Source organism: Kribbella sp. CWNU-51 (assembly GCF_054073265.1).
In genome coordinates, this window is record NZ_JBSXMZ010000003.1 from 67,775 (window position 1) to 122,302 (window position 54,528).

Here is a 54,528-nt window from a genome sequence, read left to right on the forward strand (position 1 = left end):
GGTGGTCGTGGGCTGCGCCCGGGAGGGGCGCAGGGCGGATCATGCCGCCGGGGGCTTGTTGGTGTCGTCGTAGATACGGGAGGCGATGTCCGCCTCGGGCGAGTGGTTCTGCTGGTTCACCGACTGCTGGACGTTCTGCCAGACCGCCTTGCCGTCGGCCTCGGGAATCACGATCCAGGCCACCGCGTAGCCGAGCAGAGCGGTGCCACCGGTGATCAGGGTCAGACCGACGATGCCCAGGCGGACCAGGGTGACGTCGATGTTCAGGTACTCGGCGATACCGCCGGAGACACCGGACAGCATCCGCTGGTCGCGGGAACGACGCAGGGCCTTGCCGGACAGGTTCGAGAACGGTGCGTTGGAGTTCGTCATGGCTCAACTCTCCCGCCCAGGACCCCTCCACCACATCAGGATCGGTACCGACCGACCCCTGACCCGACCCCTGGAACCCGGCCCTGGCACCCCTGACGACTTTCGTGGAACCCGAGCCATCCCTCAGTGTGGGTATGGGAGGAGGGAAGTGATGAACGAATCGAAGCTGACCGAACTCCTCGAGCGCGCCGACGAACAGGCGGCTGTCGGGCCATCTCCGCTGGATGCTGTCGGCGCGGGCGCGACCCGGGGTCGTCGCCTCCGGACCGTGCTGGCGTCGGCGGCGGCCGTGACCACCGTGCTGGCTGTCATCGGCGTGACCAACGTCCTGACGGCCAGCGGCCAATCGGGGGGCGTGACGATCATCAGTCCGGAGCCCGAACCGGCTGCGATGCGACTGGTCGGCTTCGGGCATGCGGCGATCGCTGTGCCGAAGGTCTGGGGTACGAACTTCAGCCGCTGCGGAACTCCGCGCAAGGACACCGTCCTCGTCGACGACTCGAGTGCGATGTCCTCCTGCCACATGCGCCGCCCCAAGGATGTCGATACCGTCGAGCTCAGCAGCACTCCGACGATCGACTTCCATGCCGACGAGACTTTCACCATCGACGGAGTACGGGCTGAGCGCCAGCGGACCACCTGTCCGGAGGTACGGCTGTGCCGGGCCGCGGTGGGCATTCCGTCCCTCCAGGTGTGGTTCCGCGCCGAGTCGTCCACGAGTGCGGACGAGGTGGACCGGACCCTCGCTCGGATCGAGATCGTGACGGACCGGATCGGAGTGCCCAGCTATCAGTCGCTGGACGAGCGGCCGACCGGCGCGGCGTACGCCAAGGTGCTCGCGCGGATGGGCTTGCAGACCGCGTTCCTGACCAGGACGTCGCCCAGCTACCTGGTGGGCCAGGTCTTCGGGGTATCGCCGCGGCCGGGGACGCTGCTGGAGCCCGGCGACACGGTCACCGTGACCGTGGTCAAGTAGAAGTGTCGGTGGGCGCGCCTACGGTCGGAGGATGGACGTCCAGGTGCTGCAGAAGGTCGTGTTCGGCCTGCCGGGAGTGGAGGAACACGAGGGCTGGGCGGGTCAGCCGGTCTTCAAGGTGCGGAACAAGAGCTTCGCGTACATGTCGGAGGACGAGACCAGGCTGCAGCTCAAGGCGTTGCGCGAGGAGCAGGAGGCGCTGGTGGCCGAGGATCCGGACGTGTACTCCCCGTCCTGGGCGGCCGGCCGCTTCGCCTGGCTGGACATCGACATCGCCGCGGCCGACGACGAAGAGCTCCGGGAACTGATCACCGAGGCCTGGCGCCTGACCGCCCCGAAGTACCTGATCTCCCAGCTGACGTCCTAGAGCGTCCGACGGACCAGGACCCACTGCGGGCTGGTGCGGCTGACCTCGGTGAAGCCGGCGTCGAGGAAGACGGACAGTGGGCCGCGATAGAGGTCGGACGGGGGGACGCGGTTGGTAGTGGAGGTGTCGACGGCACAGCCCTCGATGACGGTGGCGCCGTACGAGCCGGCCAGATCGACAGCTCCGTGGGCCAGTTGCCGTGCGAGGCCCTGGCGGCGGTGGCCCACCGGTACGACGAAGCACGTGATGACCCACGCGTCCGGCCGATCGGTGCGCCAGTTGGGTGAGGCGACCACCCGTGGGTACGACGTCCGCGGGGCGACCGCACACCAGCCGACCGGCGTGGTCCCGTCGTACGCGAGGACGCCGGGTGGTTGCTCCGCGTCGCAGACCTGGGATCGCAACGCCTTCCGGTGGCTGTCCGGGGTGGCGTCGGACCATTGCCGGCCGCGAAGCCGGAAGTACTGACAGAAGCACCGGGCCGGATCGCCGCGCTCGCCCATCACCGCCGCCACGTCGTCCCACGAGTCCGGCCCGGCCGGGCGCACCTCCAGCATGCGGTCACCGTACTGTGCCTGGCGTGACCGGATGCGTCCGGTGGGGGACCGGGACGAGACTGTCGCCGGTCCAGGCGCAATGCGAGGTTTGGGCCATGTCGAACGAACCTCAAGCAGTCCTTCTCGATGACGCCGAAACCAGCCCGGTCGCACCGGGCATCGTCCGCCGGGCCCTGCCGTCCAGTGGGCAGGTGCTGGTCCGCGCCTTCGATCTCGAGGCCGGGATCGCCTGGCCGGAGGTCGACGTGCACGACCGGGACGAGCTGATCTACGTCGCGGCGGGCGAACTGCTCGACCACGGCCGGTCCTACCCGGCTGGGACCTACCTGTACTACCAGGCCGGCAGCCGGCACCAGCCGCGGACCGAGACCGGTGTCCGGATCATCGTCTTCGGGCCGGCGGAGGCGCCCGCCGCGAGCTGATCGCGGGCCGGCCCCTGGGCGGGGGGCTGGCTTGCACTCGCTTGGGTCGAGTGCTAATACTTGGTTAGCACTCCAAGGGTGAGAGTGATAAGACTCCTGTCCGGCGAGTGTGACAGAAGACGGCCTCGATGAGGTGCCGGAGCGTGGCGGGACATGAGCGCCGCGACCTCGGCGCCGTCCGTCGCGGGCATCCGGGCCGGCTGAACACAAAGACTCGACGCGGGAGGACTCGCGGAGAATGCCCAAGCTGATTTCTTTCAATGAAGAGGCGCGCCGCGGCCTCGAGCGAGGGATGAACACCCTCGCCGATGCGGTCAAGGTGACGCTCGGCCCCAAGGGCCGCAACGTCGTCCTGGAGAAGAAGTGGGGCGCCCCCACCATCACCAACGACGGTGTCTCCATCGCCAAGGAGATCGAGCTCGAGGACCCGTACGAGAAGATCGGGGCCGAGCTCGTCAAGGAAGTTGCGAAGAAGACCGACGACGTCGCGGGTGACGGCACCACCACCGCCACCGTGCTGGCCCAGGCCCTCGTCCGCGAGGGGCTGCGCAACGTTGCGGCCGGCGCCAACCCGATGAGCCTGAAGAAGGGCATCGAGAAGGCGACCGAGGCGGTCAGCGAGCAGCTGCTCGCGCTCGCCAAGCCGGTCGAGACCCGGGAGCAGATCGCTGCGACCGCGTCCATCTCGGCCGCCGACAACCAGGTCGGCCAGATCATCGCCGAGGCGATGGACAAGGTCGGCAAGGAAGGCGTCATCACCGTCGAGGAGAGCAACACCTTCGGCCTCGAGCTCGAGCTCACCGAGGGTATGCGCTTCGACAAGGGTTACATCTCGCCCTACTTCGTGACCGACACCGAGCGGATGGAAGCGGTCCTCGACGACCCGTACATCCTGATCGTCAACAGCAAGATCTCGAGCATCAAGGACCTGGTCCCGGTGCTGGAGAAGGTCATGCAGACCGGCAAGTCGCTGGCCATCATCGCCGAGGACATCGAGGGTGAGGCGCTGGCGACCCTGGTCGTCAACAAGATCAAGGGCACCTTCAAGGCCGTCGCCGTCAAGGCGCCGGGCTTCGGTGACCGCCGCAAGGCCATGCTGGTCGACATCGCCGTCCTCACCGGCGGCGAGGTGATCTCCGAGGAGGTCGGGCTCAAGCTCGACTCCGTCGACCTGGAGCTGCTCGGCCAGGCCCGCAAGATCGTCGTGACCAAGGACGAGACGACGATCGTGGAGGGCGAGGGTGACGCCGACCAGATCGGCGGCCGGGTGAACCAGATCCGCGCCGAGATCGAGAAGTCGGACTCCGACTACGACCGCGAGAAGCTGCAGGAGCGGCTGGCCAAGCTGGCCGGTGGCGTTGCGGTGATCAAGGTCGGCGCGGCCACCGAGGTCGAGCTGAAGGAGCGCAAGCACCGCATCGAGGACGCCGTTCGCAACGCGAAGGCGGCCGTCGAGGAGGGCATCGTCGCCGGTGGCGGCGTGGCTCTGCTGCAGGCGTCGGTGATCGCGTTCGAGAAGCTGGACCTCGACGGTGACGAGGCCACCGGTGCCGCCATCGTGCGGTCCGCGGTCGAGGCGCCGTTGAAGCAGATCGCGGTGAACGCCGGCCTCGAGGGTGGCGTCGTGGTGGAGAAGGTTCGCAACCTCGAGCCGGGCTGGGGCCTCAACGCCGCGACCGGTGAGTACGTCGACCTGATCGCCACCGGCATCATCGACCCGGCCAAGGTGACGCGCTCGGCGCTGCAGAACGCGGCGTCCATCGCGGCCCTGTTCCTCACCACCGAGGCCGTCATCGCCGACAAGCCGGAGAAGGCCTCGGCCGCTCCGGGTGGCGCGCCCGACATGGGCGGCATGGACTTCTGATCCACTGAAGTCCAACAGCACAAGCAGTAAGAGCGGTCCCGGGCCTTCGGCTCGGGACCGCTTGTTGTTGCGGCGCTAGCCGTCAGGTGCCGGTGACCTCGCAGAACGACGCGTAGTGGTCGCCGGTGTAGTAGACGTGGATCGGCGTGGCTTCCCGGCGCCGGCAAGGCCGGTACATCCCAGGTGTGAATAACAACTGGACTATGACCTCGGCCGTCCCCTAAAGTCTGGCCCGGCGAGACCGAACCGCAGCGGAAGGAGCGACCGATGAATACTCTGACCTGTTTCCCGGCGCGACCGATCCGCTCGTACAGCTCGCACTGAGCGGAGCAGCGCGCCTCCTGCTGGAGGATTCGTGACCATCCGCACCACCGTCGAGGCCGACCTCGACACCATTCTTTCCCTGATCGAGCAGAAGTCGGTCAACACCGTCACGCTCGACCGCTACCGCGAGTACGTTGCCGACGGCTACTACCGCGACGACTGGACCTGGGTCGTCGAGGAAGACGGCAAGATCCTGGCTCTCGCCATCTGGTGGGGCGCTCCCGGCGACGCCCACCCGTACAGCATCGACGGCCTGTACTACGCCGGCGACGGCGACCCGGTCCCGGTCTGGACGGCGCTGATCGAGCACGCCGTCAAATCCCGCCCGGCCGATGCCGAGCCGCCGGAGTACCACTTCTTCCTGAGTAGCGATTGGCGGGACAAGCCCGATGTGGTCGCCGCGCTCGAGGCACGCAGCCAGGCGGCCGCGGCGGCCGGGCTGACCGAGATCACCGACCGGCTGCGGTACGAGTGGAGGCCGGCGTACGGACTGCCGCCGCGGTCCACCCGGCTGCGGTTCGAGCCGGCCGACGACGAGGCCTTCGTGGACGTGTTCATGCGGGTCAGCGAGGGCAGCCTGGACGCGGCCACCGCGCGGGAGATCGCGCGGCTCGGGGTCGAGGGCGCGGCCCGCGAGGAACTCGACATGTACAAGTCGATGCCGGGCGAGCGGTCCTGGTGGCGGCTCGGGTACGACGCTGACCGGAAACTGATCGGGTTCGCGATGCCGTCCGCCAACGCCGGCGGGCCGGTGGTCGGGTACCTCGGGGTCCTGCCCGAGCAGCGCGGGCACGGGTACAGCGACGACCTGCTGGCCGAGATCACCCACCTGCTTGCGGAGACGGGTGCCGAGCACATCCGGGCCGACACCGACTTCGGCAATGTCCCGATGGCCAAGAGCTTCGAACGCCTCGGATATCGGAACTTCGCCGTCCGCCGAGTGCTGTCCTTCCCGGAGGTCTGAAGGCTATCCCTCGGCGTGCCCGACTGGGTGCGCCGAGGGGCAGACGGCGGGCGTTCCGACCCCTATGCTCCCTGACATGTCAGAGAGCTCCGGGGGGAGTCGGGAGCGGGGGAGGAACGGCGATGCGTGACATCGCGCTCATCCTGCACGTCGTGGCCGGCGTCGTCGCGATCGTGTTCGGCCCGTTGGCGATCGTCCTCACCCTGCGCCGGCACGGGTTGACCTGGGCCGGCGAGGTCTATCACTGGGCCATCGCGCTGGTCTGCGTGTCCGCACTCGTGATGGTGCCGTACGACTGGAGCCGGCTGTGGTTCTTCTGGCCGATCTCGATCGCGTCGTACCTGTTCGTGTACCTCGGCCAGCGGGCCGCCGAAGTGCCCGGCGGGTTGTGGTACCGCGGCGTCCTGCGTGGGTACGGCGGCGGCTGGATCGCTTTGTGGACAGCGATCGTCGTGGTGAGTCTGCCGCACCAGCCGTGGTCGTGGGTGATCCCGATCGTGGTCGGCTCGGTCGTGATCGAGTGGCTCTGCTTCAAGCCACAGCCGGGCTGGACCCATCAGGCCCAGCCCGGCCATTGAGCCGTCAGCGCAGCGGCCGGAAAAAGGTCCGCAGATCACCGGCGAGCAGGTCCGGCACCTCCATCGCGGCGAAGTGACCGCCGCGCTCGTACTCCTGCCAGTGCTCGATCTTGCCGGCCGGATCGGCCAGGCTCTTGATCGCCGTCTCCGCACCGAACACCGCGACTCCGGTCGGCGGTCCCTGGACATCGCCCCAGCCACCTGAGTCCTGATGGGCGAGCATCGCCTTCCAGGCCTGGACTCCGTCGTAGACCGCGTGCGCCGACGACGCACCGGAGCCGGTGAACCAGTACAGGCTGACGTTGGTCAGCAACTGGTCCCGGTCGACGGCCTCTTCCGGCAACTTGTGGATCGGGTCGGTCCACTCGGCGAACTTCTCCACGATCCAGGCCAGCTGCCCGATCGGCGAATCGTTCAGCGAGTAGGCCAGCGTCTGTGGCCGCGTCGACTGCAACACGAAGTACCCGAAGCCGTCGTCGAGCGACTTGTTGAACCGCTCCACCCGCGCCCGATCCGACTCCGACAGGCCCTCCACCGAGAGCGGTCCTCCGAACGGCGCGCCCGCGCTCACCCCAGCCAGATGTGCGCCGACCACGTGCGCCGGATCCACCATCGGCAACATCCCGGCAACCCCGGATCCCGCGTCCGTGCCGTGAGCGGCGTACCGCTCGTACCCGAGCCGGCTCATCAGCTCGGCCCACATCTGAGCCGTCCCGAACAGGTTGAACCCACCCGGCCCGAGCGGCGTGGAGAACCCGTACCCAGGCAGCGACGGTACGACGACGTGGAACGCGTCGGCCGGGTCACCGCCGTACGCCGCCGGATCGGTCAGCCGGCCGATCATCTGCTGGAACTCCACCGGCGACCCCGGCCACCCGTGCGTGAGGATCAGCGGCAAGGCATCCGGCGACGCCGACCGCTGGTGGAAGAAGTGGATCCGCTGACCGTTGATCTCGGTCGTGAACTGCGGGATCTCGTTCAGCGCGGCCTCCGCGGCCCGCCAGTCGTAGCCGTCGGCCCAGTATCCGGCGAGCTCCTTGAGGTAGGAGACCGGAACCCCGCGGCTCCAGTCGTCCACGGCCGGGGTGGCCGGCCACCGCGCCGCGGCCAGCCGCGCCTTGAGGTCGTCCACCTCCGCCTGCGGGATCTCGATCCGGAAGGGCCTGATGTCCGTGTTCGTTGTCATGCCTTCAGGCTAGAAATGATTGCGGCGAGCTTCCTTCCGCAATGAATAACGAATCTGGGCGCGACAATGGTCAGGTGACGAGCAACTTCGACCGCTTCCTGGCGCAGCTCCCCGCCGCCGATGCCGAGCGTGGCCGCGCGCTGTTCCGCCCGGCCCGGGTCGAGCGCGGCGAGTTGCTGGTCCGGGCGGGCGACCGGCCGGAGCGCGTCGGGTTCGTCGAGCGCGGACTCTTCCGGCTCTACCAGACCGACGTGGCGGGGACCGAGCGAACGCTCGCGTTCCGCGCCGAGGGCGAGCTCGTCTGCGCCTACAGCGCGGCCCTGCGGCAGGAGCCCTCCCGGCTGACCATCGAGGCCCTCGAGCCGGCCGACCTGATGGTCGCTCCACGGTCGACGTACGACGCGTTGGTCCGGGCGAGCCTGGGCTGGCAGGCTCTCGTCGCCCGACTGACCGAGGCGCTGTACCTGCGGGTCGAGCAACGGCAAACCGAGCTGCTCCTCGCCGACGCGACCGAGCGGTACCGGCTGTTCCTCGAAGGCCACGAGGACCTCGCCGGCCGGCTCACCCAGCGCCAGATCGCGTCGTACGTCGGGATCACCCCGGAGGCACTCAGCCGGATCCGGCGGCGATTGATCTCGATCAACGACGACCGGCCCGCGGCTGCCTACGGTCGGGATCATGACGACGATGCGCGCGATGGCAACCGATCGAGTCGGCCCCGGAGCAGTCCTGCGGCCGCACACCCTGCCGGTGAAGGCACCCGCTGACGGCGAGGTCCTGATCAGGGTGATGGCCGCGGCGGTCAACCCCGCCGACCTCGGCATGCTGGCCGGCAACTACCGCTGGTACGACGAGCTCCGGCTGCCGCTCGTGCCTGGGTACGACGTCGCCGGCGTGGTCGAGGGCGGCGACTGGGAGGCCGGGGCGGCGGTGATCGCCAGTACCGGTCACTCGCGGACCCAGGTCGGTGGCTTTGCCGAGTACGTGACGCTTCCCGCCGCACAGGTCGCCGCGGCGCCGGCGAACCTCGACTGGACCGAGGCCGCCACGCTGCCACTCGCCGGGCTCACCGCCTACCAGGCGCTCGATCTCCTCGGCCTCGCCCCGGGCAGCACGCTGCTGGTCAACGGACCCCGAGGAGCAGTCGGCCGATTCGCGACCGAACTCGCCGTCGCGCGCGGCATCACCGTCCTCACGCCGGATTCGGGCGAGGCGCGGGCCTCGGATTCGGCCGGAGGGCCGGCCTCGGGGCCGGCTGACGCTGCCCTTGACGTCGTCGGCGGGCCGCGGGCTCGCGCGGCCTTCGCGGCGGTGCGCGACGGCGGGAGCTATGTCACCACCGTGCCGGAGTTCTGGGTCCCGGGTGGTCAGTTCACCGCGGACCGGGGCATCGAGCCCAGGATCGTCCGCGCCGAGCCCGACGGCCGCACGCTGGACCGTCTTGCCCGCGCCGCGGAAGCCGGTCAGCTGACCGCGACCGTCGCCAAGACGCTCGCGCTGACAGAGGCGGCAGACGCCCTCGACCTGCTCCAGGCCGGCGGCGTCCGCGGCAAACTCGTCCTGCTCCCGTGACCTGCCAGCCTGGCCGCGCTGGTCAGGCCTGGCCGGCTTGCTCCTCCGGGGTGGATTTGCGGACGACGAGACGCGTCCAGGCGCCGACATAGATCCGGTCGTCCGGGTCCAGCTCCTGGCGCTGGCCCGGGACGATCGGGTCCTCGGGGAGCGGTCCGGCGGCGGGAGCGACGTACGTGCCGTTCGAGGACTGCAGGTCCTCGACCCACCAGCGCTGGCCGTCGGTGGTGAGCTGGGCCTGACGGCGGCTCACCCCGGTGTCGTCACCGCAGTCGACCTCGGGCGAGATGCCGCGGCTCCGGGACGGCCGGCCGATCAGCACGCTCTTCTCGTTCAGCGGGATCACCACCGGCAGGCCGGGCGACGGACACGGGTCGTCGCTCTGCTGGACGGCGTACCAGTCCGGGTCGACCCAGCGTTCGACCACCCACTCGGCCACCTCCTTGGGCGCGGGCGGCACCGGCGGCGGGGTGGACAGGTCGAGTGACGAGGCCTGCCGCGGCATGGTGCCGGTGGTGAAGTCGTAGCCGCAGTTCTCGCAGAACAGGGCGTCCGTGGCCGCCGGCTCCGAACAGTTCGGGCAGCTCTGGGCAGCCGGGGCCACACCGGCTGGGGCCGGAGCGGCCACGGCCGGCGCCGGCGCTTGGGCCGCGGCCGGTGTTGCCGCGGCGCCGATCGGCAGGCCGCAGACGTCGCAGTAGTCGGTCGAGACGGACGGGTGCCCGCTCGGACAGCTGACTGTCGTCATTTCTTCACCCGGGTGGTCTTGGTGGAGGCCGTGTCGAGCGCCATCTCGTCGGCTTTCTCGACCGTCCGCTTGAGCCGCACCGTACCCGCTTCCTGGTCGTCGATGTCGACGACCTTGCGCAGCCGGGTGGTCGCCTCCTCGTTGCCGGTCTGGGCGGCGAGCTGGACCGCGCGGCCGAGCTTCGTGGTCGCGGTCGCGGTGTCCCCCGCGGCCTTCGCGGCCAGGCCGTCCTGGATCGCCTCGGCCAGCTCGGTCTGGCCGGTGTAGTGCGCGACCTCCGGGCTGATCCGGGTGGTCAGCGCCTCGTCCGCGGACCACAGCGCCTTGACCAGGCCTTGCGCGACCACGTCGTCGCCGATCACGAGCTGCACCCGCGCGGCGAGCTGCTCCTGCCCGATTCCCTTCGCGGCCAGCCGGATCGCCACGTGGTAGTCGCGGGACTCGTCTCCCCACGAGCCGGTCGGATATGAGCCGGTCAGCGGGTTGATCGCCGTACGGCGTGAGGTCAGGTCCTCGACCGTGGGGGCGACCTGCCGGACGAACAGCACCTCGGCGCCCTGCGGCGCCCAGACCCGCAGATCGGCCTGGGCGATGCCGCGGCTCATCGCGTTCTGGATCAGCTTGGAGAACTCGGCCGCCAGCTGCTCCCGGGCCGGGATGATGTCGACCGTGCCCAGGAGCGCCTGCGCGATCCGCCGTACCTCGTCGACCTGCCAGGCGACCCCGACACCGCGGCAGTCGCACTGGAACTGGCCGGTGACGGCCTGGATGGTCTGGGTCAGCACCTCGGGCGTCTCGTGCTGGTTCTCGCCGTCGGTGAGCAGGATGGCGTGCTTCTGGGTCAGCGACGGCACGGTCGCGAACACCCGCGACGCCAGCCGCAGCCAGGTGCCCATCGCGGTCCCGCCGTCGGCGTAGAAGCGGGACACCGCGTCCTTGGCCGCCTGCCGGGTGAACTGGTCCATCCGCACCATCACCGGCTCCGGCGACGGCGGGAAGGCCAGTTGGGCGCGGTCGTTGCCGGAGATGACCGCGAACCAGACTCCGTCGAGGATCTGGTCGAGTGCGGTCTGGGCGGCGTACGCGGCGGCCTGGACGCCCTCGCGGCCCATCGAGCCGGAGGTGTCGACGATGATGATCTCGCCGGCGTCACCGCTGCCGGACTGCCCGGCCGAGCCGGCGCCGCTGCAGTTCACCGTGACAATGGCGTGCACATCGGTTCCGCCGTCGGGCAGGAACTCGTTCTGGTAGACGGTGGCGGAGAACTCGGCCATCTCGGGTCCCTTTCCTAGAGCCGCGCCAGCGCGACGGTGATGTTGTCCTGGCCACCCTGGGCATTGGCCCAGTCGACCAGGGCGGACGCGGTGGCCATCGGCTCGCCACCATTCGCCGCAGCGGTCTGACGTACGAGGTCGGCCAGCGGTGCCGCCTCGGAGCAGTAGTTCCACAGTCCGTCGGAGCAGACCAGAATCCAGCCCGGCCCGGTCACCCGGAGCGTCGTCGTCCGCGGAGTGTGGTCCGGAGCGTCCTTGCCGAGCCAGCGGGTGATCGCATGCGCGTGTGGACCGGACTCCGCCTCCTCACGCGAGATGCCGGTGGCGATGAGTTCGGCGGCCCACGAGTCGTCCACAGTGAGCGCGACCGCCTCGGCGTCGTCGGGGAACCAGTACGCGCGACTGTCCCCGATGTTGCCGGCCACCAGCAGACCGTCCTCCAGGATCGTCGCCACGAACGTGCACGACGCCGGGTTGGGACTGTCCGGACTCGTGTTTTCCAGCACGGCGTCATTGGCCGCATCGGCAGCCGCCTCGAGCCGGGCCACGATCGCACTGCTCCGGGACGACTCGGTGCCCAGGCCCTGCGCGTGCCCGGCCGTCAGTACGTCGCGAGCCGCGCGGGATGCGGCCAGTGACGCGACATCCGAGTCGAGTGACGAGCTGACACCGTCACAGACGACCAGCAGCGCTCGGCTGCCCGGTTCGGGGTCGGCAGCGATGGCCAGCGCGTCCTCGTTGCGGCTGTGCCGGATGCCGCGGTCGCACACGCCGGCCACCCACGGGCTGGGCTGCTCGGTGTAGTGGTCCCGGACCTTGGCGGCCTTGGTGCCGCACGTTTCGCAGTACCCCTCCGCACCGATGACGCCACCGCAGGACTGGCACGGTCCTACCGGACTGGTCCCTGTCATGATCTCGACTGTCGGCTCGGTGTCGGTGTCCAAGGCAGGCGTGGTCGGGGTGCTGGGGCTGAGCTCGGCGCCACAGGCCTCGCAGAAGCGATCGGCCTCGGACACCGGGCCGCCGCAGCTGGGGCAGACCGTCTGGGTCGTACTCGTCATCGCAACGTCCATCCTCGAACCTCGTTGGCCTGGTCGACCAGGGCGATCCGTTCCGGCCGGGTCTGCGCCTGGTCGGCCAGTTGCCGGTAGGTGGCCTCGAGCCCGTCCCGCAGGGCCGGCTCGGTGGCCTCCCGGCCGTCGATCCGCAGTCCTTCCTGCGGACCGGACTGCTGAACCTCGGCGAGCGCGGTCCGGAACACGTCCGCGGCCAGGTTGGCCCGGTCGACCGGGTCGATGGTCAGCGCGTCGATGCTGTCCATCGCCTGGGCGAGCGCGGGAAGGCCACGGCCCGATCCTGCCAGTAGTCCGGCCCGCTGGCGACGGGCCCGGACATACGAGCCGCTGGTGCGGGGCACCAGGTCGAGTGCGGCGAGGGCGCCGTCGAGGTCGTTCCGCCGCGTGCGGATGTCCGCCAGGCCGAACGCCGAGGGCGCGATGTAGTTGGCGTCGGTCCGCGCACACGTGAGGTAGAGGCCCTCGGCAACGTCGTACTCGCCGCTCTGCTCGCAGGCGATCGCCAGCGCGAGCTTCGGCCCGAGCTCACCGGGCACCTGGCCGTAGACGGCGTTGAACGCCGACTGGGCCGCCGCCGCGTCCCCGCGAGCCAGTGCGACCAGTCCGGCCATCCAGACTGCCCGCCACTCCCACGGATCCTCAGCCAGCAGGTCCGAGACCGCGGTGTCGACCATGTCGTAGCGGTCCTCGCCCACCTCGAGCGAGGCCTCGGCGATCTCCAGCAGGATCTGCGGGGACGACTCCGGCGCGTCCACGAGCAGCTCGAGCCGCTTGCCCGCGTCCGGCACGCTGACCGTCTTGAGCCAGCCCGCCATCTTGTCGCTGTCGTCCGGCGCCAGCGAGGGCAGCTGTTGCCACGGTGCGGCCGCCTCGCCCAGGCCCATCGCCTTGTCGCCGGGTGTGCCGAACAGCAGCGACGACGCCGAGTGCTGCGCCGCCTTGACGCCCTGCTTGTCCGCGACGATCTCCCGCAGTACGCCGAGCAGCTGCACGCGGAACTCGTCGGCCGACTGGAACCGGTCCGCCGGATCCTGGGCGCAGGCCTTGAGCAGCAGCCGGTACACCGAGTCGTACTGCTGGAACAGCGGCACCTCGCCCACGGGCGGCAGCGAGGTGACGTACCGGGACTGGTAGCCGCGGAACTCCATCGCCAGCACGCACAGCGTCCGGCCGAGCGTGTAGATGTCGGAGGCAACGGATGGGCCGACCTCGGCGACCTCCGGCGCCTGGAAGCCGACGGTGCCGTAGATCGCGGAGTCCATGTCGTCGATCCGCCGGACACCGCCGAGGTCGATCAGCTTGACCGCGTCGCCGACCTGGATGATGTTGTCCGGCTTGAAGTCGCAGTACACCAGGCCGAGGTCGTGCAGGTACGAGAACGCCGGCAGGATCTCCAGGAGGTAGGCGATCGCCTGGTCGATCGGCAGCGCGTCGTACTGGCCGTTGTTGGCGGCCATTCGTTGCTTGAGCAACGTCTTCAGCGACGTGCCGCCGACGTACTCCATCACGATGTAGCCGGCGCCGTCGTGGGTGACGAAGTTATAGATCTCCACGATCAGCGGGTGCTCGACCCGGGCCAGGAACTGCTGCTCGGCGATCGCGGCCGCGACGGCGTCCGGATCCTCGGAGTTGAGCAGGCCCTTCAGCACCACCCAGCGGTCGGACACGTTCTTGTCCCGGGCCAGGTAGATCCAGCCGAAACCACCGTGCGCCAGGCAGCCGGCCACCTGGTACTGACCGCCGACCAGGTCGCCCGCCTGCAGCTTCGGCGAGAACGAGAAGCGGTTGCGGCACTTCGGGCAGAAGCCCTCGGTCCGGCCGGGCTGGCCGGCGCGGGACCGGCCGACCGGGTTGCCACAGTTCGGGCAGTTCCGGCGGTCCTCCGGCACCTGCGGGTTGAGCAGGATCGCTTTGCTCGCGTCGATCGCGGGGATCGACGGTACGTGCGTCAGCCCGGCACCGAGCCGCGCTCCGCGCAGACGGGTGGACGACGTACCGAGCTTGCGGGTCAGCTTGGACCCGGCTTGGGCGGCCCGGGCCGAGCCGAGCGGTGTCGAGGCGAGCCGGTTGGACGCGCGCGACACGGTCGACGGCGTACTGATCGGGTCGGGGTCGCTGGTCACGGCCGGGGCGCCGGAGACGGCGGAAGGGCTCGTGGTGCCGTCGGGGGCGGGGGAGCCGCAGACGTCGCAGTAGCCGTCGACGAAGGCCCCGGTGCAACCGGGCTGCGTGCAGGCGCCGGTCGCCGCACCGGCCGAGGACGCGGTGGCCGGGGCGGCCGAGGAGGTGGTGGCCGGGGCAGTCGGCGAGGCGGTCGCGGGGGAGCCGCAGATGTCGCAGTAGCCATCCACGATGCTGCCGGTGCAGCCGGGCTGGGTGCATGCGATGGTCGTCGTCATTTCGTCCCTCCGGTGGCTTCCAGGTAGGCCTGGTAGGCCGTCACGAGTGCGCCCAGGCGGGTCAGCTCGACCGGCTCGTGCTCAATCACCGCGCGGGCGCGCCGGTACAGCTCCGCGAGATCTTCGTTGCCTGGGGCCACGCTGCTCGCCTTCACCTGGTAGGCGTCCAGCAACGCCGCCAGCTCGTCACGGTGCGCCAGTGCGGCGCCGTACGCCGCCTGCGCCTGACCCAGCGCCCGTCGTACGGCGTCCAGCCGGCTCAGGTACTTCTCCAGCTCGGCCGGGGTGTTCGGCACCGGGCCGAGTGCGGTCACATCCGGTACGGCGAGACGCGGGGCCGGTGTGACCGTGGCGACCGCCTTGTCGGCGAGGGCTCGGACTGCGGTGCCCTGCGCTTCCAGTTCACTGCGCAGCGAACGTGCCCGCGCGACGTCGGCGGCTCGCTCCTTGCGGGTCGCGGCGCCGACGATCAGGTCGCGCTCGGCCCGGGCCGCGTCGATCTCGAGCGGGCCGATCAGTCCGCCGATGTCCGCGCCCCGCTTGCTGTGCTCGGTCAGGTCGGTGACGCGGCGGTCGAGGTCGTGGTGCTCGGCGATCGCCGCGTTCCGAACGGTCGCCGGCTCCAGCTTGACGAGGTCGTTGATCCGTTCGACCTGCGCCCGCAGCTGCCGCAGGTGGGCAGCCAGGTCCGCGTCGCCCGGCTCCAGCGCCAGCTTGGCCCGCAGGCTGGACGCCAGCGCATCCGACAACTTGCATGCCTCAGGCAACGAAACCGCGAGCGACCCGCCGGCGCCGCCGGTGTCCAGACCGCCCCAGATCAGCGTCGAGATCCGCTCGGTCTCCTTGACTCCGACCCGCCCGGAATCCCACGTCACCAGGATCAGCTCGTACCGATCCGACACGGCCTTCCACACCGCCATGCTGAGCACGACATCCGCACTCAAGGCATCCGCGTCCGCCGAATGCAGAGCAGCCTGATCCAGCTCCTCCAACTCAGCCTTCCGCCGATCCCGCCAAGTCCCCAACGCATCCAGGAAGGACAGCAGCTCCGCAGCCGGAACACTGCTCCCCATCCTCCCCGGCGGCGCCGGCGCCGACACAGTCGGCGTACGAACGGTCATTGCTTCACCGGAACCCGACCGTAGATCGCCTTCGGCGGTACGGGCGCCTTCCCGAGGGCCGCGGCAAGCCACTTGTTGTACGAGGCGGTCCAGTCGCCGCTGTCCTTCATCTGCTGGAGGACGACGTTCACGAACCGCACGAACTCCGGGTGCTTCAGCGAGATCCCCAGGCCGTACGGCTCCTCGCTGAAGCGCTCGTTCTTGATCACCTTCGCGTACGGGTCCTGCGCGGCGTCGCCGGCCAGCACGGTGTCGTCACCGCTGATGCCGTACGCCTTGCCCTGCTGGAACAACACCAGACACCCGGTGTCGGTATCGGCCGTGACCGGCTTGACAGCCGGGTTCTCCTTCTTCAGGTTGTCCAGACTGGTCGAGCGCGCCGGGGCGCAGATCGTCTTGCCGGACAGGTCTTTGATGCTGGTCGCCGTCGAGTCGAGCGGCACTAGTGTCTTCTGCCCGGAGCGGTAGTACTCGGCGGAGAAGGCGATGTCGTTCCAGCGGTCGCAGTTGATGGTCATGTTGCGGGCCACGATGTCCACTGGGTTCTTGGGGTCGCGCAGCGACGGGATCCGCTGCGGACTGGAGATCACTCGCAGCTCGACCTGGTGCGGCTTGCCCGGCGCCGGCTTGCCGAAGATCGCGTCCGCGACCGCGTTGATCATGTCGATGTCGAAGCCCTCGATCTTCCCGGTCAGCGGATTGCGCGAGCCGAGGTTGAGGCTGTCCGCGGACACTCCCGCGATCAGCCGCTTGCGCGCCTTGATCTCGGCCATCCGCGAGCCGGCCGGCATCGGACCGCCGGGGGCGGGTGTCTCGGCATCCGGTGCATACGAGGCCAGCGGGCTCTGGCCGTCCGCGCACGGCCGGCCCGCCGCCGGGGCTGTCGACGTGGGAGCGGCCTGTGGCTTCGCCGGGATCTCGGTCGCGGCATAGTTGCCCGAACCACAGGCGGTCAGCAGCAGAGCGATCGCGGCGACGGGAATGATGAGCTTCTTCATCGGTACTCCTCCAGTCGCTGCGACATGCCCCAGGTGACGAGCAGGGCAGCCACGATGCCGAGTGGTAGGCCGAGCCAGCCGATCGGTGGCAGGCCGCCGCGGGTGTCCGACAGCTCGGACGAGACCGTGTCACTCGTCAACTGCAGCTGGTCCGCCGAGCTCTGGTCGAAGGCGTTGAACGTGTCCACGCCGCTGTCGGTCCCTGAGTTGCGGACCGCCATCGCGACGGCGTCGTCCCAGTTGCCGCCGGTGTCGGCCGCTCGGACCTTGGTGTGGATCGCCTTGTAGCTGTTCCAGCGGTCGGTCAGGCCGTCGACTGTGCCGGAGGACTTCTTCAGTTCGTCGTCGACGGTGGCGGAGGCGGTGTTGTAGGCCTTGTCGAAGGTGTCGCCGGAGCCGCGGGCGATCAGGGTGAGGCTCTCGTTGGAGCGGGCGTCGTACGCCGCGATCCGGGCGCGCGACAGGGCCAGGGTCTTGGCGTAGGCATCGTCGCGGGTACTCGATGCATTGCCGGACGCGCTGGACAGGGAGACGCCGCCGACGATGGTGGTCAGCAGGATGAGCAGGCCCCCGGCGGCGATCGGGATGTTGACGTAGCGGTGCGTACGGCGGGCCAGCCAGCGCAGCGTGATCACGAAGACCACCAGCGCGAGCAGGCCGCCGGCGACCACCCAGATCGTGCCGAGGCGGACGCCATCGAACTCGGTGTCGACCCGCTGCTCATTGGCCTCCACCAGCGCGTTCACCAGCGGCAGGGAGTCGTTCTGCAGTACGGCGTTCGCGTCGCGCAGGTACTGTGATCCGATCGGGAGGCCCTGGCGGTTGTTGGCCCGGGCTTGCTCGATCAGGCCGTCGTACGTGATCAGCGTGGTGTTCAGCTCACCCAGTGCCTCCTGGTCGGCCGGCTGGGCGGTCGCAGCTTCCGAGATCAGGCGGGCCGCCGACGCCATCGAGTCGACGAAGTGCTGGCGCTGATCGGGCGGCTCGAGACCACCGACCAGGAACGCGTTGGTTGCGTCCGCGTTGGCGCTGACCAGGTTGGTGTGGATCGCCTGGATGCGGACAACCTGGGCGGCATTGGCCTTGGCGCGGTCGAGGGCACCGTCGGACTGACGGAAACCCTGCGCCGCGGCCAGGCCGAAGACGATGCTGACCGCCGCGGCCAGGACGAGGAAGGCGCGCATCCGGCCCGGTGTGCCCTCGAACCACGCGGCGACCAGGCCCCGCGCACCGGGCTTCCGGGCACTGGGCGGTTGCGACGCGGTGTTGCTGGACTGCTGGGCCGACGGCGACGACCAGGTCGCGGGCGGCGCGCTCTGAGTCTGGGTCACGCCTCTTCTCCTTGCTCGGACTGGTCCGCTTCCACGGCGAGGTCTGCCGGCTCGGCGACGTCCTCTTCCTCGCTGAGGTCCTCGGCGAGGATCTGACGCAGTTGGTCCTTCGTCGGTGCCGTCACGTCGCGAAGCCTCCAGGCGTGCCGGCCGATGGCGGCCTCCAGCACGTTGCGCGCGAATCTCCCGTTGCCGAACGAGTGGTCCCGTGGCGTGACGCCCAGGATCTCCCGGAACTTGTCCAACGCCTCCGGCACCAGCTCGTAGTCGGCGGCTTCGGCGAGCCCGGTGAGGATGTCGGTCAGCTCGTCGTCGCTGTAGTCGTCGAACGCGATCGTGGTCCGGAACCGGCTGGCCAGCCCCGGGTTCGCCGCGATGAACGCCTCCATCGGCTCGGGGTACCCGGCAACGATCACGACCAGGTCGTCGCGCCGGTCCTCCATCTCCTTGACCAGCGTATCGACCGCTTCACGCCCGTACTGATCGGCGCCAGTGTCTCCCGAGGTGAGGCTGTAGGCCTCGTCGATGAACAGCACCCCGCCGGCCGCGGACGCGAGCACCTCGGCCGTCTTCGTCGCGGTCTGGCCGAGATACCCGGCGACCAGCTCGGACCGGTCGACCTCGACCAACTGCCCCTTCGACAGCAGGCCGAGTGCCTTGTAGATGCCGCTCACCAGCCGCGCCACCGTGGTCTTGCCGGTGCCCGGATTCCCCACGAACACGAGATGCCGCGTGATCGTCGGACTCTTCAGCCCCGCCTCGGCCCGCAGCTTCTCCACCCGCAGTACGGCGACCTGCCGATGCACTTCCCGCTTCACCCGAGCCAACCCGGTCAGCTCGTCGAGCTCCGCCAGCAACTCTTCAACCGATTTGGCAGGTTCTTCAGGCTTCGCTTCGACAGGAGTCTGAGGTGTGCTCTGGACTGTCGGCGTCGTAGCGACCTGCAGCGGGCGGGCGCCCGCGGCCTGCAGCTGCGCCGCTGCTGCCACCGACGCGTTACCGACGACCCGCATGGTGGGTTCGCCCAGCGTGCAGGCTGCCGAGGCCACCTCGGCCAGCGCCTCGGCGTAAGCAGCCTTCTCTGTCGAGCCTTCGGCGATCAGCTCGGTCAGCACCGCGGTCGGCGCGCCACGCCAGCGACGACCGCGTACGGCGGCATCGAAGAAGTCCTGTGTCGTCGCACCCGGGCTGGCCTTGGCCCAGTCCGCAGGCGCACCCGGAGCGGACTCCGCCAACGCGGCGGCCAGCGACAGCCCCTCCGCCTGGGCCGTCCGCTCGGCGACACCCGCACGAGCAGCCACGGCAAGCAGCTCCGACATCGCTTCCGAGAGTGATCGTCCCCCCTCGCCGCTCATGACCCTCCCCGTCCAGATGGTGGTGCCAGTGGTCCCGCCGAGCCGGTGTCCGGTGGTGGTGTCGACGCCGTCGGGCCGATGGCCAGGCCTCCGCCGGTCGAGCCGGTGCCGAACTTCTCCTGCAGGAACCGGCCGTGGGCGATCAGCGCCGCCGCGTCGGCCCGGTTCACCGCGTCGAACACCTTGTCCATCGTCGCGGCCAAGAGGTCCAACTGGTCGATCAGGATCATCAGCGACGTCTTGCCCCGATCCACCGGCCGCGTGTCCGCCCACTGCCGCGGCAGCCGCAGATACCCGCCGATCGCCTCCGGCAGATAGTCCGTCGCCGTCGCCATCACGGAGTACGCCTGCGCACTTCCACCGAGGTTGCCGAGCCGTGGGATCGTGTCCCGCACGGTCCGGACCACCCGGCCGACCCGTGATGCGACCACAGCCGGTACGGCGCCGTCAGCGACCAACTGCTCGACACGGACGAGCGCCGCCAGCAGGTCGTCGTTCGACGGAGCGCGGGGAGACGGGGCAGGCTCGGGCTCCTGCTTGCGGCCGGTCAGCCGCGCCAAGAAGTCACCGAGTGCCATGCAGTTCCCTGTCCCCCAGTTGACTCTGCGTCAGCGACCGAGGTCGAGGTCGAGACTGCCGTGGACGACCCGTTGGTCCTGCTGCGCGACCCGCTCCAGGTAGCTGCGGGACTTCGTCACCTCGGTCTCCAGCGTGCCGATGGTGGCGGCCATGTTGTCCAGCGCCTCCACCTTGAACGTGTCGATCGCGTCCATGGTCGCGTAGATGTTCGCGAACGCGGCCTGCAGCTGCGGCAGCCCGATCGTCGCCGACGCGGCCTGCTGCTGGATCGCCACCGAGTTGTCCCGCAGCATCTCCGAGGTCCGCTCGATCATCCCGCTGGTGGTCGTGTTCAGTGCGGTGATCTGGTCCAGCACCAGCTTCTGGTTGCTCAGCGCCTGCGCCACGATGACCGCCGTACGCAAAGCCGAGACGGTGGTCGTCGACGCGCGGTCGACGCCCTTGATCAGCTCGATGTTGTTCTTGATCACGATGTCGATGGCCAGGTAGTTCTGGATCGACACGGCCAGCTGGGTGAGCAGGTCCTGGTGCTTCTGCCGGACGTAGAACAGCACGTCCTCACGGAACGCCTTCGCCTTGTCCGGGTTCGTCGCCTCCAGTTCGGCGATCGCCGCGGACAACCGGGCGTCCAGGCGCTCGGCGACGTACACGTACTGGTTCAGCCGGCCCATCGCGTCCCAGAGCTGCTGCTTCTCCAGGTTCAGCGCGGCGTTGTCCTTGCCGAGCTCGTCCTGCCCATTGCGCAGCGCGTGCAGGATGCCCTCGAGATGACTCTGCGCGCTCTGGTACTTGCGGAAGTAGTCCTCGATCTTGTCCCCGAACGGGATCAGGCCGAGCAGCTTCTTCGGGCCGGTGGCTGCCTTCGGGTCCAGGTCCTCGACCGTACGGCGAAGGTCCAGCAGCGTCTGGCCGACGGTCGAACCCTCGGACAGTCCGCCGCTCTGCAACGCGCGGACCGGCGACTGGAGCAGGCGGTTCGAGCTGTCGGCGGCGGCGCGGATGTCGACGTCGCCCATGCTCCGGACGTCAGTGGCCTTGGCCGCGAACTCCGGCGACCGCGGCTCGGCCGCCATCAACGAGGTGAGGAACGTGTCGACCTTCGCGTCGAGCCCGGGCAGCGCGGCCGCATCCACGGCCGGCGCCAGACTCGGGGCGGCCGTCGCGGCGACCGGCTGTGACGGCGGCGGCGCGGTCAGTATCAGTCCGGGAGCCGTAGCCGTCGGCGGCTGCAACGGCGCCATCGCCGGCTGCGCAGCGGCCGGTGCGCCTGCTGTGTTGTCTGCTTCGGTCATCGTCGTTCCCCTCCGGTGGCCTCCGCGAGGCGTCCCCTCGCCCGCGCGCTGTCACCTCCGTGACGCGCAGCCAATCTAGTCGGTTCCGGGTCCCCATGGAGTCCCCGTTGCCTACTCGTTGTTAGCTTCGACGGTAGCTAACGAACGTGAAGCCCTCGTGGGGGTCGCGGGCGGTTTCGATCCAGCCGGCGTGGTCGAGGGACGGGAAGGTGACGTCGCCGGTGGGGGACTGGTCGACCTCGGTGAGTTCCAGGCGGTCGGCGTACGGGAGGGCCTGGCGGTAGATCTCGCCGCCGCCGGCTACGTAGAGGTCACCGTCGTGCGTGAGGGCCTCTTCGAGGTTGTGGACGACGTCGACGCCGTCGGCGAACCAGGCGAGCTGGCGGGTGACGACGACGGTACGGCGGCCGGGCAGCGGTCGGCCGATCGAGTCGTAGGTCTTGCGGCCCATCACCAGCGTGTGGCCGAGCGTGAGCGCCTTGAAGTGCTGCAGGTCCTCGCGGATGCGCCAGGGCAGATCGTTATCCCGCCCGATCACGCCGTTCCGCCCGACCGCAGCGATCAGGATGATGCTCATACGGCGATAGGCGCCTTGATCCCGGGGTGCGGGTCGTAGCCGATCAGTTGGACGTCCGCGATCTCGTAGGAGTCGATCGAGTCACGCTGCGTCAGTTGGAGCGTCGGCAGCGGCCGGGGCTCGCGGGTGAGCTGCAGGCGGGCCTGGTCCAGGTGGTTCAGGTACAGGTGCGCGTCACCGAGCGTGTGGACGAAGTCGCCGACCTCGAGCCCGGTCTGCTGCGCGACCATATGGGTGAGCAGCGCGTACGACGCGATGTTGAACGGGACTCCGAGGAAGATGTCGGCCGACCGCTGGTACAGCTGGCAGGACAGCCGGCCCTCGGCGACGTAGAACTGGAACATGGTGTGACACGGCGGCAACGCCATGCTGTCCACGTCCGCCACGTTCCACGCGCTCACGATGTGCCGGCGGGAGTCCGGGTTGGTCTTGATCGACTCGATCACGCCCGCGATCTGGTCCACGTGCCGGCCGTCCGGCGTCGGCCAGGACCGCCACTGGTAGCCGTACACCGGGCCGAGCTCGCCGTCCGCGTCGGCCCACTCGTCCCAGATCGAGATGTTGTTCTCGTGCAGCCACTTGACGTTCGTCGAGCCGCTGAGGAACCAGATCAGCTCCCCGATCACCGACCGCAGATGCAGCTTCTTCGTCGTCACCGCCGGGAACCCGGCCCGAAGGTCGTACCGCGACTGGTGCCCGAACACACTCAGCGTGCCCGTCCCGGTGCGGTCCCCCTTCTCCACCCCGTTGTCCAGCACGTGCCGTACGAGGTCCAGGTACTGCTGCATGACGGCAACGCTACCTGGTGCGGACGTCCAGGCCATCACAATCGCGATCGTGCGTCGTGTCTACGCGGAGAGAGCGGCCGGACCGCGCCGTTGTGATGGCCTGGAGATCCGGGCTGGCAGACTCGCGGGGTGGACGAGTACGTGCTGACGCTGGTGGTGCGGGTCGAGAAGGGCGCGCGGCCGGCGCAGACCGATGCACTGGAGACGGCGGCGCGGGCGGTGCTCGCGATCCTGGCCGACGAGCGTTCGACCGGCGAGGGCGAGTGGGCCGAGGCGGTGACCGCCTGGCAGGACAACCGGATCCGGAAGATCGTCAAGCGCGCCCGCGGCGCCGAGTGGCGCCGCACCGAGGGGATACCCGGGATAACGGTCACCGGAAGTGGAGCGGGCGCCGAGCCCCCGGTGGATGCCGAGGAGCCGGCGGTCGTGGCGGAGGTTCGGGTCTTCCCGCCGACGCCGATGGACGACGTACCGGCGGAGTTCGCCAACCTGCAGGTGAGCGGGACGGATTTCGTGGACTCCGGGGAACTGCCGTCGCTCGAGCCCGGCGTACCTGTGCTGTGGATCAATCCGGAGCTGGAGATGTCGAGTGGGAAGGCGATGGCGCAGTGCGGGCACGCGGCGCACCTCGCCTGGCTGGAGTTGTCAGACGAGGGGCGGAAGGGATGGGTGGCGGCGGACTTCGCACTGGCAGTTCGGACGGCGAGCCCGGCGCAGTGGCGGCGGCTGTTGACCAGCGGCCTGCCGGTGGTCCAGGACGCGGGCTTCACCGAGGTGGCGCCCGGGTCCCGGACCGTGATCGCGGCTCATCCCTTGCTGACCCGGTAGTGCAGGTGGGTGACCCGGTCACCCTCGATGATCTCCGGGTCGTCGAGCAGGATCTGCTCGCCGGCGTAGTCGCCGAAGAACTTCTTGCCGGTGCCGAAGATCACCGGGACGAGGTTGTACGAGAGCTCGTCGATCAGGCCGGCCCGTAGCGCCTGGCCGGTCAGGTTCCCGGCCGCGAGCGAGATGTCCTGATCACCAGCGAGCTCCTTGGCCTTCGCGACGGCCTCCTCGATCCCGCTGACGAAGGTGAACGGTGCATCGGGGAACGGCCAGTCGCTAGGCGGCTTGTGCGTGACGACGACGACATGCTGCCCGAACGGCGGGATGCCTTCCCAGCCGTTGGTGATATCGAACAGGCGCCGTCCGCACAACACCACGCCGACCTTCCTCCACGCCGTATTGACGTAGTCCGCACTTGCCGGACTGACGTGGAACGGCCGCCCCGGGTCGGTTCCGTACAGCTCGACCGGCCCGTTGTTGTACCAGTCGAACAGCGGTCCGACACCGTCCTCGGTGTCCGCGACGAAGCCGTCCAGCGAGACGACGGCGGCGGCGATGACGTTGCCCATGGCTACTTCTCCTTCGCGACTCGATAAGTGAGGTGCTGCGCGGCCGGCGTCGAGACGCACTCGACCAGCTCCAGCCCGACCGCCGGCCCGGCCTCGGCCGGGAACAGCCGGGTGCCGTCGCCGAGTACGACGGTTGCCACGTGCAACCGCAGGACGTCGGCCAGCCCGGCGGCGAGGACCTCGTGGCAGACCTGCCCGCCGCCCATCACCACCACTTCCTTGCCCCCGGCAACCTCCGCGGCCTGGCGGACCGCACTCGCCACGCCGTCGGTGACGAAGTGGAACCGATCGCCGAGCCGGGGATTCGCCGGCGCGGAGTGGGTCACGACATAGACCGGTGGATTCACCTCGCCGGTCGGCTTCGCGCCGTACCCCATCTCGTCGCTCCAGCCGCCCGGGGCGTCGATGATGTCGAACAGGTTCCGGCCCTGGATGACGGCGCCGGTGGCCTCGAAGGCGGCGTCCAGTACGGCGCGGTCCGCGTCGTTGCCGTGGAAGACCCAGTCGTGCAGGGCCATGCCGCCGTCGCCGAGGCCGTTGCCGAGACCGACGTTGGGTCCGGTGACGTACCCGTCCAGCGACACGGAGATGTCGATGACGACGTCGCTCATCGGTCAGCCCTCCTTCGCGACGAGCTCGGCGAGGCGGTCCATCGACTCGCGGATGCCATGCTCCATGCCGTACTCGATCGACTGGTCGCGGCTCTCCACCGAGGAGAACACCGACTGCTGGTGCAGGCGGACGCCGGTCTCGGTCGGTTCGAGGGTCATCTTCTCCAGGCAGACCTCGCCCGGAGCGCCTTCCCACTCGAAGGTCTGGATGATCAGCTTGTCCTGCTCGACGGTGTGGAAGACGCCGCGGAAGGCGTACTCGCCGGAGTCGTCGCGGTGGATGTAGCGGTACGTCCCACCGGGGCGTACGTCGTACTTCTCGATGGTCGCGTCGAGGTCGCGCGGGCCGAGCCAGGCGGCGACCAGGTCGGGGTCGGTCCAGATCCGGAACAGCTGGGCCGGGGTGGCGTCGAACTCCCGCGTCACCTCCACGAACGGCGTACCGGCGGGGGTGTTGATGATCGTGTCGCTCATTTCTCCTGCTCCTTCACGGTTTTGAGTACTGCGTCCATCCGGCGGAACCGGCGTTCGGTCTCGAGCCGGTACTCGTCGATCCACCTCGTCAATGCTTCGAGGGCGGCCGGGACCAGGTGACAGGGGCGGCGTTGCCCGTCCCTGGTCCGGGTGATCAGCCCGGCGGCCTCGAGCACCTGGATGTGCCGCGACACCGCCTGCTTGGTGATCGGGAACGGTTCGGCCAGCTCGTTCACCGTGGCCGGCCCGCGGGACAGTCGCGCGATCATCGCTCGCCGGACCGGGTCGCCGAGCGCGGTGAACGCCCGATCGAGCTGATCGTTGTCAACTGTCATGTTTATCAACCGTTCCCTTGATCAACTTATAGGTTGACTATAGGGATGCCTGATGGCCATGGTCAAGAGGACGGTTTAGCAACTTTGGTTGACAGATCGATGGCGTCAACCTAAGTTGCTTGTATGACCGAGTTGGTGGATCCCGAGGACCCGGCAGCCGGACTGGCCGCGGTGGTCGCGCTGCGCCGGCTGGCCGACCGGTTGGAGGACAGCCAGGTGGAGCAGGCGATGCGGGCCGGCTGGAGCTGGTCCGAGGTGGCCGAGGTGCTGGGGGTCACCCGGCAGGCCGTGCACAAGAAACACGCCCGGCGGCTGGTCGCCGCCGGCGTCGCCCTGAGGAGGCGTTGATGCCGACGGACGAGCCCGGACGCGATGAGCTGTCCCAATATGTCCGGACGCGATGAGCTGTCCCAATATGTAGAGCGCGATGAGCCGTCCCACTATGTAAAGGACATCCGTGCGCTGCTGGTGCGTGGCGCGCGGGACGAGGCACGCCGGGACGGATCCCGGACGGTCGAGGCCGAGCATGTGCTGCTCGCGCTGGCCGCCACCAGGACCACGTCCGCCGCGCGGATGCTGGCCGAGGCCGGCCTGACCGAGGACGCGATCCGGGCCGCGCTGGGCCGCGAGTGGGAGCACAGCCTGGCCGTCGCCGGGATCGCGGTCCGGATCGGGTTGTTGCCGATGGCAACACCGGACCACGGTCGCGACCCGCAGATCGGGGAGTCGACCAAGCTGCTGCTCAAACGCGCGATGGATGCGCCGCCGAAGATCGGCGCCGGCCGGATCGGCCCGACCCGGATCCTGGTCGGCCTCCTCGACACCGACCGCGGCCGCGTCGCCCGCGCCCTCCAGGTCGTCGGCGTCGGCCGCACCGCCCTGCGCGCGAAGGCTGCCGCGGCGCTGGCCCAGGGCGTCCGCTAGATCGTCTCGAACGCCGCCATCATCGCCATGTCCTCGTGCTCGAGGTTGTGGCAGTGGATCAGGTACTTGCCCTTGTGCGCGCTGAACCTGACCAGTACGTCGACCACCTCGGCCGGCCGGATATCCACGGTGTCCTTCCAGCCTGCGTCGTACCCGCCGGGCTTGCCACCGCCGCGGCTGAGCACCTGGAACGGTGCGAGGTGGACGTGCACCGGATGATGGACGTCGGTGACGAACGACCAGATCTCGAACTGATCCAGCTTCACCTGGGCCTGCATCACCGCCGGATCGAACGCCTTCCCGTTGATCGTCCACCCCTGATGCCCGTTCGCGTTGCCGCGATGGAACAGCCACTTCCGCCGGACGACACCGGCCGGCTCGGGGAGTACGGCGTACGACGAGAGCTTGGCCGGGATGCTGCTGTCGTCAGTGGCCTTCCGGGCGACCTTGAAGCGCAGGATATTCGCGTTGTCGTCGAGCTTGTTGACGAGCGTGACCTCGTCGCCCGGCTGGTACTGCGAGAAATCCACGATCACGTCGAAGCGCTCGGCCGGGGCGATCACCAACGTCTTGTGCTCGACCGGTGCGTCCAGCAGTCCGCCATCGCTGCCGATCTGGACGAACGTCGCCGGGCCTTTGTCGAAGGCGAGCTCGTAGCGGCGGGCGTTGCTCGCATTGAGGAACCGCAGGCGACAGCGGACCGCGTCCACCTCGTGCACCGGCCACGGTACGCCGTTCACCAGGGTGACGTCCGCGACAACCCCTTCCATGTATGGCGTTTGGACGCCGGGACCGTCCTTCGCGGCCGGATACAGGAACGAGCCGTCCTCGGCGAACGCACGGTCCGCGATGACCAGTGGGATTTCCCGATCGCCTGCCGGCAAGGGCAAACGATCCTCCTCGTCATCGCGGATGATGTGCAGACCGAACAGACCCCGATAGACCTGTGGGGCGGTGTAGTCCATCGTGTGGTCGTGGTACCAGAGCATCGCGGCGCGCTGCGTGTTCGGGTAGGTGTAGGACCGGCTGCCCATCTTCATGTCACCACCGGCCATCATGTGGTGTCCTTCGTGTTGACCATCGGCCGGCATCAGCAGATCAAACGGCCAGCCGTCACTCGACGCCGGGGTGTGACCACCGTGCAGGTGTACGACGGTCGACACGTCGAGCTCGTTGACCTGCTCGACGACCGTTGTCCGCCCACTCCGGACATCGAACGTGGGTCCCGGCAGGAGGCCGTCGTACCCCATGACCTCGGTCTTGAGGCCGGGGAGGATCTCCAGGTCGGCCTTGCGTTGTACGACGCGGTAGTAGTCGGCACTCGTGTCGGTGCGGATCGGCCTCTTCACCGGTGGGATCGGGAGTGGCACCTTGAAGGGCTCGGGGAGTGGCGCCTTGCTGCGGAGCAGTTCACCGGCCTGCGCGGGCTTGGCCTCGCTGCCGCAGTTCGTCAGGGTCAGGGCAGCACCGGTGCCGCCGGCAACGGCCAGGAACCCGCGGCGGGACATCTTCATCGCTTCGCCTCCCGGCGACTCAGGCGTGCGGTGGGACGGAAGGACCAGACGGTCATCCAGACGACGGTGATCACGATCGCCGTTCCGAGTGGGATATGGACGGCGAAGTTCCGCTGGTAGCCGAAGACGAGCTGGACGAACTCGGCGACGAACAGGACGGCGGTGAGGACGGCCGGCCAGCTCCGGCCGCCGCCGCCCAGCCAGTAGATCGCCGCGACGACGAACTGGATCAGCGCGACCAGCCACACCGACGAGCCGATCGGGCCGTGGATGTTCATCGCGTCGACGTTGCCGGACAGGAAATAGCCGGCCAGGATCGGCTGCGCGACGATGAGTGCGGCGTGCAGCACGAGCACGATCCGGAGGGACACGAGGCTCGCGCGCGGCCGGCGTACCGACTTCTCGACCTGTTCGGCGGCGTGCGTCGTCATGCGGGCACCGCCACGCGCTGGCGAGTGGTCCAGACGGCGAAGGCGACCGCGCCGCCGACCAGGGCGATGCCGAGCGGGATGTGGATCGCCAGTTGGCGGGTGTAGCCCATCGCGACCTGGAAGCCCTCGCCCAGCGTGATCAGCAGCGTCGCCGCCGGCGCGAGCAGCCGGCCGCCGGACCGCCACCAGATCGTTGCTATGAGCAACTGGAGGAGGCCGGTGAAGGTGAGCGCCAGACCGGTCGGTTCGTGCATCCGCATCGCGGTGCCGGATCCGTTCAGGTAGATCCCCGCGAAGACAGGCTGCAGGCAGATCGCGACGGCATGGACGCCGGCGACCAGTCTGAGGGCGGTGAGGGACTTCATGTAGACAGACAATAGTAGTCTGGCTACATGTAGATCAATCAGGTATTCCCCGGATCGTCGTCCGGGGGTCTGTCAGGTGAGGTGGCCGAGCGGGGAGACCTCGATCCCGGCGCGTTCGCAGACCCAGTGCGGATCGGGGCCGAGCTCGGGCTCGATCCGCAGCTCGTGGTCGTTGAGGTCGTCGCACGCCGTACAGCGCGGCCAGCGGACGCCGGAGTCGACCAGGCGGTCCTGCACGTCCTGCGCGACCAGCCCGGCGATGTGCTCCGCGCCGTCCGGCCACTGGTCCAGCCACCACTGCCGGCCGGCCACCGCGTCCTCGAGCAACGACACCATCACCGCGTCGTCGAATCCCCGCGCGGCCAGGTCGTGCAGGACCATGGCTCGGGCGGTCAGCAACACCCTTGGCTCACTCATCGCCCTTCAGAGTGCCAGACCGAACCGACAAAACCCCACGCCTCCGCAGAAGCGTGGGGGTCTCGTCGCCGCCCCCGGCCCGTCCGCCACCCCATTCCAGGGGTTGCCCCCTCAGCTGGTGGGTTGCCCCCTGACGATCTGAGGGGGCAACCCACCAGTTCCGGGGTTGACCTCTCGGTTGGTGGGTTGCCCCCTGGGTATCTGAGGGGGCAACCCACCGGTTCGGGGGATGACGCCTCAAATGGTTCGGGGGTCAGCCGGCGGTGGGGCAGGTGGGTGCCGGGTCGAGGCGGTCGGCGAGGCGGCGCTCGCGTTCGGCGGCGGAGCGCAGTACGGCGCTGAGCCGGGCGCGGGCCGCGCGAGTACGGCGCGGGGCCGGCTCGTCGTACGGCTGCTGGGGAGCGTTCGGGAGCGCCGACTGCGCGAGGGCGCGAGCGTTCTCGACTGCGGTGTTGCCGGGGAAGAAGTACGTCATGGTTCTGCTCTCCTGAGAGCGTGGTGGGTCGGCCGGCGGCCGGTGTGGCCGTCGGAAGTCGTGCGGTATCGACCCAGGAACCCGGAAGTGGGGCCTAGGTGTGGTGTGGAATTGTCAGCGTCGAGGTGCCGGTCCGCTGCTCTTGCGGACGACGAGCTCGGTCGGCATCAGGAGTTGTCGCTCGGTGGTGACCGGGTCCAGCAGGATCCGGCCGACCGCGCGGCCCTTGTCCTTGATCGGCTGGTGGACCGTGGTCAGTCCGGCCGGTCCCGCGGCCGGGATGTCGTCGAAGCCGGCCACGGTCAGATCCCGGCCTGGGGTCAGCCCGCGGACCTTCATCGCCTCCATCGCGCCGAGTGCCTGGACGTCGCTCAGTCCGACGATCGCGGTCGGCCGGTCCTGCGAGTCGAGCACCCACTCCGCGCCGGCGAGCCCGGAGCTGAACGCGTTGTGGCCGCCGGAGACGATCCGCAGCCGCGCGTCCGGCATTGTCTTCTGCAGGCCGCGAATCCGCAGCTCGCAGTCGGTGTAGCCGACCTCGTCCGGCGTCAGCTCCACCGGACGGCCCCCGGCCGCCTGGGCGTTGTCGACCAGTACGACGATGTCGCGGTGACCGAGCCGGGCCAGGTGCTCGCCCAGTTGCGCGGCCGCCTCCACCTCGTCGATGGCGACCCAGGACAGGTCCGGGTGGTCGCCGCGGTCGGTGGACACCGCCGCGATGCCACGGTTGGCGAGGATCTCGAGCGCCGGATGACCACCCGGCACACAGAAGATCGCCGCGCCGTCGATGGATGCCTGCTGGACGGCGTTGCTGCCGCCGGCGATGTCGGTCGAGCTGAGTGGCATCAGCAGCAGGCTGGTGCTGAATTCCTCCGCGACCTCGGCCAGGCCGGCCAGGAAGCCGACCGCGTACGGATCCGAGAAGGCGTAGGACAGCTTGTCGGTGAACAGGACCCCGATCGCACCGGCCTTGCCGCTGCGCAGCGCCCGGGCGGATGCGTCCGGACCGGAGTACCCGAGCTCGTGGGCGGTGCTCAGGATCCGCTCGCGGAGCGCGGCGGACAGTTGGTCGGGTTTGTTGTAGGCGTTGGAGACGGTCGACGGCGACACTCCCACGGCCTTCGCCACGGTTTTCAAGGTGACCCCAGCCATCGTCCGACTCCTCTCTGCATCGTTCTACTAAATCGTTCTAGAAAAACGATACAGAAGACCCCGGGGGAGTGCAACACCTATTTCCGCGAGGTCTGACCGGCGGTGCGAGATGATGACCCCCATGGGTTCGTTGCTGGAGGTGATCGCTCTGCATCCCGCCGATGCGGAGGCGGCGCAAGAGGGTGGGGCGGACCGGCTGGAGCTGTGTGCGTCGATGGAGGCGGACGGGTTGTCGCCGTCGGTGTCGACGGTCAGTGCGATCCGGCGGTCGACCGACCTGCCGTTGCGGGTGATGCTGCGGCTGTCGGACTCCTTCACGATCAGCGGCGCCGAGCAGAACAGGCTGACCGCGATGGCGCAGTCCTACCTCTCGGCTGGCGCGGACGGCTTCGTCCTCGGGTTCCTGACTCCAGACAACCAGGTGGATGTCGAGTCGGTGGCCGCGTTGGTCAGCACCTTCGCCGGTACGCCGTGGACGTTCCATCGTGCGATCGACGCCGTACTGGAGCAGGGGCCGGCGTGGCGAGCACTCCGCTCGCTGGCCGGGCTGGACTGTGTGCTGACCGCCGGGTCGTCGATCGGTGTAGCGCATGGGCTGGACGATCTGTGCAGATTGGCGAAGGAGGATGCCGCGATCGCCGGCGTGATGATGGCCGGCGGTGGACTCCAGCCGGAGCACGTGCCGTGGCTGTACCAGAGCGGCGTACGGCGTTTCCATGTCGGCTCGTCGGTCCGTCAGGACGGATCGTGGACCAAGGCGTACGTGAACTCCCGCTTCGTGCGTTCCTGGCGCAACCTGCTCGACGCCCAGGACGCGCGCGAATGATCCTCATCGACCCACCGGCCTGGCCGGCCTGGAACCGTCTCTGGTCCCACCTTGTCAGTGACGAGTCCTACGAGGAGCTCCACGCCTTCGCGAAGGCCGCCGGCATCCCGGCCCGCGGCTTCGACCGGGACCATTACGACGTACCGAGCGAGCGGTACGACGACCTGGTCGCTGCCGGTGCGGTCCCGGTGTCCAGCCGGGAAGTGGTTCGTCGATTGATTGCTTCTGGTTTGCGTCACCGGAAAAGACAACGGCCCCCAACCGAGTGAGGTTGAGGGCCGTTGGGTCAGTCGAGCAGCTCGGTGACTGTGCCCGCGGCGACGGTGTGGCCGCCTTCGCGGACGGCGAAGCCGAGGCCGACGGTCATGGCGACCGGCTTCTCCAGTTCCACGCCGAGCTCGATGGTGTCGCCCGGCATGACCAGGGTGATCTCACCCAGGTCGATGCCACCGGAGACATCCGTCGTACGGAAGTAGAACTGCGGGCGGTAGTCCGCGGCGAAGGGGGTGTGCCGGCCACCCTCGGCCGTGGACAGTGCGTGCAGAGTCGCCCGGAACTTCCGGTGCGGGTGCACACTGCCCGGCAACGCCACCACCTGGCCGCGACGGACCTCGTCGCGCTTCACGCCACGCAGCAGCACCGCCGCGTTGTCGCCCGCCTCCGCGGACGCCAGCGTCTTGCCGAACGTCTCCATCCCGATCGCCGTACTGGTGACCGTCGGGCCGAGCCCGACCACCTCGACCGCGTCGCCGAGCTTCAGCGAACCGCGCTCGACCGCACCGGTGACCACGGTGCCGCGGCCGCTGATGGTGAGCACGTTCTCGATCGGCATCAGGAACGGCTCGCCCAGCACGCGGTCCGGCACCGGCACGTAGGAGTCGACCGCGTCCAGCAGCTCACCGACCGCGGCGGTCCACTGCGGGTCACCTTCCAGCGCCCGCAGTCCGGAGACGCGGACGACCGGTACGTCGTCGCCCGGGAAGCCGTACTCCGACAGGAGTTCACGGACCTCCAGCTCGACCAGGTCGAGCAGCTCGGGGTCGTCGACGGTGTCCGCCTTGTTCAGCGCGACCACCAGGTACGGCACGCCCACCCGGCGCGCGAGCAGCACGTGCTCCCGCGTCTGCGGCATGGCGCCGTCCTGTGCGGAGACGACCAGGATCGCGGCGTCCACCTGCGCGGCGCCGGTGATCATGTTCTTCACGTAGTCGGCGTGCCCGGGCATGTCGACGTGCGCGTAGTGCCGGGTCGCGGTCTCGTACTCGACGTGCGAGATGTTGATCGTGATCCCGCGCGCGACCTCCTCCGGCGCCCGGTCGATACCGTCGAACGCGACGAACCGGTTGACGCCCGGGTCGCGCTCGGCCAGCACCTTGGTGATGGCGGCCGTGAGGGTGGTCTTGCCGTGGTCGACGTGACCCATCGTGCCGATGTTGAGGTGCGGCTTGGTCCGCACGAACTGGCTCTTGGCCATGCTTGTTTCCCTTTGCTGTCAGAAGATTCAGTGCTGCGAGCCAGGACCCTCCGGGCTTGCCTTCCGCAGCGCTGTCACCGCGCGGAGGGGGCCGGTGAGCGACCACCCTCCTCCGCGGGTCCTGCTCAGCAGGAGGAGGGTCGGATTCGCGCGCCGGTGAAGGTTGCTGAATCAGCTGACGCCCACGTGGGAGCGCCCGGCAGGCTGGTGCCTGACAGGTCAGACTCGAAAACCACGCGGGACATGCGGATCACGGTAGGTAGGAACGCTGCCAAGGGCAACAGAAATTCCCGCGCCGCGCCGGAGCGGGAGACGAGGTCAGTTGAGGGCGAAGAGCCTGCTGCCGTCGGAGAAGATGGGGCGGGCGCCGGCGACGGTGACGGCCGGTTTGTTGCAGGTGACCTCTTCGGTCTGGGCGACCGGCCTCGCGGTGGTGCCGGCCAGGATCGGGCGGGGCTGGACGCCGGTGGCGCCGATCATCACCGGTGAGCAGCTTCTGTTCGGCTGCGGCATCAGCGTGACGACCCGCCCGTCCGGGAGCAGTCCGAACCCGTCCCGCGGGTACTCCGGCTGCTGCAGCTTCGGCGGCACCTCCAGCAGGTGGTGCCACTGCGGTGTGCCGTCCGCGGGGCTCGACGCGGAGACGTCGTACGTCTGCGGCTGGCCGACGTCGCTGGCGTTCCGGCAGGTGATCAGGACGAGAGATGCGTGGGTGGCGGCGAGCTGTGCGTCGCACGACGCGGATCCGAGTCGGGGCCGCGGTGTGCCCGGCACGGGGGTCGTCCAGATGATGCGGCCCTCGCCGACGTCGACGGACCACTGGAAGAGCGTTCCACCCGCGGCGCCGGTCCAGATCAGTCCGGAGACCTCTCGGGTGTCAGGTACGGCGACCAGGTCGCCGACCCAGGTGGACGGCTCCAGCTCGGCACTCAGGTCGAACCTGATCCCCAGATCGACCTCCCACCGCTGGTCACCGGTCTTGACGTCCAGACCGCGTACGACGGCACTGTTACCACCGCACGCGTCGACGACGACCGCCTGGTCGCCGATCAGCTCGCCCTGCGTCACGTTGCAGCGCAGTTGCGTGCGCCAGTGCGTCGGACTGCTCACGCCGTGCGCCACGACGTAGTTGCCCTCCGCCACCAGCAACTGATCCTGGTCGACGGCCAGGGCGGTCCCGTCGGTGTGGACCTCGGTCAGTACCTTTCCGCTCACCGCATCGAGTACGGCGTACGTCGGCAGGTCGATGCCCGCCGGATCGCGGTAGTCCGCGAACGGGAGATGCGCGGCGATGGTCCGGCCGTCGGCGGACACCAGGAGGCCCTTGGAACCACTGGACGCGGCGTCCTGGACGTCTGCCCGCGAGTACCGCCAGCGGATCTGGCCGGTGGTCGCGTCGGACATGACCACGCCGTCGGAGCGCAGTTCGGCCACTCCACCCGCCGTACCGGCGATAGCGCCCGTGGCGGGCACCTCGCGGCTCCAGGCGAGCGTCCCGTCGAGCTGCACCGGCATCTGGTTGGGAGCGATGGTGGTCGTCGTACTGACCGTGTTGGCGGTCTCCAGCCGGGCCTGTACGAACGGCTCACCGGCCGACACCACAATCCAGGCCAGTACCGCCGCGCACACCACAGTGGCGCCGAGACCCAGCATCCGCGGCGGAGCCTGCGCGTACGGCGGTGCGAGCCGCAGCCGTCTCGCCAGCGACAGGAGCGCCCCGGCCAGCACCAGAGCGACGGACGCGAGCATCAGGTACGGCCAGCGCTCGGACATGGCCGCACCGGGCTGTGCCGCCGGCCAGCGCCACCAGCAGATGCCGACGGCGATCACTCCGACCACAGCGAACACCAGTGCGGGGATGGTCAGCAGCCGCGGCTGGGTTCGGCGGAACCACGCGCACGCCAGTCCAGCCGACAGCGCAGTACCAGCGATCGGCGTCCAGACCGGGAAGCCGCTGACGTCCTCCGGGCCGGCGGGCCACTTGGCGGCCGCGCCGAGGCCGCGGCCGAGCAGGACCGAGGACGCGATGACCACACCGAGGGCCGCACCGAAGTAGATGACCGGGATCAGCCCGCCGATCGGCCGGGCGGCCTTAGGGCCTAAGGTGCCGACCTCCCGGGCGATGTTGTCGCGGGCTGCTCGCTCCCAATGGTCATGACCTTGGGCGGTCGCGTACAGCCGGGTCTCGGCCAGGCTCTGCAGGAACGTCATCCGGCCGCGGGCGAAGTCCCGGTCGGCGATGTGCCCGTACTCCTGCCGGATGCCGGCGGAGTACTCGTCGTACCGCTGCGGTACCGCGCTCAGGATGCGCAGATCGGCGTCGCACAGGACGGCGCCGTTGCGGTCGTCCGGCTCGCAGTCGTGCTTGGCGGTCAGCCGGACCAGCCGGCCGATCTCCTCGACCCGCTCGGCCTCGACGCCGTACGCCGCCAGCTCGAGCTCGGCCAGTTGGGCCGAGACCTCCTCGTTCTCGCCGGGGTCGGCCTTGGGGTCGTAGATCGCGTCGTGGAACCACGCCGCCAGCCGGACCGTGTCGGCGTCGTCGGCGGCGTCGGCCAGCTCGTCGATGGTCTCCAGGACCTCCGTCAGATGCCGCTGGTCGTGATAGTGCCGCTGTTGCTCTGCGTAGCGAGCCAGCAGGTCTTCGCCCAACGGCTGCGCGTGCGGCAGCAGGCGATTCCACTGGTCGCGCAAGTCCATGGCTGGGAGTCTCGCACTCCCCGGGAGCCTGTACCGACCGATCCGGGGCTCCCGGATAGGGTCGTGGCCAAAGCGATATCGGCTCGTCACCTAGCCGCTTCGATGGGTGCACCAGGCACCGAATTCCAGCGGTGAAATTGCGGTGCAGGTCACAGTTCCGGCGCGAGGAGAAGTGCATGCGGTTCGGGTTGGTCGGCACCGGTTCCTGGGCTCGGCGGACGCACGGACCGGGGTTGAACGCCGCCTCCGGCGTGGAACTGGTGGGCGTGTGGGGGCGACACGCCGACAAAACCGGGGCGCTCGCGGGAGAGCTGGGCGTCCTGCCGTACGGCGACTACGCGGAGTTACTGGAGTCGGTGGATGCGGTCGCGTTCGCCGTACCGCCGAGGGTGCAGGCGTCGATGGCGCTCGAGGCCGCCGCCGTGGGCAAGCACCTGCTGCTGGACAAGCCGGTCGCGGACTCGCTCGCCGACGCCCGGGCGCTGGCCGACGAGGCCGCGGACGAGGGCATCGCGTCGGTGGTGTTCTTCACCAGCCGGTTCCAGCAGCCGCTGCGGACGTTCTTCGCGGAGATCCAGGCGCGGGGCGGCTGGAAAGGCGGCTGGACCCGCATGCTCGCCGCCCTCGACGAACCGGGCAGGCCGCTCATCGACTCACCCTGGCGACGCGAGCGGCGTGGTGCCATCTGGGACGTCGGCCCGCACGCCCTGGCCAACCTGACCGCGATGCTCGGCCCGATCGTCGAACTGGCCGCCGTCGGCGGTGCCGCCGGCCTGGTCCACCTCGTCCTCACCCACGAGTCCGGAGCCACCAGCACCGCCAGCATCTCGCTGTCCGCTCCGCCCCTGGGCAGCAACTTCGAGACCGGCGTCTGGGGAGAGACCGGTACGGCGCTCCTGCCGGCCGCCGAGACGTCCGCGATCGAGGCACTGCAACTCGCTGCCGAGGAGTTGGTCGCCGCGGCCGAGTCAGGCGAGTCGCACCCCGTCGACGTCGCCTTCGGCACGCGCATCGTCGAGCTCCTGGCCGCTGCCGAGTTGCAGCTCGCCTGACGTCCGGCGCGCCCAATACCTCGGATCCGCTTGCGTGGTATTGAACATGTGTTTAGTCTATTGAACATGCGTTCAGAAGACCTCACCGCGCCGGCCAGGATCCGCAATGCGGCGGTCGAGCTGTTCGCCCGGGACGGCTTCGAGAAGACCAACCTGCGGGCGATCGCGGCGGCCGCGGGCGTCAGCGCCGGTCTCGTCATCCACCACTTCGGCAGCAAGGACGGGTTGCGGGCGGCCTGCGACGAGTTCGTGTTGCAGGTCCTGACCCGCCGGGCCCGGGCCGCCGGGACACCGGATCTGCTGGGCGAGTACCTGGCGGATCCGGACGGCTATCGGCGGCAGGTGCAGTACATGACGCGGGCGATGGCGGAGGACTCGCCGGCCGCGCAGACGTTCGTCGACCGGATCGTCGGCGAGTCGGAGGCGGTGCACCGGGCCGGGGTGGACGCCGGCCGCATGCGCGCGTCATCGGATCCACGGGCGCTCGCGGTGCTGAACGTGCTGCTCAGCCTGGCCACGTTGACGATGCCGCCGGCCCTCGCGCGGGCGCTCGGCCAGGAGGAGTTCGGGCCGGACGTGCTGCGCAGGCTGGCGGTGCCGACGCTCGAGCTCTACACGTACGGCCTTTACACCGACGACACCGCGCTGCGGACAGCAGCCGCGGCAGATGAGGAGATGAGCGAATCATGACGATCACGCTCCCGGTCTTCGATCAGCTGGAGGACAGTCTCTGGCTGACGTTGTGCGGCCGGGCGCTGGACAACCGGCGCGAAGACCCGTTGCTGCGCGACGAGCTGGCGGACCAGATCGTCCGCACGGTCGATTACGACTACGGCAAGCTCAAGATCAGCCCGAGTAGCGTGATCTACATCGCGCACCGGGCGCTGAAGCTGGACGAGATCGCCCGCGACTTCGTCACCCGTCATCCGGACGCGATCGGACTCGACCTCGGTGCCGGGCTGGACTCGCGCGCGACGCGGATCGACGTACCACCGACGGTGGACTGGTACGACGTCGACTTCCCCGACGTGATCACCGCGCGGCAGCAGTTGGTCCCGGCGCGCCCGCACGTGCACAACCTCGCGGCTGATCTCGCGGAGCCGGGCTGGCTGGACCGGATCCCCGCGGACCGGCCGGCCGTCATCGTCGCGGACGGGCTGCTCGCGTTCTTCCCGCTGGCGGAGTGGAGCGCGATCCTGAACCGGATCATCGAGCATTTCCCCAGCGGCGAGATCGCCTTCAACGGATACTCGACCTTCGCCGTCAAGGCCGCGAAGGTGTATCCCGGCGCGAAGGCTGTGCGGGCGATCATGCGCTCGGAGGGTTTCGACGATCCGCACACCCCGGAGAGCTGGAACCCGAAACTTCGGCTGGTGCGGGAGATCCTGCTGACCCGGGAGCCCGAGGTCGAGCGGTTCCCGGCCGGACTGCGGTGGGCCAACCGGCTGTCGGCCCGGAGTGAGTCGTTGTCCCGGCGCGGGAACGTCGTACTCCACTATCGCTTCTGAATCAGCGCTTCTGAGTCAGCGCAGTGCGATGACGGTGTCGGTGCCAGAGGTGAGGACGAGGTTGCCGATGGCGCGAGGGTCGCGGCCGCAGGAGATGCCGGTGGGGAGCGGGACCTGACGGAAGCCGGTGCTGCCGATCACGTTGGCGACGCAGCCGGTCGTGCCGCGGCCGAGCGAGATCACGCGGGCGTCGGCGGTGACGGTGACCTTCATGCGTGGGCTGACCGGTGCGGTCGTCTGCCAGGCGGTGAGACCGGTGTTGGCGTCGATGGCCGTGACCACGGTCCTGCGATTCTCCAAGGTGCTGGGACCTGGGCAGTCCACGACGACCAGGTACTTACCGGCCGCGTTGAGCAGCGTCCGGCACGCCCAGGTCCGCGGTACCGGCCAGCGCCAGCGGACGTCGCCTGTCCGCGGATCGATGGCAGCCAGGGCGACAGGTACGTCGGAATCGCCGCCAGGCTCGGCCACGACCACCAGGCCGGCCACAACGACGGGGCGGCGGTAGGTGTCGGCGGAGGCCTTGGTCCACAGCCTCTTCCCGGACTTCAGATCCAGTGCGGTCATCTGGTCGGCCTCGTCGTTGCAGCTGTGTCCCACGAACGCGACCACGGTCTCCGCGGTCGCGACCGCGCCCAGATCCGTGCACCCCCCCGGCTCGAACGTCCACCGCTCATGCCCATCCGAGTCGACGCCGTGCAGTTTGCTGGAGCCGCCCAGCCCCGGCTCGCCGGTCAGTAGTGGTTGCGCCTGCTGGATGAGGCGGTCGCGGGTGTGGCCGGGCCACGCGGCCTTGCGGTGACCGGTCTTCGCGTCGAGCAGCAGGTAGCCGACGTCGGCGAACTCTGCCAGCACGTAGTCACCGTCGCCGGTCGCCACGATGTTCGGCTGCTCGTCGGAATCGGAGCGGCTGTAGCGCCAGCGCAGTACGCCGGTCGCGGCGTCGAGCATCTCGATCACGCCGCTCTGCCGAGGGACAGCGATGCCGTACCTGGTGCCGATCGCCTGCTCGGCCCCGGAGCCCGGCAGCGACTTGCTGACCCAGGCGACCGTGCCGTCGAGGACGGACGGGGACGCCTTGCCTGCCTCCTTCGGTGTGCCTTCCACTCGTTCGTTGGAGCTCAGCACGTAGTTGCGGGCCAGGGGCTGGATGATCAACAGCAGGATGAGTGCCACCGTGGCCGGCACTGCCAGCCAGGCGAGTTGCTGACCAGGGTTGCGGGCCGGGAGGAAGCGGGCAGTTCTCGTGCGCAGTAGGGAGGCGACCAGTGCTGCGGAGCCGGCCATCACGAGCAGGAGCAGGGCAGCGATGAGCAGCGGCACGCGTAGGCCCACGCCGACAGCTGGGTTGATCCTCGGGACGCGGGCCCGGGCGACGAGCAGCCCGGTGACAGCAATCGCGACCACTGCACCTGCGATGAGCCGGGAGCGCTGGCTGGCACTGCGGGCGCAGCGGAACAGCAGCGGTGCGCTGAAGAACGCGACGACGGCCAGCGCGACGGGAGGCCAGCCGGCCTCGTTCTGGGCGGTCGGGACCTGCCATGAGGCGCCGGATGCGGCGATGGAGACCACGGCGGCGGCGATCGCGCTGAAGGTGGCGGTGGCGGTCAGGGCGGCTTGTTGCCAACCACGCCAGGGTGCCGGGAGTTGGCTGTCCAGTCCGGCGAGCTCTGACTCTAGATTGACCCGGGCGACCGGGCCGAGTCGTTGGCGGGCCAGTTGGGTGCGGTAGAGGTGGCCGTCGAGCAGTTCGCGGACCTCGTCGTACCGCTGCTCGAGTGCGGCCTTGCGGTCGCCCGCGTCCCGCCGTACCTCGGCGGTGTGGACGGCGTACCGGCTGGGGTCGGCGGAGAGGATCGCGTTGACGGCGTCGAGGAGTACGTCGCCGTTCGCGTCGCGCCGGGGTGGTGCGTAGGAGTCGGGTGGAGGGGCGGCGAGCTCGCCGGTCAGGCGGATCAGGCGGGCGACTTCCGCGATCCGGATCGGTGGTACGCCGTACAGCGGGAGGAGCTGCTCGGCCAGCCGGGCGGATGCCTCGGCGTCCTCGGCCGGTGTGCCGCCCGGCTCATGGACCGCCCGGTGGAACCAGGCCGCGAGCCGGACCGAGGTCGGGTCGGTGGACAGCTGGATGAGTGAGTCCAGCGCCGTCAGCACGATCTCCAGGTACTGGTCGCGGTAGGCCCGGCGCGTCCGTTCGACGTACCTCGCCACCAGTTCGTCCGCCAGCGAGGCGGAGCCGGGCACCAGCTCGCCCCACCGCCCACGCAGCTCGACCACTGCCCCAGTTTGCCAGTCCGACCCCTTCAGCGAACGCTCGATCACCCGACCAGCAGCTTGCGGTTGCGGTGCAAGGCTCGCACAGGGCTACTGGCGGGCGGCGAGGACGCCGGAGAGGAGGCCGGGGTAGAGGGACTCGAGGTCGGTGCTGCGGAGCTTGCTGATCCGCCGGGTGCCTTCGGTGTGGGTGGACAGGACGCCGGCCTCGCGGAGGATGCGGAGGTGGTGCGCCCGGGTCGAGGCGGTGACGGGGAGGTCGATCTCTCCGCAGGCGATGCCCTCGGGCACGTCGGCGAGGGCGCGGACGATCTGCAGCCGGACCGGCTCGCCGAGCGCCTGGAGCACCGTCTCGACCCGGATCTCATCGCGTTCGGGTTGCGGGAGTTCCTTGTTGCTCATGTGTCCATAGTACGACCCTCGTCGAAGTTCGATGATCTTCGTAGTACGATGACGGTCGAACTACTGAACCTCGTCCGGAAGGCTTCCGATGTCCGCACGGATCTACCTGCTCGGCGCCGGCGCGTTCGCGGTCGGCACCAGCGCGTACGTCGTGTCCGGCGTACTGCCCGACGTCAGCTCCGAGCTCCACGTCTCGCTGACCGCCGCGGGCCAGCTCGCCACCGCGTTCTCCCTGTCGTACGCCGTCGGCGCGCCGATCCTGTCCACACTGACCGGCCGGTGGGAGCGCCGTACCCTCCTCATCGCCGCTCTCGTCCTGGCCGCGCTGGGCAACCTCATCGCCGCGGTTGCCACCGACTACCCAGTGCTGATCGTCGGTCGTGTGGTGGCCGCCTTCGGTGCCGCCGTCTACACCCCCGCGGCCACGCTCTTCGCCACCGGACTGCTGCCACCTGAGGAGCGCGGTAGGGCCGTTGCCATCGTGTTCGGTGGTCTGACCTTCGCTCTGGTGCTCGGCGTGCCGGCCGGCAGCCTGCTCGGTCCGACGCTCGGCTACAAGGGTGTCTTCGCCCTCATCACGGTCATCGCCATACTGGTCGCCATCGTCGAGCGGGCTGCGCTTCCGAGGGTGGACGCGCCTCCTGCCGTCAGTCTGCGCGAGCGGTTCGCCGGTGCGACCGATCGGCGGGTGCAGATCGTTCTCGCGATGACCGTCCTCGGAGTGCTCGGCGCCTTCAGCGTCTACATCTACATCGTGCCGCTGCTGAAGCACTCCGCCGGTTTGACCGGCAGTGTCACCGGCATCCTGCTTCTCGTGTACGGCGTGGGCGCCGTGGTCGGGAACCTGGTCGGAGGACGCGCCACAGACCGATTCGGCAGCCTGCGCACGCTCCTGGTCCTGCTGATCGGCATCACGGTCGTCGTCGGCACCCTGGACCTCACCATGACCACTGAGGTCGGCGCTGCCGTGGCGCTGTTCATCTGGGGCATGTTCACCTGGGCCTTCAACCCGCCGATCCAGAACCTCCTGCTGGAGCTGGGCGGAGGTCTGCTGATCTCGCTCAACGCTTCCGCGATCTACCTGGGCGCCGGACTGTCCGCTGTGGTCGGCGGTCTGGTCATCCAAGCAGTCGGTGTGAGCTACCTGCCGCTGCTGGCCGCCGTGCTGACGCTGGCGACGCTCGGCCTGCTGTTCGCGCTCTGGCGCGACTCGGCCCTCCAGCGCGTCGAGGAGCTGGAGCGCGAGGAGGACATCTATCTCACAGCTGCAGCCGACTGATCACTGAGTGGTACCCCGGCTAGGGCAGGCTAACGCCCATGCGTCTGCTCGCCGGGGTCCTCTTTGTGTCGACCGTGCTCGCACCGACGGCGGCCAGGCCCGGTCCGGATCCGGCGTCCGTCGTCGGTGGCTGGAAGACCTCGTCGGTGTACGTCGACCCGTCGCAGCGCTCGCTGGTCCCCGACAAAGCCGCCGCCGAGTTGGCCGAGCGGGTGCGCGATCACGCTCCGGCCATCCGGATCGCAGTGGTCCCGGTGGCGGCCTTGAACGGGAGTGGTGACAACAGCGCCGCCGCCCGCGCGTACGTCGACAAGCTGGTGGACCTGCATCGGGCCGATGGCATCTATCTGGTCGTGTTCGGCGGGGCGATCACCTGGGGGAGCGCGGTCGGGGTCGACACCCCGATCGCCGGCATTCTGACCGACGAGCTGGACAAGCACAGCCGCTCCGACCCGGTCGGCACGCTCAACGGAGTGCTGGACCAACTCGACGTACCCAAAGCCTCGAGCGGGCCGCCTGGCTGGTTGTGGCCGGCTCTGATCGTGCTCATCGTCCTGGTCGTCGGCGGCCTGGCCCTGCGCTGGTGGAAGTCGCGGCCTGGTAGGGACGAAGGCCCTGCGCTCTACCGGCCGTCGTACGACGTCCTGCCGGATGAGGCCGACAGCCTGGCGGAGCGGAGGGCGCTGGCGCGCGAGGACGTGACGCGGTTCGGCGAGGAACTGGATACCGCCGACGTGCGTCTGGACGGCGTGAACACAGCGGCGGACGTGCAGGCGGCGATGGATGCGTACGCCGATGCCGGCCGCGTGGTCGACGGCGAGCCCGATGACGACAAGCTGCGCGAGGTCCGGGCCACCGTCGAGTACGGGCGCTGGCGGCTCGCCTGCGCCCAGGCACTCGTCGCGGGAACGCCCAAGCCGGCACGGCGAGCGGCCTGCTTCTTCGACCCCGCTCACGGCACGTCCGCGACGGACTGGATGTACACGCCAACCGGCGGGCGGCCCCGGGAAGTCCCGGTCTGTGATGCCTGTCGCGACCGGCTCTCGGGAGGAACACGATGAAACGACTGCTCGGCGCGCTCGCGCTGGTCGCGGCCTCGATGCTGCCGGGGATACCGGCGCACGCGGCCACCGACCCCGACGTCTACCTGAACGCCGTGGCCGGCAACCTCGGCGACCCTGGCGTCTGGGTCGACCCGGACGTCGAGGAGCTGACGCCGGCCGAGGTCGCGGAGCTGGACGCCGCGGCGAAGAGTGCCGCGGCGCCGATCCGGATCGCGGTGATCCCCGCGGCCAAGATCAACACCTCGGACAGCGACTACTTCGTGAACCTCGCCTGGGAGGGCGAGGAGATCGCGGACCAGCTCTACGACCGCGTCGGCGTCGAGGGTGTGTACGCCGTACTGGTCGATGCGGACTCGGAGTCGGACGGACGTGGGTTCCACGCTGTCCAGCGAGCCGACCACGGGCCGACGTACCACGTGGGCGACGCGGTGGACCAGGCGGTCGACTGCTGTGCGCCGGATTACGAGGACATGCTGGTCAGGTTCATCCAACGAGCCCAGCAGGTCGATAAGCCGTTCTACGTCGACGCAGCGCCGTACGCCGGTGGTGTCGCCGTCCTGATCGGGCTCTTGTTCGGCGTGAGCGTGGTGGACGCTCGCCGGGGACGCCGGAAGGACGAGAAGGCCCACCTGGAGGTCACGCGGCCGCTGCTGAACGACGAGATCATCGGGCTGTCGCAGCAGGTCTCAGCGCTGCCGACAGTCTCTGACCCGCAGCAGTCCAAGCTCTCCAAGGACGTGCTCGACACAGTCGAGAAGGCCCGGCACAGACTCGACGCGGCCAAGGGTGACACGGACGTGGAGGCGGTCACGACGCTGCTGGGCTCGGCCCGGTACGGCCTGGTCTGCCTGGACGCAGTGCGTGCGGGCAAGCCGATCCCCGACCGACGGCACCCTGCTTCTTCGACCCGCGCCACGGGCCCAGCACCGACACCGTCGAGTGGCAGCCGGAGCGGGGGAGCGTCCGCGAGGTCAGCGTGTGTGCGGCCTGCAAGCAGCGGGCTGTGGCCGGGGAGGAGCCGCAGGTCCGGATGGTGGAGCAGTGGAGCGACCACCTGCGGCCGTACTGGATGCTCGGGGAGGACATGTCCGCGTACATCGACGGCTACTGGTCACAGGGCGACGGCCGGCGCTGGTGGTTCCCAGACAACGACACCCGCCGGACCAGCGACCGGATGCGGGCTCGGTGGCGCTCTCGGCGCCTCGGTGCGCGGTTCAGCCGGTGGAGCTCTGACGTCGGGTCCTCGATGAGCAACTGGTCGGCGTCGTCCGGCAGCGGCTCGGACGGCGACAGCGGCTGGTCCAGTGGCTCGCGCCGCCGCAGCTCATGGTCTTCCCGCACCCGGTCGAGCGGCGGCGGTTCGTCGCGGCGCTCGTCGCGGCGATCAGGCGGCTCGCGGGGGTTCTAGCACCTCGGGGAGGTCTTCGCTGTGCAGGACGGCCAGCGACGTGACCGCACGGGTGAGGCAGACGTAGAGGCGGCGGAGGCCGGTCCGCTCATCGGCCTCACCGGCCACGATGCCGGCCGGCTCCACCAGGACGACGTGGTCGAACTCGAGGCCCTTCGCCAGGGAGGCGGGTACGACGTCCAGGTGCGCGTCGGCGTCGTCCTCGTCGCCCAGTACGGAGAAGGCGATTCCCTTGTCCTGCAAGGCCTTCCGGGTCGCCGGCACCAAGGCGTCCGGGACGATCAGACCGATCGAGCCGAGCCGCGCCGACACCTCGTCGACAGTCGTCACCGCGGCCGCCAGGCTGTCCGGCACCCGGTCGATGGCCAGCTCACCGCGCGCCCGTCGTACGGCGGTCGGCGGGGTGAGGCGTGGTGCGATCAGGGGGAGCAGGCGGGCGGCGTACTCGATCACCTGGCCGGGGACGCGGAAGCCCGCGGTCAGCTCCTCGGTGTGGGCGCCGGTCTTGCCCAGGTGCTTCAACGCCTCGTCCCACGACGGTGTGGCCCACGGAGTGGTGCCCTGGGCGATGTCGCCGAGCACTGTCATCGAACCGGTCGAGCACCGCCGTCCGACTGCGCGCAGCTGCATCGCGGACAGGTCCTGTGCCTCGTCCAGCACCACGTGGCCCAGTGACGGCGTCCGGTCGACCAGATCGGCGATCTCGTCGATCAGAGTGGCATCGGCGACCGACCATTTCGCGGCTCCGGCCGACCGCGGCACCTTGTCCCAGATCAGCAGCGCCTGCTCTTCAGCAGTGAGGAGCCCGTCGGCGTGCTCGGCCAGCAGCTTCGGGTCGGTGAAGAGGCGGAAAAGGAGCTTCGCCGGATCCACAGCGGGCCAGAGTGCTTCGGCGTACTGCTTGACCGGGCGACTCCGGGCCACCGAGTCCTGCACCCGGTCGTCCGGTGAGTCACCGGCCGCCTCCATCCGCAACAGGACGGCGTGCGCCAGTCGCTGCGGCAACATCGATCGGCCGGCGCCGTACCGGACTCCACGCGTCTGAAGCTCGGTGACCAGCTCCTCGGCCTGGTACGTCGGGACCCGCCACCGGTGCGATCCCCGCGGCACGACCAGCGCCTCCGTCGGCATCCGAACCTGCGACCACACCGCCTGGTGCAGTACGGCGGCCATCCGCGCATCGCCCTTGAGTACGTCGACGGCCGCCGGACCCGGCCCCGCGACCCGCACCCGGGCGACCAGCTCCTCGACCGTGGTCTGCTTCGCCTCGATCTCACCCAGCGCGGGCAGCACATCGCCGATGTAGCGCAGGAAGCTCGCGTTCGGCCCGACAACGAGCACTCCGGCCCGGCTGAGCTGGTCGCGATACGCATAGAGCAGGTACGCCGCGCGGTGCAGGCCGACCGCGGTCTTCCCGGTCCCGGGGGCGCCTTGGACGCAGATGGTGTCGTCGACCCCGGCCCGGACGATCACGTCCTGCTCCGGCTGAATGGTCGCCACAATGTCGCGCATGGGGCCGGAACGCGGTCGCTCGATCTCCGCATCGAGGATGTCGCTGTGTTCGTCAGCCGGCGCGCTCGAGGTGAGATCCTCGTCCTCGAAGGCGGTCATCTCGCCATGCGTGAAGCCGAACCGGCGGCGTACCCCCACCCCCATCGGCTCGGTCCGGCTGGCCCGGTAGAACGGCACGGAGATGTCCGCCCGCCAGTCCACCACCAGCGGCTCGCCCTGGTCGTCGTTCACGTGCCGCCGGCCGATGTGGAACGTCTCGTCGGTGGGCTCGAGGTAGTCCAGCCGGCCGAAGAACAGCGGCACGTCCGGGTCGTCCTCGAGCTCCTTCATCCGTCGCCAGATCGCGGCCTGCAGGTACTCCTGGTTGACCCGGTCGGCGCTGTGGACCTCCAGCGCGCCGGTCTTGTCCCGCATCACCGCCAGCGCGGCTCGCGAGGTCTTCAGGTAGTCCTTCTCGGCCTGGAGGATGTCGGTCGTATCGGGGGGCATGCGGAACCTCCGGCGGGATCAGGGGAGTAAGGCTGTGTCACCTCGTCCCCTGCGTGCTGCGCGGCACTCGGCGGGCACCTCGCTGCACTGGAGCGAAGGGCACGATGCTCCGCATCGAACCCTCCCCTCCAGTACACCGAGGCACTCCGCCGAGCACCTGCTCGCGACTGCAGGGGACGAGGTGACACAGCCTCGCCACGTTACTTGAGCACCCGCCGCGGGGAAACCGAATTACGCGTCCGCGGCCGGTCGTCGTGCAGGCCGGGGCGGAGCAGCAGCGGCAGGCTGACGCCCAGCAGGAGCAGTACGACGATGCCGTCCAGCCAGTAGTGGTTCGCCGTCACCACGACCACGGTGAACGTGATGATCGGGTGCAGCAGCCACAGCCAGCGCCACTTGGACCGGGTGATCAGGATCATCGACAGGGCGATCAGCGACGCCCACCCGACGTGCAGGCTGGGCATGGCCGCGAACTGGTTCACCGGCCCGCCAGAGTGCTCCGCGCCGTAGACCGACTGGCCGAACCGCAGCCCGGTGTCGACGAACCCGGGCATCATCCGCGGCGGTGCCAGCGGGAACGCGATGTGCCCGACCAGTGCCAGCCCGGTCACCGACACCATCGTCCACCGGACGTGTGGGTAGGCCTTCGGCCGCCAGATGCTCAGCCAGAGCAGTACGGCGGCGGTCAGTGGAGCATGCACGCTGGCGTAGTAGAGGTTCGCTCCCTCGACCAGGTGCGGGAACTTCAGTGCCGCGTGCTGGATCGAGGCCTCGTTCGGCAGGTGCAGCCAGCTCTGGAAGGACAGCACCTCATGAGCGTTGCCGAACGCAGACCCGGTATGTCGCGCGGCGATCTGCCGGCCCGCACTGTAGACGAGGAAGAGGGTGGCCAACAGGACCGCTTCCCTGACCACCCGCCAGAAGACCTGCGCCCCGCGCTGTCCCTGCTCTTCCCCATCCGGCCCCACCCGCTCCAGCGCCTCTATCCCCATACTCCTCGACGGTACCTGCCGTACCCCGAGGATTTGCCCAGGCGCAACCCTGGCGTTGCCCTGGGCAACCCCTGGCCGCGCTCAGGGGCACCGTTCGTGACGCGCTCGTCACGCCGTTGCGATCATCCCTTGACGGCACCCGTCAGCACGCCCTTGGCGAAGTGCCGCTGCAGGAACGGGTAGACGAGCAGGATCGGCACGATCGAGACGACCAGGATCGCCATCTGGATCGACGCCTGCGGTGGCAGCCGCTCGGTGCCGAGCTCGGCGCTGCCCAGCTGGGCGTCGTTGATCACGTAAGTGCGCAGGACCAGTTGCAACGGCCACAGCTTGGAGTCGTTGAGGTACAGCAGCGCGGAGAAGAACGCGTTCCAGTAGGCCACCGCGTAGAACAGTCCGATCACCGAGAGCACGGCCTTGGACAGCGGCAGCACGATGTAGGTGAACGTCTTCAGCTCACCCGCGCCGTCGATCCGGGCGCTCTCGGTGATCTCGTTCGGCAGGTTCATGAAGAACGCCCGCAGTACGACGACGTTGAACGCGCTCACCATCGTCGGCACGATCAGCGCCCAGATGCTGTCCAGCAACCCGACGCCCTTGACGGTCAGGTACAGCGGGATGATGCCGGGAGAGAACAGCATGCTGAACAGGATCACCAGCAGGATCGGCCGCCCGGCCACGAAACCGGGCCGGGACAACGCGTAGGCGAGCAGACAGGACACCGTCAGGCTGAGCAAGGTGCCGACCACGGTGACGAAGATGCTGACGACCAGCGCCTGCGTCACGACCCCGCCGGAGAACAGCGACTCGTAGGCGGCGAAGTTGACCGACTTCGGGAACAGCACCAGCCCGCCGGACTCGTTGATCTGCTTGTTCGGCGCCACGCTGGTCGAGATCACCCCGACGAACGGGATGATCACCACCGCGCAGAACACCAGCAGGACCAGTCCCTTGAAGACCCGCATCGGCCAGGAGGGCATCGGCACGCCCTGGACGATCTTCCGCCGAGGCGCGACTCTGCGGGCCACGATCGTCTGCGTCATCGGTTGTACACCCCTTGCTCCCCGAAGATGTGGGCGACCTTGTTCGCGGTGAGCACGAGGATGACCCCGACGATGCCCTTCACCAGGCCGACCGCGGCCGCCACGCCCCAGGCGCCACCGAGCACGCCGTTGTTGTAGACGTAGGTGTCGAGGACCTCACTGACGTCCCGGCCGACCGCAGGCTGCTGCAGGATGATCTGCTCGAAGCCGACGGTCAGCGAGTCGCCGAGCCGCAGGATGAACAGCAGGATGATGATCCCGCGCAGCCCGGGCAGGGTGACGTGCCACAGCTGTTTCATCCGGCCGGCACCGTCCACGCTCGCCGCCTCGTACAGCTGCGAGTCGATCTGGGACAGCGCGGCCAGGAACAGGATCGTCGCCCAGCCGGTGTCCTTCCAGATGATCTGCGACGTCAGCAGGACGTGGAACAGGTCAGAGTTCCCGATGATGTCGAGCGTGGCGAGGTCGTGCGAGCGCAGGTAGTTGTTCAGCAACCCGCTGCCGCCGAGCATCTGCTGGAACAGCGCGACCACGATCACCCAGGACATGAAGTGCGGCAGGTAGAGGATGCTCTGCGCGATCCGCTTGATCCGCTCGGAGAACAGCGAGTTCAGCAGCAGGGCCAGCAGGATCGGCGCCGGGAACACGAAGACCGACTGCAGGCTGGTCAGGATCAGCGTGTTCTTCAACGCCCGCAGGAACGCCGGATCGCCGTTGAAGATCACGCTGAAGTTCGCCCAGCCGGACCAGTCGCTGCCGCCGATGCCCAGGAACGGCTGGTAGTCCTTGAACGCGATCACGTTGCCCAGCAGCGGCACGTAGTGGAACGCGATGATCAGCGCTGTCCCGGGCAGCGCGAACAGCAGCAGCACCCGGTCCCGGAGCAGTCGCCGCCCCAGGCTCAGCCGCTGCCGCGATCGCGTCTTGGATCGTTGGAGCATCTACTTCCCTGCCGTCGCCGTCAGCGCTTGCTCGAGCTCGGTCCGCATCTTGTCGCCGCCCGCGGACTTCCAGGTCTGCACCGCCGCGGTCCAGTCGGACACCGGCTTCTTGCCCTGCGCGATCTGGCCTTCCAGGTCGGTCATCGTCTTCGCGAGCTGCGGCTGCTTCTTCGACTGCGTGTCGGAGTACAGCCCGTACGACGCGTCGTACACGAGCCGTTTCGCGACCTTCTCCTGGATCGCGTGCTGCTTCTGCGGCACGTCCGGCTTGCCGGCCCAGTACAGCGCCAGGGTGCTGTCGCTGATGTACTGCAGGCCGATACCGGTCTCCACCACTCCGACCTTGGTCGGCACCGGATCCGTGCCCTGCAGGGTGTAGTGCCGGCCCGCGACGCCGTACTTGCGGAACAGGTACTCCTCGGTGCCGAAGGGTGCGGCCATCCAGTTCGCGATCTTCAGCAGCGTCTCGGCCGTGTGCTTGCTGTCCTTGCTGAACGAGGTGACGTTGTTCAGCGCCGAGCCCATCCACGGGCTGCCCTCGCCCCCGTCGAAGCCGGGCACGTCGAGCATGTTCACCGCGAACGCGTCGCCGGCGGTGTTGTCGGAGTAGTACTGGTTCCACGCCACGAAGCTGTCGTAGTCGAACGCGGCGGTACCGCCGTTGAACCACTGCTTGCGCGCGCTCGCCTTGTCGTTGAACGCGTCCGGGTTGATCACGCCGGCGGCGACCATCTTGCGGGCCGCCTCGAGCGCCTCGAGTTGCGCCTCGTGCTCGTACGTCGAGGTGAACTTGCCGCCGTCCTCCTTCCAGACGTTCGGGACGCCGAGCATCTGCCGGATGGTCGACAGCGGCACCCTGGTCCAGGCCCACTTGTTCTGCTTGGCCGCGGTCATCTCCTTGGCCAGGTCGAAGAACTCCTGGAAGTTCTTCGGGGCCGGGTCCTTGATGCCCTTGGCGGCCAGCAGGTCCTCGCGGTACAGGGCCAGTGAGGTCCGCGACATCCCGCGCGGCACCGGGACGCCGTAGATCGCGCCGTTGAAGACGCAACCCTTCCAGTACTCGGTCGGGATGTTGGCCAGGAACGGGTACTTGTTGACCGCGTCACCGGACAGGTGCTCGGTCAGGTCCATGCACTTGGCCTTCACCAGGCCGGGGATCTGCACGGTGTCGACCGGGATGTTCAGGATGTCGGGCAGGTCGCCGCCGGCGATCCGGGTCGCGAACTTGTCCTTGTACTCGTCGTTCGAGGCCATGCTGATCTGCAGTTCGGAGCCGAGCCGCTGGTTCACGGCCTGCCAGAACGGGTTCTTGTCCGCGGCCGGCGGGATCGCCCCCGGGATGTTGGTCAGGAACGTGATCGGCTTGCCGTCGCCGGGGACGTCGGTGAGCACCTTGGCGGGGTTGGCCGGGTACTTGAGGAAGCCGTCCAGCACCACGTCGGTGCCGGGCAGGTCGGGCTTGATCTCGCCGTACCTGGTGTACGTCGGCAGTTTCACCGTCGCGTTGGCGGCCGCGGTGTTCTTCTTGTCCGACGCGCACCCCGCCAGCAGCGGCGTACCCGTGACCGCGACAGCGGCGGCGGCCAGGCCGCCGCCGAGGAAAGTTCTTCTGCTGACTGGCATGAGGCCTCACTTCCATCGGAGGGCCACACCATGACATAGTACGTCCTATGTCTTCAAGAGTCGGCGCCGTGAAAATCGCTGCGGCCGTGGTCTTCGACCCGGCTGGCAGCGGCTATCACACGTTCCGCATCCCATCCGTACTGGCGCGAGGCGAGCTGGTGCTCGCCTTCTGCGAGGGACGGCTGCACGGGTCCGGCGACGCGGGTGAGATCGAGGTCGTGCTCCGGCGCTCGCTCGACGGCGGGCAGACCTGGCTGCCGCTGCAGGTGGTGTCGGCCGTGCCCGGCAAGACGTGCGGGAATCCGGTGCCGGTGATCGACCCCGCGAGTGGCGACATCGTGCTGGTCACGGTGCAGAACGGCGCCGACGCGGTGGAGATGTCGCTTGCCCGCGGCACCGATCCGGAGTCCGGCCGGCGGGTGTTCGTGCAGCGGTCCGCCGACGACGGCGCGTCGTGGAGCCCGACGGTGGAGATCACCGCGCAGGTGAAGCCGTCCGACTGGGGTTGGTACGCGACCGGGCCCTGTCACGGGATCGCGCTCACGAGCGGTCGGCTCGTCGTACCGGCGAACCACTCGTTCGTGCCGCCGGAGCCGGTCGACGACCTGATCCGGCTGAACGGCGGCCACTGCATCGCCAGTGACGACGGCGGGATCACCTGGTCGGTCGGCTTCGTCGATCGCAACGACGGCGCGGAGATCAACGCGAACGAGACCACCGTCGCCGAGTTGCCCGATGGACGGCTGTACTTCAACGCCCGCAACCACCAGGGGACCGGGCCGGCGCGGGTGCACGCCTGGTCCTCGGACGGCGGCGCCACGCTCGATGCGCCGTACGCCGGGATCCCGGAGATCACCGCACCGGGGATCCAGGGGAGTGTGCTCACACTGCCCGACGGCCGGCTGCTGCTGTCGACACCGGTCAACCCGTCGAGCCGCCGGGAGCTGACCGTGTTCGTCAGCGAGAACTCCGGTCAGTCCTGGCGGGCCGCGCTGGTCGTGCATCCGGGCATGGCCGGCTACTCCGATCTCGTCCTCCGGCCCGACGGTTCGGTCGGCATCTTCTACGAGGCCGGTGAGACCTCCTCGTTCGCGACCCTCCGCTTCGCCACATTCGCCCTTTGACGTTGGGAGACCCCTTGACCGACTCCGCCCAGTTGACCGGCGTGGTGCCGCCACTCGTCACCCCGCTCACCCCCGAGTACGACGTCGACACCGCATCGCTGGCCCGGTTGATCCAGTACCAGCTGACCGGGGGTGTGGACGGGGTGTTCGTGCTCGGCACCTCCGGCGAAGGCACCTTCCTGACCGACGAGCAGCGGCAGGTCGTGCTGGAGACGGCCGTGGCGGAGGTGTCGGGGCAGGTGCCGGTGCTGGCCGGTGTCATCGACACGTCGACCTCGCGCGCCAGTGCGCATGTGTCTGCTGCCTTGAAGGCGGGTGTGGACGGTCTGGTCGCGACGGCGCCATTCTATGCCGCTACGCATCCGGCGGAGATCGAGCGGCACTTCACGCGGCTCGCCTCATTGGCTGGGGATACGCCGCTGTATGCGTATGACATCCCGTCGCGAGTCGGGACGAAGCTGCCGGCGTCGTTGATGATCTCGCTCGGGCAGCAGGGCGTCATCGCCGGCGTGAAGGACTCGAGTGGTCAGGAGACATCGCTGCGTCAGTTGGTTCTCTCGCGCCGGGATGCGGGGCTGGACGGGTTCGCGATCATGACCGGATCCGAGGTGACCGTCGACTCCGCGCTGGCTTTCGGTGTGGATGGCGTCGTACCGGGGTTAGGGAATGTGGATCCGGCCGGGTACGTGCGGTTGTTCGACGCGTCCGTCGCCGGGGACGCGGCGGCGGCGCGGGCCGAGCAGGATCGGTTGTTCCGGTTGTTCGAGATCATCGACGTGGCGGATCGTTCGCGGATGGGCGCGAGTTCGGCGGCGCTCGGTGCGTTCAAGGCCGGGTTGTATCTGCTGGGCGTGATCGACTGCCCGGTGACGGCGTACCCGTGTATCCCCTTGAGCGAGCAGGAGATCGCCGGGATCCGGCCCTTACTGGACCGCGCCGGATTACACTGAGCGGTCCTAGTCTCAAGGAGGACCGGGTGACAACGGGTGGGCTCGGCCGGGCACGTGGTGCGGCGGGAAATCAGTCCTTCATTCGCGACCAGATGAAGTCGTACATCCTGGAGCGCGGGCTGAAGGCGGGTGATCCGCTGCCCAACGAGCAGGAACTGATGGCTCAACTCGGCGTCGGGAGGCACCCGTTGCGCGAGGCGATGAAGGCGCTGCAGGCGGTCGGGATCATTGAGATCCGGCACGGGTACGGGACGTACGTCGGCGAGGTGTCACTGCAGTCGCTGGAGGACGGGCTCGCGTTCCGGATGTCGCAGTCGATGGCCGGCGACCTCCGCGACGTGCAGAACGTCCTCGAGGTCCGCCAGGCCATCGAGGTCGGTATGGCCGAGGACGTGGTGGCGTTCTTCAGCCGGCAGGGGGACGACACCCTGGAGCCGATCGTCGAACGCATGGAAGCCAAGGCAGCGGACGGGAAATACTTCCCCGACGAGGACTGGGCCTTCCACCAGGCGCTCTACGAGCCGCTCGGCAACGCCCTCGTCATCGATCTGCTCAGCGTCTTCTGGCGAACCTTCTCCCAGGTCGACGCGCGCCTCCCCGGCGCCCGCTACACCCCCGCCGACGCGGCCGCCTGGCACCGCGATCTCCTCAACACCCTGCGAACAGGAGACCCCGAGGCCTTCGCCCGCTCCATGAAAAAACACTTCAACGGCATCCACACCCGCCTAGGCGAATAGACGCGTGCAGCTCGACAGGACGTATACGTCCACGAAAGTGGCAACGGCCGGCGAGCTGAGCGTGCGGTGCACCCTCAGACCTGGACACGTCCTGTCGAGCTGTCCCTTGTGGATAAACCAACTCACGAGTCGACCGACTTCGGGCACCATCCTTGGATGGAATCGGTCGGCGAGGTCCTCGCGCGCCATGGTGGGTGGGCTCCCCGCTCCGAGCTGATCCGCGCGACTTCCCGCCGCGCCGTCGTGGCTGCGGTCGAGCGAGGTGAAGTGCAGCGGATCGCTCTCGGCATCTACGCGCTGCCGGGCCTCCCGGCC

The 54,528-nt window shown here is 69.2% G+C and carries 57 protein-coding genes (1 of these 57 running past the window's edge); 23 read left to right on the top strand and 34 right to left on the bottom strand.

Going from position 1 to position 54,528, the window contains the following annotated elements; all coding sequences use genetic code 11:
• Positions 1-39 precede the first annotated feature (39 nt).
• Positions 40-372, bottom strand: coding sequence for a PspC domain-containing protein (locus tag ACXC9Q_RS01400; RefSeq protein WP_457054624.1), 333 nt, complete (start codon positions 370-372; stop codon positions 40-42).
• Between the two features lie 151 nt (positions 373-523).
• Here ACXC9Q_RS01400 and ACXC9Q_RS01405 point away from each other — a divergent pair, with 151 nt between their 5' ends.
• Together ACXC9Q_RS01405 and ACXC9Q_RS01410 are read left to right on the top strand one after the other, a co-directional pair.
• Positions 524-1,348 carry a PASTA domain-containing protein gene (locus ACXC9Q_RS01405; protein ID WP_457054625.1) on the top strand — a complete coding sequence of 275 codons (825 nt, stop codon included), beginning with the start codon at positions 524-526 and terminating at the stop codon, positions 1,346-1,348.
• A 31-nt stretch (positions 1,349-1,379) separates the two neighbouring features.
• Positions 1,380-1,715 (top strand): MmcQ/YjbR family DNA-binding protein, encoded by a 336-nt coding sequence (locus ACXC9Q_RS01410; RefSeq protein WP_329482002.1) that lies wholly within the window; start codon positions 1,380-1,382, stop codon positions 1,713-1,715.
• Here the strand turns inward: ACXC9Q_RS01410 and ACXC9Q_RS01415 are convergent.
• The gene (locus ACXC9Q_RS01415) at positions 1,712-2,272 is read right to left on the bottom strand and encodes a GNAT family N-acetyltransferase (protein ID WP_457054626.1); all 561 of its coding nucleotides are present in this window, start codon (positions 2,270-2,272) and stop codon (positions 1,712-1,714) included. The genes ACXC9Q_RS01410 and ACXC9Q_RS01415 overlap by 4 nt on opposite strands.
• A 95-nt stretch (positions 2,273-2,367) precedes the next feature.
• Here ACXC9Q_RS01415 and ACXC9Q_RS01420 point away from each other — a divergent pair, with 95 nt between their 5' ends.
• From ACXC9Q_RS01420 to ACXC9Q_RS01435, 4 genes are all read left to right on the top strand, one after another.
• Complete coding sequence (locus ACXC9Q_RS01420) at positions 2,368-2,694, top strand: cupin domain-containing protein (RefSeq protein WP_457054627.1); 327 nt, start codon at positions 2,368-2,370, stop codon at positions 2,692-2,694.
• 238 nt (positions 2,695-2,932) lie between these two features.
• The gene (gene groL, locus ACXC9Q_RS01425) at positions 2,933-4,558 is read left to right on the top strand and encodes a chaperonin GroEL (RefSeq protein ID WP_328526257.1); all 1,626 of its coding nucleotides are present in this window, start codon (positions 2,933-2,935) and stop codon (positions 4,556-4,558) included.
• A 355-nt stretch (positions 4,559-4,913) separates the two neighbouring features.
• Positions 4,914-5,846 carry a GNAT family N-acetyltransferase gene (locus ACXC9Q_RS01430; RefSeq protein ID WP_457054628.1) on the top strand — a complete coding sequence of 311 codons (933 nt, stop codon included), beginning with the start codon at positions 4,914-4,916 and terminating at the stop codon, positions 5,844-5,846.
• A gap of 122 nt (positions 5,847-5,968) precedes the next feature.
• On the top strand, positions 5,969-6,424 hold the full coding sequence (locus tag ACXC9Q_RS01435) for a hypothetical protein (protein WP_457054629.1): 456 nt from the start codon (positions 5,969-5,971) through the stop codon (positions 6,422-6,424).
• A 4-nt stretch (positions 6,425-6,428) separates the two neighbouring features.
• Here ACXC9Q_RS01435 and ACXC9Q_RS01440 read toward each other — a convergent pair whose 3' ends face one another.
• Positions 6,429-7,610 (bottom strand): epoxide hydrolase family protein, encoded by a 1,182-nt coding sequence (locus tag ACXC9Q_RS01440; RefSeq protein WP_457054630.1) that lies wholly within the window; start codon positions 7,608-7,610, stop codon positions 6,429-6,431.
• 74 nt (positions 7,611-7,684) lie between these two features.
• Here ACXC9Q_RS01440 and ACXC9Q_RS01445 point away from each other — a divergent pair, with 74 nt between their 5' ends.
• On the top strand, positions 7,685-8,377 hold the full coding sequence (locus ACXC9Q_RS01445) for a Crp/Fnr family transcriptional regulator (RefSeq protein ID WP_457054631.1): 693 nt from the start codon (positions 7,685-7,687) through the stop codon (positions 8,375-8,377).
• The gene (locus ACXC9Q_RS01450; RefSeq protein ID WP_457054632.1) at positions 8,289-9,182 is read left to right on the top strand and encodes an NADP-dependent oxidoreductase; all 894 of its coding nucleotides are present in this window, start codon (positions 8,289-8,291) and stop codon (positions 9,180-9,182) included. The genes ACXC9Q_RS01445 and ACXC9Q_RS01450 overlap by 89 nt, the downstream gene beginning before the upstream one ends.
• A 22-nt stretch (positions 9,183-9,204) precedes the next feature.
• Here ACXC9Q_RS01450 and ACXC9Q_RS01455 read toward each other — a convergent pair whose 3' ends face one another.
• The 12 genes from ACXC9Q_RS01455 to ACXC9Q_RS01510 form a co-directional block, all read right to left on the bottom strand.
• Positions 9,205-9,930 (bottom strand): FHA domain-containing protein, encoded by a 726-nt coding sequence (locus tag ACXC9Q_RS01455; RefSeq protein ID WP_457054633.1) that lies wholly within the window; start codon positions 9,928-9,930, stop codon positions 9,205-9,207.
• Positions 9,927-11,204, bottom strand: a complete 1,278-nt coding sequence (locus tag ACXC9Q_RS01460; RefSeq protein ID WP_329481992.1) for a vWA domain-containing protein — start codon at positions 11,202-11,204, stop codon at positions 9,927-9,929. Before ACXC9Q_RS01460 ends, ACXC9Q_RS01455 begins: the two co-directional genes overlap by 4 nt.
• 14 nt (positions 11,205-11,218) lie before the next feature.
• The gene (locus tag ACXC9Q_RS01465; RefSeq protein ID WP_457054634.1) at positions 11,219-12,265 is read right to left on the bottom strand and encodes a protein phosphatase 2C domain-containing protein; all 1,047 of its coding nucleotides are present in this window, start codon (positions 12,263-12,265) and stop codon (positions 11,219-11,221) included.
• Positions 12,262-14,679 (bottom strand): tetratricopeptide repeat protein, encoded by a 2,418-nt coding sequence (locus ACXC9Q_RS01470; RefSeq protein WP_457054635.1) that lies wholly within the window; start codon positions 14,677-14,679, stop codon positions 12,262-12,264. Before ACXC9Q_RS01470 ends, ACXC9Q_RS01465 begins: the two co-directional genes overlap by 4 nt.
• Entirely contained in the window at positions 14,676-15,800 is a 1,125-nt protein-coding gene (locus ACXC9Q_RS01475; protein ID WP_457054636.1) for a hypothetical protein, read from the bottom strand. The genes ACXC9Q_RS01470 and ACXC9Q_RS01475 overlap by 4 nt, the downstream gene beginning before the upstream one ends.
• Positions 15,797-16,798, bottom strand: coding sequence for a glutamate ABC transporter substrate-binding protein (locus tag ACXC9Q_RS01480; protein ID WP_457054637.1), 1,002 nt, complete (start codon positions 16,796-16,798; stop codon positions 15,797-15,799). The genes ACXC9Q_RS01475 and ACXC9Q_RS01480 overlap by 4 nt, the downstream gene beginning before the upstream one ends.
• A complete protein-coding gene (locus tag ACXC9Q_RS01485; RefSeq protein WP_457054638.1) occupies positions 16,795-18,129 on the bottom strand; it encodes a hypothetical protein in 1,335 nt (444 codons plus the stop codon). The genes ACXC9Q_RS01480 and ACXC9Q_RS01485 overlap by 4 nt, the downstream gene beginning before the upstream one ends.
• On the bottom strand, positions 18,126-19,448 hold the full coding sequence (locus ACXC9Q_RS01490) for an AAA family ATPase (RefSeq protein WP_457054639.1): 1,323 nt from the start codon (positions 19,446-19,448) through the stop codon (positions 18,126-18,128). The genes ACXC9Q_RS01485 and ACXC9Q_RS01490 overlap by 4 nt, the downstream gene beginning before the upstream one ends.
• Before the next feature lie 32 nt (positions 19,449-19,480).
• Positions 19,481-20,062, bottom strand: a complete 582-nt coding sequence (locus tag ACXC9Q_RS01495; protein WP_457054640.1) for a hypothetical protein — start codon at positions 20,060-20,062, stop codon at positions 19,481-19,483.
• Between the two features lie 30 nt (positions 20,063-20,092).
• On the bottom strand, positions 20,093-21,355 hold the full coding sequence (locus ACXC9Q_RS01500; RefSeq protein WP_457054641.1) for a toxic anion resistance protein: 1,263 nt from the start codon (positions 21,353-21,355) through the stop codon (positions 20,093-20,095).
• Between the two features lie 121 nt (positions 21,356-21,476).
• Positions 21,477-21,932: a dihydrofolate reductase gene (locus tag ACXC9Q_RS01505; RefSeq protein WP_457054642.1), complete on the bottom strand. Its 456-nt coding sequence runs from the start codon at positions 21,930-21,932 to the stop codon at positions 21,477-21,479.
• The gene (locus ACXC9Q_RS01510; protein WP_457054643.1) at positions 21,929-22,720 is read right to left on the bottom strand and encodes a thymidylate synthase; all 792 of its coding nucleotides are present in this window, start codon (positions 22,718-22,720) and stop codon (positions 21,929-21,931) included. The genes ACXC9Q_RS01505 and ACXC9Q_RS01510 overlap by 4 nt, the downstream gene beginning before the upstream one ends.
• A gap of 129 nt (positions 22,721-22,849) precedes the next feature.
• Between ACXC9Q_RS01510 and ACXC9Q_RS01515 the strand changes: the two genes are divergently transcribed.
• Positions 22,850-23,548 carry a peptidyl-tRNA hydrolase gene (locus ACXC9Q_RS01515; protein ID WP_457054644.1) on the top strand — a complete coding sequence of 233 codons (699 nt, stop codon included), beginning with the start codon at positions 22,850-22,852 and terminating at the stop codon, positions 23,546-23,548.
• On the opposite strand, the gene ACXC9Q_RS01520 is transcribed toward ACXC9Q_RS01515, so the two are convergent.
• Genes ACXC9Q_RS01520 through ACXC9Q_RS01535 form a run of 4 tightly spaced genes read right to left on the bottom strand, consistent with a single transcriptional unit; the run spans position 23,527 to position 25,537 of the window.
• Positions 23,527-24,117, bottom strand: coding sequence for a dihydrofolate reductase family protein (locus ACXC9Q_RS01520; protein ID WP_457054645.1), 591 nt, complete (start codon positions 24,115-24,117; stop codon positions 23,527-23,529). The genes ACXC9Q_RS01515 and ACXC9Q_RS01520 overlap by 22 nt on opposite strands.
• 2 nt (positions 24,118-24,119) lie before the next feature.
• Positions 24,120-24,728, bottom strand: a complete 609-nt coding sequence (locus ACXC9Q_RS01525) for a dihydrofolate reductase family protein (RefSeq protein ID WP_457054646.1) — start codon at positions 24,726-24,728, stop codon at positions 24,120-24,122.
• A 3-nt stretch (positions 24,729-24,731) separates the two neighbouring features.
• Positions 24,732-25,202, bottom strand: a complete 471-nt coding sequence (locus ACXC9Q_RS01530) for an SRPBCC domain-containing protein (protein WP_457054647.1) — start codon at positions 25,200-25,202, stop codon at positions 24,732-24,734.
• A complete protein-coding gene (locus ACXC9Q_RS01535; RefSeq protein WP_457054648.1) occupies positions 25,199-25,537 on the bottom strand; it encodes an ArsR/SmtB family transcription factor in 339 nt (112 codons plus the stop codon). Before ACXC9Q_RS01535 ends, ACXC9Q_RS01530 begins: the two co-directional genes overlap by 4 nt.
• A gap of 123 nt (positions 25,538-25,660) precedes the next feature.
• On the opposite strand from ACXC9Q_RS01535, the gene ACXC9Q_RS01540 reads away from it, so the two are divergent.
• On the top strand, positions 25,661-25,885 hold the full coding sequence (locus tag ACXC9Q_RS01540; RefSeq protein ID WP_327637732.1) for a hypothetical protein: 225 nt from the start codon (positions 25,661-25,663) through the stop codon (positions 25,883-25,885).
• Positions 25,886-25,924: 39 nt separating this feature from the next.
• A complete protein-coding gene (locus tag ACXC9Q_RS01545) occupies positions 25,925-26,461 on the top strand; it encodes a Clp protease N-terminal domain-containing protein (protein ID WP_457054649.1) in 537 nt (178 codons plus the stop codon).
• On the opposite strand, the gene ACXC9Q_RS01550 is transcribed toward ACXC9Q_RS01545, so the two are convergent.
• From ACXC9Q_RS01550 to ACXC9Q_RS01575, 6 genes are all read right to left on the bottom strand, one after another.
• Entirely contained in the window at positions 26,458-27,975 is a 1,518-nt protein-coding gene (locus tag ACXC9Q_RS01550; RefSeq protein ID WP_457054650.1) for a multicopper oxidase domain-containing protein, read from the bottom strand. The genes ACXC9Q_RS01545 and ACXC9Q_RS01550 overlap by 4 nt on opposite strands.
• The gene (locus tag ACXC9Q_RS01555) at positions 27,972-28,406 is read right to left on the bottom strand and encodes a hypothetical protein (protein WP_457054651.1); all 435 of its coding nucleotides are present in this window, start codon (positions 28,404-28,406) and stop codon (positions 27,972-27,974) included. Before ACXC9Q_RS01555 ends, ACXC9Q_RS01550 begins: the two co-directional genes overlap by 4 nt.
• On the bottom strand, positions 28,403-28,771 hold the full coding sequence (locus ACXC9Q_RS01560; RefSeq protein WP_457054652.1) for a hypothetical protein: 369 nt from the start codon (positions 28,769-28,771) through the stop codon (positions 28,403-28,405). The genes ACXC9Q_RS01555 and ACXC9Q_RS01560 overlap by 4 nt, the downstream gene beginning before the upstream one ends.
• A gap of 72 nt (positions 28,772-28,843) precedes the next feature.
• Positions 28,844-29,188, bottom strand: coding sequence for a hypothetical protein (locus ACXC9Q_RS01565; protein WP_457054653.1), 345 nt, complete (start codon positions 29,186-29,188; stop codon positions 28,844-28,846).
• Positions 29,189-29,441: 253 nt separating this feature from the next.
• Positions 29,442-29,663, bottom strand: a complete 222-nt coding sequence (locus ACXC9Q_RS01570) for a hypothetical protein (protein WP_457054654.1) — start codon at positions 29,661-29,663, stop codon at positions 29,442-29,444.
• A gap of 114 nt (positions 29,664-29,777) precedes the next feature.
• Positions 29,778-30,815 carry a LacI family DNA-binding transcriptional regulator gene (locus ACXC9Q_RS01575; protein WP_457054655.1) on the bottom strand — a complete coding sequence of 346 codons (1,038 nt, stop codon included), beginning with the start codon at positions 30,813-30,815 and terminating at the stop codon, positions 29,778-29,780.
• 121 nt (positions 30,816-30,936) lie between these two features.
• Here ACXC9Q_RS01575 and ACXC9Q_RS01580 point away from each other — a divergent pair, with 121 nt between their 5' ends.
• Complete coding sequence (locus tag ACXC9Q_RS01580; RefSeq protein ID WP_457054656.1) at positions 30,937-31,641, top strand: copper homeostasis protein CutC; 705 nt, start codon at positions 30,937-30,939, stop codon at positions 31,639-31,641.
• The gene (locus ACXC9Q_RS01585; RefSeq protein WP_405069167.1) at positions 31,638-31,910 is read left to right on the top strand and encodes a DUF4031 domain-containing protein; all 273 of its coding nucleotides are present in this window, start codon (positions 31,638-31,640) and stop codon (positions 31,908-31,910) included. The genes ACXC9Q_RS01580 and ACXC9Q_RS01585 overlap by 4 nt, the downstream gene beginning before the upstream one ends.
• 17 nt (positions 31,911-31,927) lie before the next feature.
• Here the strand turns inward: ACXC9Q_RS01585 and tuf are convergent, their stop codons facing one another.
• Together tuf and ACXC9Q_RS01595 are read right to left on the bottom strand one after the other, a co-directional pair.
• Positions 31,928-33,115 carry an elongation factor Tu gene (gene tuf / locus ACXC9Q_RS01590; protein ID WP_457054657.1) on the bottom strand — a complete coding sequence of 396 codons (1,188 nt, stop codon included), beginning with the start codon at positions 33,113-33,115 and terminating at the stop codon, positions 31,928-31,930.
• Positions 33,116-33,433: 318 nt separating this feature from the next.
• Positions 33,434-35,815, bottom strand: coding sequence for a hypothetical protein (locus ACXC9Q_RS01595; RefSeq protein ID WP_457054658.1), 2,382 nt, complete (start codon positions 35,813-35,815; stop codon positions 33,434-33,436).
• Positions 35,816-35,991: 176 nt separating this feature from the next.
• Here ACXC9Q_RS01595 and ACXC9Q_RS01600 point away from each other — a divergent pair, with 176 nt between their 5' ends.
• From ACXC9Q_RS01600 to ACXC9Q_RS01610, 3 genes are all read left to right on the top strand, one after another.
• A complete protein-coding gene (locus ACXC9Q_RS01600; RefSeq protein ID WP_457054659.1) occupies positions 35,992-36,867 on the top strand; it encodes a Gfo/Idh/MocA family protein in 876 nt (291 codons plus the stop codon).
• 66 nt (positions 36,868-36,933) lie between these two features.
• A complete protein-coding gene (locus tag ACXC9Q_RS01605; RefSeq protein ID WP_457054660.1) occupies positions 36,934-37,557 on the top strand; it encodes a TetR family transcriptional regulator in 624 nt (207 codons plus the stop codon).
• Positions 37,554-38,375, top strand: a complete 822-nt coding sequence (locus tag ACXC9Q_RS01610; RefSeq protein WP_457054661.1) for a class I SAM-dependent methyltransferase — start codon at positions 37,554-37,556, stop codon at positions 38,373-38,375. Before ACXC9Q_RS01605 ends, ACXC9Q_RS01610 begins: the two co-directional genes overlap by 4 nt.
• Positions 38,376-38,390: 15 nt before the next feature.
• On the opposite strand, the gene ACXC9Q_RS01615 is transcribed toward ACXC9Q_RS01610, so the two are convergent.
• A complete protein-coding gene (locus ACXC9Q_RS01615) occupies positions 38,391-40,652 on the bottom strand; it encodes an outer membrane protein assembly factor BamB family protein (protein WP_457054662.1) in 2,262 nt (753 codons plus the stop codon).
• Between the two features lie 87 nt (positions 40,653-40,739).
• Positions 40,740-41,051: an ArsR/SmtB family transcription factor gene (locus ACXC9Q_RS01620; RefSeq protein ID WP_457054663.1), complete on the bottom strand. Its 312-nt coding sequence runs from the start codon at positions 41,049-41,051 to the stop codon at positions 40,740-40,742.
• Positions 41,052-41,139: 88 nt separating this feature from the next.
• On the opposite strand from ACXC9Q_RS01620, the gene ACXC9Q_RS01625 reads away from it, so the two are divergent.
• From ACXC9Q_RS01625 to ACXC9Q_RS01635, 3 genes are read left to right on the top strand one after another with little or no spacing between them, the layout of a single operon-like run.
• Positions 41,140-42,330 carry an MFS transporter gene (locus tag ACXC9Q_RS01625; protein WP_457054664.1) on the top strand — a complete coding sequence of 397 codons (1,191 nt, stop codon included), beginning with the start codon at positions 41,140-41,142 and terminating at the stop codon, positions 42,328-42,330.
• A 38-nt stretch (positions 42,331-42,368) separates the two neighbouring features.
• On the top strand, positions 42,369-43,391 hold the full coding sequence (locus ACXC9Q_RS01630) for a hypothetical protein (protein ID WP_457054665.1): 1,023 nt from the start codon (positions 42,369-42,371) through the stop codon (positions 43,389-43,391).
• Positions 43,388-44,644 (top strand): hypothetical protein, encoded by a 1,257-nt coding sequence (locus ACXC9Q_RS01635; protein WP_457054666.1) that lies wholly within the window; start codon positions 43,388-43,390, stop codon positions 44,642-44,644. Before ACXC9Q_RS01630 ends, ACXC9Q_RS01635 begins: the two co-directional genes overlap by 4 nt.
• A 134-nt stretch (positions 44,645-44,778) precedes the next feature.
• Here ACXC9Q_RS01635 and ACXC9Q_RS01640 read toward each other — a convergent pair whose 3' ends face one another.
• From ACXC9Q_RS01640 to ACXC9Q_RS01660, 5 genes are all read right to left on the bottom strand, one after another.
• A complete protein-coding gene (locus ACXC9Q_RS01640; protein ID WP_457054667.1) occupies positions 44,779-46,803 on the bottom strand; it encodes a HelD family protein in 2,025 nt (674 codons plus the stop codon).
• A gap of 200 nt (positions 46,804-47,003) precedes the next feature.
• On the bottom strand, positions 47,004-47,795 hold the full coding sequence (locus ACXC9Q_RS01645) for a phosphatase PAP2 family protein (protein ID WP_457054668.1): 792 nt from the start codon (positions 47,793-47,795) through the stop codon (positions 47,004-47,006).
• Between the two features lie 122 nt (positions 47,796-47,917).
• Entirely contained in the window at positions 47,918-48,838 is a 921-nt protein-coding gene (locus tag ACXC9Q_RS01650) for a carbohydrate ABC transporter permease (protein ID WP_457054669.1), read from the bottom strand.
• Entirely contained in the window at positions 48,835-49,779 is a 945-nt protein-coding gene (locus ACXC9Q_RS01655; protein ID WP_457054670.1) for an ABC transporter permease, read from the bottom strand. Before ACXC9Q_RS01655 ends, ACXC9Q_RS01650 begins: the two co-directional genes overlap by 4 nt.
• Positions 49,780-51,402 carry an extracellular solute-binding protein gene (locus tag ACXC9Q_RS01660; protein WP_457054671.1) on the bottom strand — a complete coding sequence of 541 codons (1,623 nt, stop codon included), beginning with the start codon at positions 51,400-51,402 and terminating at the stop codon, positions 49,780-49,782. It lies immediately after the preceding gene.
• 68 nt (positions 51,403-51,470) lie between these two features.
• On the opposite strand from ACXC9Q_RS01660, the gene ACXC9Q_RS01665 reads away from it, so the two are divergent.
• The 4 genes from ACXC9Q_RS01665 to ACXC9Q_RS01680 form a co-directional block, all read left to right on the top strand.
• A complete protein-coding gene (locus tag ACXC9Q_RS01665) occupies positions 51,471-52,526 on the top strand; it encodes a sialidase family protein (RefSeq protein ID WP_457054672.1) in 1,056 nt (351 codons plus the stop codon).
• Between the two features lie 14 nt (positions 52,527-52,540).
• The gene (locus ACXC9Q_RS01670) at positions 52,541-53,476 is read left to right on the top strand and encodes a dihydrodipicolinate synthase family protein (protein WP_457054673.1); all 936 of its coding nucleotides are present in this window, start codon (positions 52,541-52,543) and stop codon (positions 53,474-53,476) included.
• Between the two features lie 26 nt (positions 53,477-53,502).
• Positions 53,503-54,213: a FadR/GntR family transcriptional regulator gene (locus ACXC9Q_RS01675; protein ID WP_457054674.1), complete on the top strand. Its 711-nt coding sequence runs from the start codon at positions 53,503-53,505 to the stop codon at positions 54,211-54,213.
• 156 nt (positions 54,214-54,369) lie between these two features.
• Positions 54,370-54,528, top strand: the beginning of a protein-coding gene (locus ACXC9Q_RS01680) for a DUF559 domain-containing protein (protein ID WP_457054675.1). The gene runs 702 nt beyond the window's last position; 159 of the gene's 861 nt are visible here — the first part of the coding sequence; its start codon is at positions 54,370-54,372; the stop codon falls past the right edge of the window.

Coding starts and splice junctions, on each gene's coding strand:
- ACXC9Q_RS01400 (WP_457054624.1), bottom strand. CDS start 372: ATGACGAACTCCAACGCACCGTTCTCGAACCTGTCCGGCAAGGCCCTG.
- ACXC9Q_RS01405 (WP_457054625.1), top strand. CDS start 524: ATGAACGAATCGAAGCTGACCGAACTCCTCGAGCGCGCCGACGAACAG.
- ACXC9Q_RS01410 (WP_329482002.1), top strand. CDS start 1,380: ATGGACGTCCAGGTGCTGCAGAAGGTCGTGTTCGGCCTGCCGGGAGTG.
- ACXC9Q_RS01415 (WP_457054626.1), bottom strand. CDS start 2,272: ATGCTGGAGGTGCGCCCGGCCGGGCCGGACTCGTGGGACGACGTGGCG.
- ACXC9Q_RS01420 (WP_457054627.1), top strand. CDS start 2,368: ATGTCGAACGAACCTCAAGCAGTCCTTCTCGATGACGCCGAAACCAGC.
- groL (WP_328526257.1), top strand. CDS start 2,933: ATGCCCAAGCTGATTTCTTTCAATGAAGAGGCGCGCCGCGGCCTCGAG.
- ACXC9Q_RS01435 (WP_457054629.1), top strand. CDS start 5,969: ATGCGTGACATCGCGCTCATCCTGCACGTCGTGGCCGGCGTCGTCGCG.
- ACXC9Q_RS01440 (WP_457054630.1), bottom strand. CDS start 7,610: ATGACAACGAACACGGACATCAGGCCCTTCCGGATCGAGATCCCGCAG.
- ACXC9Q_RS01450 (WP_457054632.1), top strand. CDS start 8,289: ATGACGACGATGCGCGCGATGGCAACCGATCGAGTCGGCCCCGGAGCA.
- ACXC9Q_RS01455 (WP_457054633.1), bottom strand. CDS start 9,930: ATGACGACAGTCAGCTGTCCGAGCGGGCACCCGTCCGTCTCGACCGAC.
- ACXC9Q_RS01460 (WP_329481992.1), bottom strand. CDS start 11,204: ATGGCCGAGTTCTCCGCCACCGTCTACCAGAACGAGTTCCTGCCCGAC.
- ACXC9Q_RS01465 (WP_457054634.1), bottom strand. CDS start 12,265: ATGACGAGTACGACCCAGACGGTCTGCCCCAGCTGCGGCGGCCCGGTG.
- ACXC9Q_RS01470 (WP_457054635.1), bottom strand. CDS start 14,679: ATGACGACGACCATCGCATGCACCCAGCCCGGCTGCACCGGCAGCATC.
- ACXC9Q_RS01475 (WP_457054636.1), bottom strand. CDS start 15,800: ATGACCGTTCGTACGCCGACTGTGTCGGCGCCGGCGCCGCCGGGGAGG.
- ACXC9Q_RS01480 (WP_457054637.1), bottom strand. CDS start 16,798: ATGAAGAAGCTCATCATTCCCGTCGCCGCGATCGCTCTGCTGCTGACC.
- ACXC9Q_RS01490 (WP_457054639.1), bottom strand. CDS start 19,448: ATGTCGGAGCTGCTTGCCGTGGCTGCTCGTGCGGGTGTCGCCGAGCGG.
- ACXC9Q_RS01495 (WP_457054640.1), bottom strand. CDS start 20,062: ATGGCACTCGGTGACTTCTTGGCGCGGCTGACCGGCCGCAAGCAGGAG.
- ACXC9Q_RS01500 (WP_457054641.1), bottom strand. CDS start 21,355: ATGACCGAAGCAGACAACACAGCAGGCGCACCGGCCGCTGCGCAGCCG.
- ACXC9Q_RS01505 (WP_457054642.1), bottom strand. CDS start 21,932: ATGAGCATCATCCTGATCGCTGCGGTCGGGCGGAACGGCGTGATCGGG.
- ACXC9Q_RS01510 (WP_457054643.1), bottom strand. CDS start 22,720: ATGCAGCAGTACCTGGACCTCGTACGGCACGTGCTGGACAACGGGGTG.
- ACXC9Q_RS01520 (WP_457054645.1), bottom strand. CDS start 24,117: ATGGGCAACGTCATCGCCGCCGCCGTCGTCTCGCTGGACGGCTTCGTC.
- ACXC9Q_RS01525 (WP_457054646.1), bottom strand. CDS start 24,728: ATGAGCGACGTCGTCATCGACATCTCCGTGTCGCTGGACGGGTACGTC.
- ACXC9Q_RS01530 (WP_457054647.1), bottom strand. CDS start 25,202: ATGAGCGACACGATCATCAACACCCCCGCCGGTACGCCGTTCGTGGAG.
- ACXC9Q_RS01535 (WP_457054648.1), bottom strand. CDS start 25,537: ATGACAGTTGACAACGATCAGCTCGATCGGGCGTTCACCGCGCTCGGC.
- ACXC9Q_RS01540 (WP_327637732.1), top strand. CDS start 25,661: ATGACCGAGTTGGTGGATCCCGAGGACCCGGCAGCCGGACTGGCCGCG.
- ACXC9Q_RS01545 (WP_457054649.1), top strand. CDS start 25,925: ATGTCCGGACGCGATGAGCTGTCCCAATATGTAGAGCGCGATGAGCCG.
- ACXC9Q_RS01550 (WP_457054650.1), bottom strand. CDS start 27,975: ATGAAGATGTCCCGCCGCGGGTTCCTGGCCGTTGCCGGCGGCACCGGT.
- ACXC9Q_RS01555 (WP_457054651.1), bottom strand. CDS start 28,406: ATGACGACGCACGCCGCCGAACAGGTCGAGAAGTCGGTACGCCGGCCG.
- ACXC9Q_RS01560 (WP_457054652.1), bottom strand. CDS start 28,771: ATGAAGTCCCTCACCGCCCTCAGACTGGTCGCCGGCGTCCATGCCGTC.
- ACXC9Q_RS01565 (WP_457054653.1), bottom strand. CDS start 29,188: ATGAGTGAGCCAAGGGTGTTGCTGACCGCCCGAGCCATGGTCCTGCAC.
- ACXC9Q_RS01570 (WP_457054654.1), bottom strand. CDS start 29,663: ATGACGTACTTCTTCCCCGGCAACACCGCAGTCGAGAACGCTCGCGCC.
- ACXC9Q_RS01575 (WP_457054655.1), bottom strand. CDS start 30,815: ATGGCTGGGGTCACCTTGAAAACCGTGGCGAAGGCCGTGGGAGTGTCG.
- ACXC9Q_RS01580 (WP_457054656.1), top strand. CDS start 30,937: ATGGGTTCGTTGCTGGAGGTGATCGCTCTGCATCCCGCCGATGCGGAG.
- ACXC9Q_RS01585 (WP_405069167.1), top strand. CDS start 31,638: ATGATCCTCATCGACCCACCGGCCTGGCCGGCCTGGAACCGTCTCTGG.
- tuf (WP_457054657.1), bottom strand. CDS start 33,115: ATGGCCAAGAGCCAGTTCGTGCGGACCAAGCCGCACCTCAACATCGGC.
- ACXC9Q_RS01595 (WP_457054658.1), bottom strand. CDS start 35,815: ATGGACTTGCGCGACCAGTGGAATCGCCTGCTGCCGCACGCGCAGCCG.
- ACXC9Q_RS01600 (WP_457054659.1), top strand. CDS start 35,992: ATGCGGTTCGGGTTGGTCGGCACCGGTTCCTGGGCTCGGCGGACGCAC.
- ACXC9Q_RS01605 (WP_457054660.1), top strand. CDS start 36,934: ATGCGTTCAGAAGACCTCACCGCGCCGGCCAGGATCCGCAATGCGGCG.
- ACXC9Q_RS01610 (WP_457054661.1), top strand. CDS start 37,554: ATGACGATCACGCTCCCGGTCTTCGATCAGCTGGAGGACAGTCTCTGG.
- ACXC9Q_RS01620 (WP_457054663.1), bottom strand. CDS start 41,051: ATGAGCAACAAGGAACTCCCGCAACCCGAACGCGATGAGATCCGGGTC.
- ACXC9Q_RS01625 (WP_457054664.1), top strand. CDS start 41,140: ATGTCCGCACGGATCTACCTGCTCGGCGCCGGCGCGTTCGCGGTCGGC.
- ACXC9Q_RS01630 (WP_457054665.1), top strand. CDS start 42,369: ATGCGTCTGCTCGCCGGGGTCCTCTTTGTGTCGACCGTGCTCGCACCG.
- ACXC9Q_RS01635 (WP_457054666.1), top strand. CDS start 43,388: ATGAAACGACTGCTCGGCGCGCTCGCGCTGGTCGCGGCCTCGATGCTG.
- ACXC9Q_RS01640 (WP_457054667.1), bottom strand. CDS start 46,803: ATGCCCCCCGATACGACCGACATCCTCCAGGCCGAGAAGGACTACCTG.
- ACXC9Q_RS01645 (WP_457054668.1), bottom strand. CDS start 47,795: ATGGGGATAGAGGCGCTGGAGCGGGTGGGGCCGGATGGGGAAGAGCAG.
- ACXC9Q_RS01650 (WP_457054669.1), bottom strand. CDS start 48,838: ATGACGCAGACGATCGTGGCCCGCAGAGTCGCGCCTCGGCGGAAGATC.
- ACXC9Q_RS01655 (WP_457054670.1), bottom strand. CDS start 49,779: ATGCTCCAACGATCCAAGACGCGATCGCGGCAGCGGCTGAGCCTGGGG.
- ACXC9Q_RS01660 (WP_457054671.1), bottom strand. CDS start 51,402: ATGCCAGTCAGCAGAAGAACTTTCCTCGGCGGCGGCCTGGCCGCCGCC.